Origin of the sequence: Nonomuraea solani, from assembly GCF_900108335.1 — a bacterium.
In the GTDB taxonomy this organism is placed as follows: domain Bacteria; phylum Actinomycetota; class Actinomycetes; order Streptosporangiales; family Streptosporangiaceae; genus Nonomuraea; species Nonomuraea solani.
The window spans coordinates 1-54780 of the sequence record NZ_FNVT01000034.1; the positions used below are offsets into that span (position 1 = coordinate 1).

Annotated in this window: 58 protein-coding genes (1 of these 58 only partly in view); 27 read left to right on the forward strand and 31 right to left on the reverse strand. The window is 71.0% G+C overall.

Annotation, left to right across the window (positions count from 1 at the left end):
- Positions 1-536: 536 nt before the first annotated feature.
- Together C4V41_RS55755 and C4V41_RS55760 are read right to left on the reverse strand one after the other, a co-directional pair.
- On the reverse strand, positions 537-848 hold the full coding sequence (locus C4V41_RS55755; RefSeq protein WP_103964198.1) for a hypothetical protein: 312 nt from the start codon (positions 846-848) through the stop codon (positions 537-539).
- A 37-nt stretch (positions 849-885) separates the two neighbouring features.
- Entirely contained in the window at positions 886-1587 is a 702-nt protein-coding gene (locus tag C4V41_RS55760; RefSeq protein WP_103964199.1) for a DUF2470 domain-containing protein, read from the reverse strand.
- A gap of 77 nt (positions 1588-1664) precedes the next feature.
- Between C4V41_RS55760 and rpsD the strand changes: the two genes are divergently transcribed.
- Positions 1665-2279, forward strand: a complete 615-nt coding sequence (rpsD, locus tag C4V41_RS55765) for a 30S ribosomal protein S4 (protein WP_103964266.1) — start codon at positions 1665-1667, stop codon at positions 2277-2279.
- Positions 2280-2700: 421 nt separating this feature from the next.
- Positions 2701-2955 carry a hypothetical protein gene (locus tag C4V41_RS55770; RefSeq protein WP_103964200.1) on the forward strand — a complete coding sequence of 85 codons (255 nt, stop codon included), beginning with the start codon at positions 2701-2703 and terminating at the stop codon, positions 2953-2955.
- A gap of 184 nt (positions 2956-3139) precedes the next feature.
- Here the strand turns inward: C4V41_RS55770 and C4V41_RS55775 are convergent, their stop codons facing one another.
- Positions 3140-4141: an ion transporter gene (locus tag C4V41_RS55775; protein WP_235031003.1), complete on the reverse strand. Its 1002-nt coding sequence runs from the start codon at positions 4139-4141 to the stop codon at positions 3140-3142.
- A 117-nt stretch (positions 4142-4258) separates the two neighbouring features.
- Here C4V41_RS55775 and C4V41_RS55780 point away from each other — a divergent pair, with 117 nt between their 5' ends.
- The gene (locus C4V41_RS55780; RefSeq protein ID WP_103964201.1) at positions 4259-4573 is read left to right on the forward strand and encodes a DUF4190 domain-containing protein; all 315 of its coding nucleotides are present in this window, start codon (positions 4259-4261) and stop codon (positions 4571-4573) included.
- Here C4V41_RS55780 and C4V41_RS55785 read toward each other — a convergent pair.
- A complete protein-coding gene (locus tag C4V41_RS55785; protein ID WP_103964202.1) occupies positions 4496-5332 on the reverse strand; it encodes a TetR/AcrR family transcriptional regulator in 837 nt (278 codons plus the stop codon). The genes C4V41_RS55780 and C4V41_RS55785 overlap by 78 nt on opposite strands.
- Before the next feature lie 67 nt (positions 5333-5399).
- Here C4V41_RS55785 and C4V41_RS55790 point away from each other — a divergent pair, with 67 nt between their 5' ends.
- Positions 5400-6140, forward strand: coding sequence for an ABC transporter ATP-binding protein (locus C4V41_RS55790; protein WP_200824938.1), 741 nt, complete (start codon positions 5400-5402; stop codon positions 6138-6140).
- Positions 6140-6865: an ABC transporter permease gene (locus tag C4V41_RS55795; RefSeq protein WP_103964204.1), complete on the forward strand. Its 726-nt coding sequence runs from the start codon at positions 6140-6142 to the stop codon at positions 6863-6865. Before C4V41_RS55790 ends, C4V41_RS55795 begins: the two co-directional genes overlap by 1 nt.
- Positions 6866-7065: 200 nt before the next feature.
- Here C4V41_RS55795 and C4V41_RS55800 read toward each other — a convergent pair whose 3' ends face one another.
- The gene (locus tag C4V41_RS55800; protein WP_103964205.1) at positions 7066-7647 is read right to left on the reverse strand and encodes a TetR/AcrR family transcriptional regulator; all 582 of its coding nucleotides are present in this window, start codon (positions 7645-7647) and stop codon (positions 7066-7068) included.
- 47 nt (positions 7648-7694) lie between these two features.
- On the opposite strand from C4V41_RS55800, the gene C4V41_RS55805 reads away from it, so the two are divergent.
- Positions 7695-8603: an NAD(P)-dependent oxidoreductase gene (locus C4V41_RS55805; protein ID WP_268808926.1), complete on the forward strand. Its 909-nt coding sequence runs from the start codon at positions 7695-7697 to the stop codon at positions 8601-8603.
- A gap of 571 nt (positions 8604-9174) precedes the next feature.
- On the opposite strand, the gene C4V41_RS55810 is transcribed toward C4V41_RS55805, so the two are convergent.
- A complete protein-coding gene (locus C4V41_RS55810) occupies positions 9175-10533 on the reverse strand; it encodes a S8 family serine peptidase (protein WP_103964207.1) in 1359 nt (452 codons plus the stop codon).
- Between the two features lie 182 nt (positions 10534-10715).
- Here C4V41_RS55810 and C4V41_RS55815 point away from each other — a divergent pair, with 182 nt between their 5' ends.
- The 3 genes from C4V41_RS55815 (at position 10716) to C4V41_RS55825 (ending at position 15560) form a co-directional block, all read left to right on the forward strand.
- Positions 10716-12755 (forward strand): spermine/spermidine synthase domain-containing protein, encoded by a 2040-nt coding sequence (locus tag C4V41_RS55815; RefSeq protein ID WP_103964208.1) that lies wholly within the window; start codon positions 10716-10718, stop codon positions 12753-12755.
- Positions 12756-13010: 255 nt separating this feature from the next.
- Entirely contained in the window at positions 13011-14288 is a 1278-nt protein-coding gene (locus tag C4V41_RS55820; RefSeq protein ID WP_103964209.1) for a hypothetical protein, read from the forward strand.
- Positions 14289-14345: 57 nt separating this feature from the next.
- Positions 14346-15560: a cytochrome P450 family protein gene (locus C4V41_RS55825; RefSeq protein WP_200824939.1), complete on the forward strand. Its 1215-nt coding sequence runs from the start codon at positions 14346-14348 to the stop codon at positions 15558-15560.
- On the opposite strand, the gene C4V41_RS55830 is transcribed toward C4V41_RS55825, so the two are convergent.
- Together C4V41_RS55830 and C4V41_RS55835 are read right to left on the reverse strand one after the other, a co-directional pair.
- A complete protein-coding gene (locus C4V41_RS55830) occupies positions 15530-17044 on the reverse strand; it encodes an LCP family protein (protein ID WP_103964210.1) in 1515 nt (504 codons plus the stop codon). The two genes, C4V41_RS55825 and C4V41_RS55830, sit on opposite strands and share 31 nt — an antisense overlap.
- A 187-nt stretch (positions 17045-17231) precedes the next feature.
- Positions 17232-18299, reverse strand: coding sequence for a neutral zinc metallopeptidase (locus C4V41_RS55835; protein ID WP_103964211.1), 1068 nt, complete (start codon positions 18297-18299; stop codon positions 17232-17234).
- Positions 18300-18837: 538 nt separating this feature from the next.
- Between C4V41_RS55835 and C4V41_RS55840 the strand changes: the two genes are divergently transcribed.
- Entirely contained in the window at positions 18838-19707 is an 870-nt protein-coding gene (locus C4V41_RS55840; protein ID WP_103964212.1) for a LysR family transcriptional regulator, read from the forward strand.
- Positions 19708-19804: 97 nt separating this feature from the next.
- Here the strand turns inward: C4V41_RS55840 and C4V41_RS55845 are convergent, their stop codons facing one another.
- Together C4V41_RS55845 and C4V41_RS55850 are read right to left on the reverse strand one after the other, a co-directional pair.
- Positions 19805-21151 carry a sensor histidine kinase gene (locus tag C4V41_RS55845; protein ID WP_103964213.1) on the reverse strand — a complete coding sequence of 449 codons (1347 nt, stop codon included), beginning with the start codon at positions 21149-21151 and terminating at the stop codon, positions 19805-19807.
- Positions 21144-21818, reverse strand: coding sequence for a response regulator transcription factor (locus tag C4V41_RS55850; RefSeq protein WP_103964214.1), 675 nt, complete (start codon positions 21816-21818; stop codon positions 21144-21146). The genes C4V41_RS55845 and C4V41_RS55850 overlap by 8 nt, the downstream gene beginning before the upstream one ends.
- A gap of 127 nt (positions 21819-21945) precedes the next feature.
- Between C4V41_RS55850 and C4V41_RS55855 the strand changes: the two genes are divergently transcribed.
- Genes C4V41_RS55855 through C4V41_RS55865 form a run of 3 tightly spaced genes read left to right on the forward strand, consistent with a single transcriptional unit; the run spans position 21946 to position 25047 of the window.
- On the forward strand, positions 21946-23127 hold the full coding sequence (locus C4V41_RS55855) for a LolA family protein (RefSeq protein ID WP_103964215.1): 1182 nt from the start codon (positions 21946-21948) through the stop codon (positions 23125-23127).
- Positions 23124-24098 carry an ABC transporter ATP-binding protein gene (locus C4V41_RS55860; protein ID WP_103964216.1) on the forward strand — a complete coding sequence of 325 codons (975 nt, stop codon included), beginning with the start codon at positions 23124-23126 and terminating at the stop codon, positions 24096-24098. Before C4V41_RS55855 ends, C4V41_RS55860 begins: the two co-directional genes overlap by 4 nt.
- 31 nt (positions 24099-24129) lie before the next feature.
- Complete coding sequence (locus C4V41_RS55865; protein ID WP_235031004.1) at positions 24130-25047, forward strand: ABC transporter permease; 918 nt, start codon at positions 24130-24132, stop codon at positions 25045-25047.
- Positions 25048-25133: 86 nt separating this feature from the next.
- On the opposite strand, the gene C4V41_RS55870 is transcribed toward C4V41_RS55865, so the two are convergent.
- Positions 25134-25886, reverse strand: a complete 753-nt coding sequence (locus C4V41_RS55870) for a YcnI family copper-binding membrane protein (protein ID WP_103964218.1) — start codon at positions 25884-25886, stop codon at positions 25134-25136.
- A 44-nt stretch (positions 25887-25930) separates the two neighbouring features.
- Positions 25931-26470, reverse strand: a complete 540-nt coding sequence (locus tag C4V41_RS55875; RefSeq protein ID WP_103964219.1) for an MFS transporter — start codon at positions 26468-26470, stop codon at positions 25931-25933.
- 165 nt (positions 26471-26635) lie between these two features.
- Here C4V41_RS55875 and C4V41_RS55880 point away from each other — a divergent pair, with 165 nt between their 5' ends.
- On the forward strand, positions 26636-27073 hold the full coding sequence (locus C4V41_RS55880; protein WP_235031005.1) for a hypothetical protein: 438 nt from the start codon (positions 26636-26638) through the stop codon (positions 27071-27073).
- On the opposite strand, the gene C4V41_RS55885 is transcribed toward C4V41_RS55880, so the two are convergent.
- From C4V41_RS55885 to C4V41_RS55900, 4 genes are read right to left on the reverse strand one after another with little or no spacing between them, the layout of a single operon-like run.
- The gene (locus C4V41_RS55885) at positions 27070-27819 is read right to left on the reverse strand and encodes an ABC transporter ATP-binding protein (RefSeq protein WP_103964221.1); all 750 of its coding nucleotides are present in this window, start codon (positions 27817-27819) and stop codon (positions 27070-27072) included. The two genes, C4V41_RS55880 and C4V41_RS55885, sit on opposite strands and share 4 nt — an antisense overlap.
- Positions 27820-27821: 2 nt before the next feature.
- On the reverse strand, positions 27822-28610 hold the full coding sequence (locus C4V41_RS55890; RefSeq protein ID WP_103964222.1) for an ABC transporter permease: 789 nt from the start codon (positions 28608-28610) through the stop codon (positions 27822-27824).
- Positions 28603-29502, reverse strand: coding sequence for an ABC transporter permease (locus C4V41_RS55895; RefSeq protein ID WP_235031006.1), 900 nt, complete (start codon positions 29500-29502; stop codon positions 28603-28605). Before C4V41_RS55895 ends, C4V41_RS55890 begins: the two co-directional genes overlap by 8 nt.
- Positions 29489-29884: a DUF3052 domain-containing protein gene (locus C4V41_RS55900; RefSeq protein ID WP_103964223.1), complete on the reverse strand. Its 396-nt coding sequence runs from the start codon at positions 29882-29884 to the stop codon at positions 29489-29491. The genes C4V41_RS55895 and C4V41_RS55900 overlap by 14 nt, the downstream gene beginning before the upstream one ends.
- Positions 29885-29989: 105 nt before the next feature.
- Between C4V41_RS55900 and C4V41_RS55905 the strand changes: the two genes are divergently transcribed.
- Together C4V41_RS55905 and C4V41_RS55910 are read left to right on the forward strand one after the other, a co-directional pair.
- Positions 29990-30970, forward strand: coding sequence for an alpha/beta hydrolase (locus C4V41_RS55905; protein ID WP_235031007.1), 981 nt, complete (start codon positions 29990-29992; stop codon positions 30968-30970).
- 97 nt (positions 30971-31067) lie between these two features.
- A complete protein-coding gene (locus C4V41_RS55910; RefSeq protein ID WP_103964224.1) occupies positions 31068-31904 on the forward strand; it encodes a siderophore-interacting protein in 837 nt (278 codons plus the stop codon).
- 83 nt (positions 31905-31987) lie between these two features.
- Here the strand turns inward: C4V41_RS55910 and aceA are convergent, their stop codons facing one another.
- Positions 31988-33274, reverse strand: a complete 1287-nt coding sequence (aceA, locus tag C4V41_RS55915; protein ID WP_103964225.1) for an isocitrate lyase — start codon at positions 33272-33274, stop codon at positions 31988-31990.
- Between the two features lie 250 nt (positions 33275-33524).
- Between aceA and C4V41_RS55920 the strand changes: the two genes are divergently transcribed.
- Entirely contained in the window at positions 33525-34997 is a 1473-nt protein-coding gene (locus C4V41_RS55920; protein ID WP_407670171.1) for a helix-turn-helix transcriptional regulator, read from the forward strand.
- 44 nt (positions 34998-35041) lie between these two features.
- On the opposite strand, the gene C4V41_RS62545 is transcribed toward C4V41_RS55920, so the two are convergent.
- Entirely contained in the window at positions 35042-35203 is a 162-nt protein-coding gene (locus tag C4V41_RS62545; RefSeq protein ID WP_160150750.1) for a hypothetical protein, read from the reverse strand.
- Positions 35204-35503: 300 nt separating this feature from the next.
- Between C4V41_RS62545 and C4V41_RS55925 the strand changes: the two genes are divergently transcribed.
- From C4V41_RS55925 to C4V41_RS55940, 4 genes are read left to right on the forward strand one after another with little or no spacing between them, the layout of a single operon-like run.
- Positions 35504-36238, forward strand: a complete 735-nt coding sequence (locus C4V41_RS55925; RefSeq protein WP_235031008.1) for a DsbA family protein — start codon at positions 35504-35506, stop codon at positions 36236-36238.
- A complete protein-coding gene (locus tag C4V41_RS55930; RefSeq protein WP_103964227.1) occupies positions 36219-36812 on the forward strand; it encodes a vitamin K epoxide reductase family protein in 594 nt (197 codons plus the stop codon). Before C4V41_RS55925 ends, C4V41_RS55930 begins: the two co-directional genes overlap by 20 nt.
- A 54-nt stretch (positions 36813-36866) precedes the next feature.
- A complete protein-coding gene (locus tag C4V41_RS55935) occupies positions 36867-37226 on the forward strand; it encodes a BlaI/MecI/CopY family transcriptional regulator (protein ID WP_235031009.1) in 360 nt (119 codons plus the stop codon).
- Positions 37223-38164, forward strand: a complete 942-nt coding sequence (locus C4V41_RS55940; protein WP_103964228.1) for a M56 family metallopeptidase — start codon at positions 37223-37225, stop codon at positions 38162-38164. Before C4V41_RS55935 ends, C4V41_RS55940 begins: the two co-directional genes overlap by 4 nt.
- Before the next feature lie 8 nt (positions 38165-38172).
- Here the strand turns inward: C4V41_RS55940 and C4V41_RS65700 are convergent, their stop codons facing one another.
- The 6 genes from C4V41_RS65700 to C4V41_RS61400 form a co-directional block, all read right to left on the reverse strand.
- On the reverse strand, positions 38173-38307 hold the full coding sequence (locus tag C4V41_RS65700; protein ID WP_268808924.1) for a hypothetical protein: 135 nt from the start codon (positions 38305-38307) through the stop codon (positions 38173-38175).
- Between the two features lie 292 nt (positions 38308-38599).
- A complete protein-coding gene (locus C4V41_RS55945) occupies positions 38600-38842 on the reverse strand; it encodes a hypothetical protein (RefSeq protein WP_103964229.1) in 243 nt (80 codons plus the stop codon).
- 83 nt (positions 38843-38925) lie between these two features.
- Positions 38926-39723, reverse strand: a complete 798-nt coding sequence (locus C4V41_RS55950) for an SDR family NAD(P)-dependent oxidoreductase (RefSeq protein ID WP_103964230.1) — start codon at positions 39721-39723, stop codon at positions 38926-38928.
- Between the two features lie 17 nt (positions 39724-39740).
- Positions 39741-41390, reverse strand: a complete 1650-nt coding sequence (locus C4V41_RS55955) for an L-lactate permease (protein ID WP_103964231.1) — start codon at positions 41388-41390, stop codon at positions 39741-39743.
- Between the two features lie 117 nt (positions 41391-41507).
- Positions 41508-41696, reverse strand: coding sequence for a 2-hydroxymuconate tautomerase (locus C4V41_RS55960; RefSeq protein WP_103964232.1), 189 nt, complete (start codon positions 41694-41696; stop codon positions 41508-41510).
- A gap of 14 nt (positions 41697-41710) precedes the next feature.
- On the reverse strand, positions 41711-44083 hold the full coding sequence (locus tag C4V41_RS61400) for an aldehyde dehydrogenase family protein (protein ID WP_146104209.1): 2373 nt from the start codon (positions 44081-44083) through the stop codon (positions 41711-41713).
- A 173-nt stretch (positions 44084-44256) separates the two neighbouring features.
- Here C4V41_RS61400 and C4V41_RS55970 point away from each other — a divergent pair, with 173 nt between their 5' ends.
- A complete protein-coding gene (locus tag C4V41_RS55970) occupies positions 44257-44988 on the forward strand; it encodes a GntR family transcriptional regulator (RefSeq protein ID WP_103964233.1) in 732 nt (243 codons plus the stop codon).
- 26 nt (positions 44989-45014) lie between these two features.
- Here C4V41_RS55970 and C4V41_RS55975 read toward each other — a convergent pair whose 3' ends face one another.
- From C4V41_RS55975 to C4V41_RS55985, 3 genes are read right to left on the reverse strand one after another with little or no spacing between them, the layout of a single operon-like run.
- Positions 45015-45788, reverse strand: a complete 774-nt coding sequence (locus tag C4V41_RS55975; protein WP_160150751.1) for a neutral zinc metallopeptidase — start codon at positions 45786-45788, stop codon at positions 45015-45017.
- 29 nt (positions 45789-45817) lie between these two features.
- Positions 45818-46501, reverse strand: a complete 684-nt coding sequence (locus C4V41_RS55980; protein ID WP_103964235.1) for a response regulator — start codon at positions 46499-46501, stop codon at positions 45818-45820.
- On the reverse strand, positions 46498-47760 hold the full coding sequence (locus C4V41_RS55985) for a sensor histidine kinase (protein ID WP_103964236.1): 1263 nt from the start codon (positions 47758-47760) through the stop codon (positions 46498-46500). The genes C4V41_RS55980 and C4V41_RS55985 overlap by 4 nt, the downstream gene beginning before the upstream one ends.
- 149 nt (positions 47761-47909) lie before the next feature.
- On the opposite strand from C4V41_RS55985, the gene C4V41_RS55990 reads away from it, so the two are divergent.
- Positions 47910-48635: a TetR/AcrR family transcriptional regulator gene (locus C4V41_RS55990; protein ID WP_160150752.1), complete on the forward strand. Its 726-nt coding sequence runs from the start codon at positions 47910-47912 to the stop codon at positions 48633-48635.
- Positions 48636-48641: 6 nt separating this feature from the next.
- On the opposite strand, the gene C4V41_RS55995 is transcribed toward C4V41_RS55990, so the two are convergent.
- Genes C4V41_RS55995 through C4V41_RS56005 form a run of 3 tightly spaced genes read right to left on the reverse strand, consistent with a single transcriptional unit; the run spans position 48642 to position 50573 of the window.
- Complete coding sequence (locus C4V41_RS55995; protein WP_103964238.1) at positions 48642-49220, reverse strand: hypothetical protein; 579 nt, start codon at positions 49218-49220, stop codon at positions 48642-48644.
- Positions 49221-49239: 19 nt separating this feature from the next.
- On the reverse strand, positions 49240-50184 hold the full coding sequence (locus tag C4V41_RS56000; RefSeq protein ID WP_235031010.1) for an ABC transporter ATP-binding protein: 945 nt from the start codon (positions 50182-50184) through the stop codon (positions 49240-49242).
- Positions 50181-50573: a GntR family transcriptional regulator gene (locus C4V41_RS56005; protein WP_103964240.1), complete on the reverse strand. Its 393-nt coding sequence runs from the start codon at positions 50571-50573 to the stop codon at positions 50181-50183. Before C4V41_RS56005 ends, C4V41_RS56000 begins: the two co-directional genes overlap by 4 nt.
- A gap of 158 nt (positions 50574-50731) precedes the next feature.
- Between C4V41_RS56005 and C4V41_RS56010 the strand changes: the two genes are divergently transcribed.
- Genes C4V41_RS56010 through C4V41_RS56020 form a run of 3 tightly spaced genes read left to right on the forward strand, consistent with a single transcriptional unit; the run spans position 50732 to position 53021 of the window.
- Positions 50732-51922, forward strand: coding sequence for a cytochrome P450 (locus C4V41_RS56010; RefSeq protein ID WP_103964241.1), 1191 nt, complete (start codon positions 50732-50734; stop codon positions 51920-51922).
- Positions 51923-51982: 60 nt separating this feature from the next.
- Positions 51983-52522 carry a MarR family winged helix-turn-helix transcriptional regulator gene (locus tag C4V41_RS56015; RefSeq protein WP_103964242.1) on the forward strand — a complete coding sequence of 180 codons (540 nt, stop codon included), beginning with the start codon at positions 51983-51985 and terminating at the stop codon, positions 52520-52522.
- Between the two features lies 1 nt (position 52523).
- Positions 52524-53021 carry a hypothetical protein gene (locus tag C4V41_RS56020; protein WP_103964243.1) on the forward strand — a complete coding sequence of 166 codons (498 nt, stop codon included), beginning with the start codon at positions 52524-52526 and terminating at the stop codon, positions 53019-53021.
- Positions 53022-53099: 78 nt separating this feature from the next.
- On the opposite strand, the gene C4V41_RS56025 is transcribed toward C4V41_RS56020, so the two are convergent.
- Entirely contained in the window at positions 53100-53876 is a 777-nt protein-coding gene (locus C4V41_RS56025; protein WP_160150753.1) for an SDR family oxidoreductase, read from the reverse strand.
- 107 nt (positions 53877-53983) lie between these two features.
- On the opposite strand from C4V41_RS56025, the gene C4V41_RS62550 reads away from it, so the two are divergent.
- A protein-coding gene (locus C4V41_RS62550; RefSeq protein WP_160150754.1) for an nSTAND1 domain-containing NTPase crosses the window boundary here: on the forward strand, positions 53984-54780 show its beginning. Its footprint extends 3703 nt past the window's final position; only the first 797 of its 4500 coding nucleotides appear in the window; its start codon is at positions 53984-53986; the stop codon falls past the right edge of the window.

Genomic DNA, 54780 nt, shown 5'->3' on the forward strand with positions numbered 1-54780 from the left:
CCCGCTCCGCCCGCTCCGCCCGCTCCGCCCGCTCCGCCCGCTCCGCCCGCTCCGCCCGCTCCGCCCGCTCCGCCCGCTCCGCCCGCTCCGCCCGCATCCCCCTCTGCCGACTATCCCGCGCCCCTCTCGCCCCCTTCCCCCCGCTCGCGCTTGCCTTGACCTGCGGCGTGCAGTCAGGGCCGCCGTGGCTCGCCAAGGCCGGAAGTGTGCGGCCAGGGCTCGCGGTGAGCTCGTCGGACGGCAGCGTGCGGCCAAGGTCAGCGGTGCGTCAGCCGAGACCTGCGGTGTGCAGCCAGGGCGTCGGCGGACTCCCCGAGCCGGCAGCGCGCGGGCCAGGGGTGGCGGTGCGCCAGCCGGGACATGCGGTGTGTGGCCGAGAGCCGCGGTGGGCTCGCCGAGGCCGGCAGCGTGCGTGGCCAGGCCGACGGTGGGCTTGCCCGGACCTACGGTGCGTAGCCCTGGGTCGGTGGTGCGTTTGTCGGGTCTGCGCCGTGTAGCCAAAGGCTGCGGTGGGCTCGCCGGAGTTGGCGGCGCAGTCAGGGGCTGGCGATGTGCTCGCCAGGGTGTTGCGCTCGCCAGGGCCGGTGTTGCGCCCGCCACGGCCGGCGGGGCTCGCCGATGCTGGCGATGTGCTGGCCGAACCCTGTGCCGGGCTTGCCGAAGGCCGGCGCTGAGTCGGCCCGCTGGTAGGCGATGAGTTCGCCCGGCTTGGCGATGGGCGCGGCAGGTTCGGCAACGAGCCCCGCCGATTTGGTCAAGAGCCCGACCGATTTGGTCGTGAGCCGGTCGGTTCGGTCGTGAGCTCGGCCGGTTCCGTAGTGGGGTCCGGGCTGGAAGGCGTACGTCATGGACCAACCCGGCAGGCGCGTACGCCGCCGGGCCGGGTCAGCAGGTGCAGAGGAGGCCGCGGAGGGCCGTCTCCAGGCACAGGCTGGTGTTCGCGGGCACCGGCCAAGGGAAGCGGACCAGTGACTCGTCCACCCGTACCGTGGCGCCGAACCGATCCAGCTCCCACAGCCACACCTCCCCGGCCTGCTCCCCGAGCTGTCTCGACACCCCGGCCGTCAACTGCGGCCGGTGCGAGTCGTTGACATGGGCCAGGACCCGCTCGGCGGTCTCGGTCAACGGGTCGGGCGCCGCCTCCAGGTAGTCGTCGGCGTCCAGCAGGCCGGACTCCTGCCCGGTCAGATAGACGACCTGCCCCACGTCCAGCCGCAGCAGCCGGGGCGCGTCCCGCTGGCCGAAGCGCTCCAGGGCCTCGAACAGGCTCTCGTCCGGGCAATGCGCGGCGACCGCCACGGCCGCCTCACGCGCCTCCTTCTCTGGTACGGCCTCCGCCCACCCCTGCACCTCGAGCAGCCCGCGCGGGTGGGTGACGGTGCCCAGTTGCCGCATCGCGGTGAGGTTCACCGCCACGACGGCGTCCTCGCGCAATCCGTGCAGCGACTCGCCGGGCATGACCAGGAGCACCGGACGGCCGCGTTCGTCGACTCCGCCGCGCGCGGGCGAGGGGGCGCCGTCAACGGAGATCTTGGCGACGCTGGCGGTCGCGGCGAGGGTGCGGACCCGCTCGGGGATCGGCAGCATGGCGCCTCCTTGAGAACCAAAATGCTGGTAGGTTAGCCTTACCTAAGTAAGGACTACCTAATCACATTGAGGTGAACGTGCGCTACACCGGCCCTAAGGTGCGACTGTCCCGTCGCGCGGGCGTCCCGCTGACCAAGAAAGCGGTCCGCTACTTCGAGCAGCGCCCCTACCCGCCGGGCGAGCACGGCCGCAAGACCAACCGCCGCACCACCGGCGACTACGGCCTGCGGCTGATGGAGAAGCAGAAGCTGCGCTGGTACTACGACGTATCGGAACGGCAGCTCCGCCGCTACTGGGACCTCGCCGTCCGCAAGCCGGGCGCGTCGGGTGCCGAGCTGGTCGCGATTCTGGAGACCCGCCTGGCCTCTCTCGTGCTGCGCTCCGGGCTGGCTCCGTCGATCTACGCGGCCAGGCAGTACGTCAACCACGGCCACATCGCCGTGGACGGCCGCAAGGTCGACATCCCCAGCTACCTGGTCAAGCCGGGCCAGGTGATCACGGTCCGGGAGCGCTCGCGCAGGATGCAGCCGTTCGTGGCCGCCGCCGAGGGTATTCACGCCGACGACCGTACGGCGCCGTACCTCTCGGTCGAGCTGTCCGAGCTGCGCTTTACGCTGCTCAGCCGGCCCGAGCGCGAGCAGATCGCGGTCCCCGTCGACGAGCAGCTCGTGGTGGAGTTCTATTCGCGTTAGCCATGACCGGAGCGGGAGCGTCACGCCGGCCGGCTCGAAGTGTTCTTCGACCTCGTGGCGGTGGCCCCAACCGGCCCACCGCCTCGCGCAACCTGGCCGGACGTGGCGCTCTTCGTGCTGCTCTACCACGCGGTGCGGACCACGCTCTACTCCAACGTCCGGGGCGAGCGCACCCGCGTACGCTCCATATGATCTTCTCGGTGGTACGCGGCCGCTGCCCGGGAGCGCATGATCGACGAGATGCGGGAGCAGGCCCGGCGGCTGGACGAGCGGCGGATCGCAAATACCGTGTCCGAGGTCCGGTCACCGCCGCCGCGCTCGACCCCGCGCACCTGGGGGAGTGCCTCGGGCCGTTCGTGCTCGGCGAGGCCGTCATGCAGGTCGTGAGGGCCGCCTCAAAGCAACACTGAGGGCCGCCGCGGTGGCCGGGTTCGGGCTGATCGTCTCTTTGTGGTGGCTCACCCTCCATTACGGCCTCAGCGCCGTCGCCGGTGCGCCGGAACGCGGGCTGCGGCCGTACGTGGCGCTGCCCGTCCACTTCGCCATGACCGCGAGGGCTCGGCGTGATCGCCGCCGGTCGAGCATACGCATGGTGGCGTCGGCTGGGCGGGCCGTCTACTTCGCTGCCTCGACCGCGCTGGAGGTGGCTCTGAAGGCCGGGCGGCGCTGGATCTGAGGCTGGGCGGTGCCCTCCACCGTCGCCCCGTTCGCCGTGGCGGCGGTGTCGGTGCTGATCGTGGGCTGGCCGGCGGTCGTGCTCCTGCTGGCTGTGGCCCTGTGGCAGGTACGCTACCGGCCGCGCCCCGGCCCGACCGCCCAACGCCCAACCGGCTCAGCCCCGCCGCACCGGCTCGGCCAGCTCAGCCCCGGCCGCCGCGCCCGCCTGACTTCGCCCGCTTCCCCGACCCGCCACGCCTGTTCGACCCGCCCCGCCCGCTGGCCTTCCCCCGCCCGTTGGAGCCACCGCCCGAAGCGCCACCCGAACCGCCCTGACGACCGCCCGAAGCGCTGCCCGTACCGCCCTGACCGGCGCCTGAAGGGCCGGTATTCGAACCGTTGCCGTTCGCCGCAACCGGCTGGGTGGAGGCGTTGCGCAGTTCGGCGACCTCCTTGCGCAGTTCGGTGAGCTCGTCCAGGATCTGCTGGGTGTGCGCCGTCGACGAGTCCTCCATCGCCGCCCGCTCCTCCGCGCTCTCCTCGTCCATGGCACTCACCACGACCGCCAAGAACAGGTTCAGCACCACGAAGGTACAAACCAGGATGAAGATGGTGAAGAAGATCCAGGCCGACGGATGCCGGCTCATCACCTCCCGCGCGATGTTCCCCCAGTCGTCGCCGGTCATCGTCTGGTAGAGGGTGAACAGCGAGGTCGGCAGGCTGCCGAAGCGGTCGGGCGCGGCCTGTCCGTACAGTTTGGTGGCCATGACCGCGGCCACGTACAGGACCAGCGACAGCAGCACCACGATCGAGCTCATCCCCGGCATCGCCCGCAGCAGCGCGGACACCACGCGGCGCAGGCTCGGCACGACGGACAGCAGCCGCAGCACGCGCAGGATGCGCAGGGCGCGCAGCACCGACAGGCCGCCGGTCGTGGAGGCGAAGGCGATGCCGACGATCAGCGTGTCGAAGATGTTCCAGGGGTCGCGCCAGAACGCGGAGCGCTCCGCGTAGAGCTTGGCGATCAGCTCGGCGGCGAAGATGTAGAGGGCCACGTGGTCGACCACGGTGAGCAGGGTGCCGTGGCGTTCGACCAAGGCGGGGAAGGTCTCGAGGCCGAGGGTGCACGCGTTGACCAGGATGACGGCGATGATGAACCGCTGGAAATGCCGGTGGGCGAGTAAGGCACGGGTTCGTGCACGCACGGGGACAGGCTCCTCAAGGGTGGATCGTGGGCCCTACCATGATGACGCAACATGATCAAGAGGGAGACTGTGGTATAAATCCCGCCTGACAGTCAGCAACGAGGGGGCCGAGCGACCATGTCCTATCCCGAGTACGGTCCCGGCTATTACGGCCCGCAGCCGCAGACCCACCCCAACGGCACCACGATTCTCGTGCTGGGCATCCTGAGCCTGGTCGTCTGCACCTTCATCGGGCCCTTCGCCTGGTCGATGGGCAACAGGGCGCTCCGTGAGATCGACGCCAGCGGCTACTTCTACGAGAACCGCGGCCACGTCCAGGCCGGGCGCATCTGCGGCATCGTCAGCAGCGTGCTGCTAATGATCACCTTCGGCTTCCTGGCGATCGGCCTGGCCTTCGCCGTCATCGGCGGCGCCCTCTCCACCAACTCCTAGGCCGCCCTCTCCATCGGTTCCTAGACCGCCCTCCCCACGAGCTCCAGGGTCGCCCTCTCCCTGAGCTCCAGGGGCGCCTTCGCGGGCTCCAAGGTCGCCTTCCTGAGTGGCTCCAGGGCTGCCCCCTCCCTGGGCTCCCAGGTCGCCCAGGCCGGCCTCCAGCAGGTCGAACGCCTGCTCCGCCTGTGCCCGCAGATCGGGCTCGATGCTCTCCCAGTCTTCGCCCGCCAGCCGTCTGCGTACCGAGTAGTGGGTCAGGACCTGCGCCGTGTCGAGCAGGTGGGAGGAGACGAGCTGGGGCGTGACGTCGTCGGGGCCGGTGTCGAGCGTGTCGGCGAGGGCCTGCGCCAGTGACCGCTTCCGGTCCTCGTGCAGCGCCCGCAGCCGGGCCACCAGCGCCGGGCTCGCGTCCACGACCCTGGAGAACACGTCGGCGCCCAGATTGAAGCCGTAGCGCCAGTGGCGCGTGCCGATCGCGTCGAAGAAGTCGCGCCGGAAGGCCCGCACCACGCTCTCGCCCGGCTCCCGCTCCTCCAGCACCCGCAACGGGAGATCCACGGCCTGGTCATGCCGGTCGGCGAACAGGTCCTCCTTCGTGCTGAAGTAGTTGAAGACCGTGTTGACCGACACGTCGGCCGCCCGCGCCACCTCGGCCACGGTCACGTTGTCGAACCCCCGCGCCATGAACAATCCCATCGCGATGTCCGCGATCCGCTGCCTCGTCTCGCGCTTCTTCCGCTCGCGCAGCCCCTCTTCCATGCCTCCATCGTACAGAGTTTGCAGTCGCCACAAAATTGTGGCTACTCTATTTTTGGAGGCGATGAAAATGATCAAGACTTCAGGTCTGAGCAAGACCTTCGACGGCGGCGTCGAGGCCGTCGCGGGCGTCGACATATCCGTGGAGCCCGGCGAGATCGTCGGTTTCCTGGGCCCCAATGGCGCGGGCAAGACCACGACCATGCGCATGCTCACCACGCTGCTGCGCCCCACCTCCGGCACCGCCACGGTGGCCGGCCACGACCTGCTCGGCGACGCCAGGGAGGTGCGAAAGCGCATCGGTTACGTCTCCCAGAGCGGCGGGGTGCTGCCCGTCGTGCCGCTCAGAGGCGAGCTCGAGCTGCAGGGCATGCTCTACGGCCTGAGCCGTCAGGCCGCCGCCGCCAAGACCCAGGAGGTCCTGGCCAGGCTCGGGCTCACCAAGCTCGACGGCAAGCCCGCCGCCGCGCTCTCCGGCGGGCAGCGCCGCCGCTTCGACATCGCGTTCGCCCTGCTGCACGATCCGGCGCTGCTCTTCCTCGACGAGCCGACGACCGGCCTCGACCCGCAGAGCCGGGCCAGCCTCTGGGACCACATCCGCGCACTGCGCGCCGAGAAGGGCATGACCGTGTTCCTCACCACCCACTACCTCGACGAGGCCGACGCGCTCTGTGACCGGCTGCTGATCATCGACCACGGCCGGATCGTCGCCGAAGGCAGCCCGGCCGAGCTCAAGACCGGCGGGCGCACGCTCGACGACGTGTTCCTCGACATCACCGGCCGGTCGCTGCGCGAGGAGGCGGGCGTCTGATGCTGCGCGACACCTGGGTGCTGTTCCGTCACGGCGTGCGCGTCACGCTGCAGCAGAAGGTCGGCCTCATCTTCGGCGCGATCCAGCCGCTGCTGTTCCTGGTGCTGTTCGGGCCCATCTTCGCCACGATCGGCACCTGGGAGACCCTGGTCCCCGGCCTGATCATCCAGCTCGGGCTGATGAGCATGGGGCTGGCCGGCTTCGGCGTGGTCTTCGAGAAGCGCAGCGGCGTGCTGGAGCGCATGCGCGTCACCCCCGCCAGTCGCCTGGCGCTGCTGCTCGGGCGGGTGCTCAACAACGTCCTGACCCTGGTCGTCCAGACGTTACTGCTGCTCGTGGTGGCCTTCGCGCTCGGCCTGCGGGTTCCCGTGCTCGGGCTGGCGGCCGGGTTCGCGCTCGTGGTCGTGCTCGGGGCGAGCCTCGCCGCGCTGTCGTACGCGATCGCGCTCACCATGAACGAGCAGCTCTTCGCGCCGGTGATGTCCACGGCGGTGATCCCGTTGATCCTGCTGTCCGGCTCGTTCCTGCCGATGTCGATGGCGCCGGGCTGGCTCGACGCCCTCTCCCACCTCAGCCCGTTCAGGTACGTGCTGGAGGCCATCCGCGACCTCTTCCACGGCCACTACCTGACGGGCACCGTCGGCGCCGGGGTGGCGGTCACCGCGATCTTCGCCGTGCTCAGCCTCACCATCGGGACCCGGGTGTTCAACCGCGAGAACGCCTGACAGCGAAAGGGCCCGGTATTTCCGCACATGACCACGACTTCCCTTCTCTTCCGCTTCCCGCCGCACTGCGGCGAGGTCCCAATGAAGGAAGGGGTGGTGGGGGCCGGCTCGCCTGGAGGGCGGGGAGATGGAGAGGTCGGCTCGCCTGTGGCGACCTGGTGGGGTGGCGACCTGGTGGGCGCGGAGAACGACGCTAGGCGCTAGCGGTAGGAGTCGATGAGGCGGGCGAGGTGACGGCCGGCGATCTCCAGCGGTGCCTCGCTCTGCGACACCTGCGCCGACAGCTCCGCCCCCTCCAGCGTGTTGATCACGGTGTGCGCCAGGTCGTGCGCGACGTCCTCGGCGAGGCCGGACTGCCGGAGCCGGTCGCGGACGAGGGTGCGCCAGTTCTCGTACGCCTGCTCCGCGGCCTCCTGGATCTCGGGCACCCGTCCGGCGCACTCCAGCGCCGTGGTGGTGACCGGGCAGCCGTCCAGCCAGTCCGACTCGCGCAGTCCGGTGGCCAGGTCGCGGGTGCAGGCGATGATCGCCGCCGCCGGATCGTCGTCGCCGGCGAACGCCGTGCGCAGGAAGTCGGCGAACTCCCTGTCCCCATGGCGGACGGCCTCGACCGCCAGCTCCCGCTTCCCGCCGGGGAAGAAGTGGTAGACCGAGCCGAGCGTGGCCTCGGCCTCCTGGGAGATCTGTTTGAGCCCGGTCGCCTCATAGCCCTGCCGCTGCATCAGCCGGGAGGTCGTCCGGACGATCCGCTCCCGGGTGCCGATCTCGTGCCGCGTCCTCATGAGCCGAGTATATAGAGCGTTCGTTCTAGCGGTGTGCTAGCGTCTCAATTCTAAATAGAGCGTTCGTTCTAGCGAAGGAGAGTTCACGCATGTCCGTAACCGTGATCGGGCTCGGCCCCATGGGGCAGGCCATGGCCGCCGCCTACCTGCGCGCCGGCTACGAGGTGACCGTGTGGAACCGTTCGCCCGCCAAGGCCGACGACCTGGTGACCCAGGGGGCGCGGCGGGCGGGGTCGGTCGAGGAGGCGCTCACCGCGAACGACCTCGTGGTGCTGAGCCTGACCGACTATGACGCGATGTACGCCATCCTGGCCCAGGCCCCGGCGGCGGCCCTGGCCGGTCGGACCGTGGTCAACCTCACCTCCGACACCCCCGACCGGGCCCGTGAGGCGGCCGCGTGGCTGGCCGAGCGGGGGGCCGTGCAGGTCACCGGCGGGGTGCAGGTGCCGCCTCCGGGGATCGGCACGCCTGGGGCCTCGACGTACTACAGCGGTCCCGAAGACGTGATCGAGAAGCATCGGAGCGCGCTGGAGGTGCTGACCGGGATCGAGTACGTCGGCGCCGACCCGGGCCTGGCGGCGCTCTACTACCAGATCGGGATCGACATGTTCTGGACCGGGCTGGCCGGCTACCTGCACGGTCAGGCGGTCGCGGAGGCCAATGGGATCTCGGCCGAACGGTTCCTGCCGCATGCCGTGAAGACCATGAACTTCCAGTACTTCCTGGAGTTCTACGCCCCGCGCATCGCCGCCGGCGACCACCGGGGCGACGTCGACCGGCTGGCCATGGGCGTGGCCAGCCTGGAGCACGTGGTGCACACCGCTCGGGCGTCCGGCGTGGACCCCGCACTGCCGGCCGCCGTCCTGGACGTGTTCCGCCGGGGCGTCGCTGCGGGCCACGGCCAGGACAGCCTTACGAGCCTGGTCGGCGTGCTGAAGGACCAGCGCGCCGGGTGACCCGGAGGAACCCTCCTCCTGGCCGCCCGGCGGATCGGCTACTCGGAGGGTCGGCTGCTGGGCGGGGTGCCGCCCGGGGGCCGGTCTCCCGGAGGGGTAGGTCCTGCCGGGGGATTGGCTGTTCGGCGGGTCGGCCCCCCGGAAGGTCGGTTGGCCGGAGGGCCGGCCCCGGGTTGGCCCCCGGTGGGTCGCCCTCCGAGAGCCGGTAGGCCGCGGGATCGGCTCCCCGAAGGGTCGGCCTCCTGGAGGGCTGCAGGCCGGAGGGCTGGCGGCTGGGGGCGCCTCCCTAGGGTCGGCTGGTCGGAGAGTCGGGCTCCCCGGATCGTCGGCGTCGGCCCTCCGGATCGTCGGTCCTGTGGATCGTTGGCCCCCCGGAGGGTGCCTCCCCCGGATGGTGCCTCCCGGATGGTGGCCCCTGGATGGTGGCCCCCGGATGGTGGCCCCTGGATGGTGCCTCCCCCGGATGGTGCCTCCCCCGGAGGGTTGGCTGGCTGGAGGGGTGGCCGTTGGGAGGAGCGGTCCCCCGAAGGGGTGCCTCTTCGGGGGATTGGACGGCCGGGGAGGTCGGTTCTCAGGCCATGCTCTTGGCCCGGCGCTGCAGTGCCGCGATGATTCCCGCCGGGTCGAGAGTTCCGTACCCGTAGTCGTAGTCGAACCCGACCTCGCTCCGGTCCTCGGCCGTGCGGCGCAGCAGGGCCCGTAGCTGGGCCGGCGACAGACGGGACGCCGGCCAGCGCGTGCGGACCGCGGCGACCAGCCCGGCCGCCACCGGGGCCGCCGCCGAGGTGCCCGAGTCGGGCTCGCCGGCGCCGAACGCGCCGGAGCCGGAGAAGTGCGTGTACGCGCAGACGTCCGGCTTGCGGGCGGTCAGCCGGCCCGGCCCCTGCGAGGAGTAGCCCACGCGGTCGCCGTTGACGTCGACGCCGCCGATCGACAGGGCCTTCGGGTGGGAGTTGGCGCCCACGATGGGCCGGGTGGAGTAGGCGCAGCGGGCGTCCCGGCAGTCGCGCCCGCAGTTGCCCGCCGCGAACAGCACGTCGGCCCCCGCCCGGTCGAGGGCGGCCACCATCAGGTTGAACGGATGGGCGGCGTTGTCGGAGTAGTTGCCCGGATGTCCAACGGGAAAGTCCCATTCGGGGGAGAACGACCCCCACGAGTTGTTCACGACAAGGGCTCTGGACGCGGCGGGCTGGGCGTCGAGCACGTTGCGCAAGTGCGCGAACGCCGACACCGCGTCCGACAGCAGTCCGTCCATGGCCGAGCCGCCCGGCCGGGTGGACAGCAGCAGCGGGATGTCGATCAGCGTGGCCTGCGGCGCGGCGAGCAGCGTGTCGAAGGCGCACATGGTCCCGTGATCGACCTCGAACTCGCCCGGCCGCCCCGTCACCCCCGACGGGCTCCAGCACCGCTCGGCGTCCAGCGTGACGCCCCGGCCGAGCTGCCTGGCCGTGTGGGCGGCGTTGATCCCGGTGTCGAGCACCGCCAGCGCCACGCCGGTGCCGTCGAGCCCCTCGGCGTGCAGGCCGGGGACGTTCAGCAGCCGCTCGACGTCGTGCCAGTCGCCGACCGGCCCGTCGCCGCCGCACGTCGGCGCGGACTCGATGACGGGATCGGAGAAGACGCCCACCACGTCGGGCCTGAGCGTGGGCAGCAGTGTGACCCTGGCGGCCAGTTCGTCGTCGGAGATCGTACCCCTGACCAGGACGGAGGCGTCTTCGGCGGCCAGCGAGAAGTCGAGCGGCTGGTTGAGCGAGAGCGGATCGCCGCCGGCGGCGGGTACGGGCCTGGGCAAGGCCACGGGCGTGAACGCCGTGTCGAGCTCGACCCCGGGCAGCCCGTCGGCGACGTCGGCCGTGGTGGCGGTCCGGTCGGGGTCGGCGACGGCCGCGACCAGATCGGGGGAGGGGCGAAGCTGGATCAGGACCCGCATGAGTCACCACCGGTTGAATGGAGGGAACGAACCTCCCAACATTCCTTCATTCGCTTGCGCTCGTCCAGCGGATCTCTGGGGTTTTGACCTGCAAAAACACCCCAATCGGTGCGAAGCGGACGACATTTGTTCTGGGCCGTCAGGCTTCCTTGTTTTCGGTCTGTTCACTACGGTGAGGAATCATGACGCTCCAGGCGCAGAAGCCGGTCGACGATGGGAAAAAGGCTCACTGGCTGGCGGTGCGGCCGAGGCTCATCCTCGCCAGCGCCTTCATGCTCTTTCTCGAGCTGGCACTGATCCGGTGGACCGGGTCCAACATCGTCCACCTCAGTTATTTCACCAATTTCGTGCTGCTCGGCTCGTTCCTGGGCATCGGGCTCGGCTTCCTGCGGGTGGGGCGCTCGCACCGGCAGCCGTTCTACTCGCCCATCGTGCTGGCCGTCCTGGTGATCGTCGTGCTGACCTTCCCGGTCACCGTCGACAGGAACACCGAGGGCGTCCTCTACTGGACGAGCCTGTCCACCACGGGCCCGCCCGCCTGGCTGATCCTGCCGGTGATCTTCTGCGCCGCGGCCGTCATCCTCATGGGCCCCGCCGAGCTCGTCGGCCGCTGTTTTCCCGAGCTGCCGCGCCTGGAGGCCTACCGCTACGACCTGATCGGCAGCCTCACGGGCATCGCCGCGTTCACCGCGCTGTCGTTCCTGAGCGCGCCGCCGGTGTTCTGGGGGCTGATCGCGGCCATCTGCTACGGCCTGCTGCTGGTGCCGCGGCCGCGCGTGATCTACGTGGGGCTCGTGACCGTGCCCTCGCTGGTCGTGGTCGGGCTGCTGCTGGCCGAGACGCTCACCGCCGGGGCCATCTGGTCGCCCTACTACAAGGTCACCACCAAGCAGCTCCAGCAGCTCGGCATCCCCGTCGTCGACATCGCGGTCAACGGCATCCCGCACCAGCAGGCCGTGCCCGCCTTCGCCCGGCTGCAGTGGGAGGCCCAGTACGGCCTGCCGTACGAGCGCACCTCCAAGCCGCCGAAGGACGTGCTCATCGTCGGCGCGGGCAGTGGCACCGACGTGGCGATCGCCCTGTCCAAGGGCGCCGCCCGCGTCGACGCCGTGGAGATCGACCCCAAGCTGCGCGAGCTCGGCGGCTCGGAACACCCCGACCGCCCCTACGACGACCCGCGCGTCACCACCCACGTCACCGACGGCCGCGCCTTCCTGGAGCGCAGCGGCGACAAGTACGACCTCATCCTGTTCGCCCTGCCCGACTCGCTCACCCTCGTCTCCGGCGCCAGCTCGCTGCGACTGGAGAGCTACCTGTTCACCGAAGAGGCCATGAAGGCCGCCCGCGCCCACCTCAAGCCGGGCGGCACGTTCTCGATGTACAACTACTACCGCGAGAGCTGGCTCGTCGACCGGCTGGCCTCGACCATGCAGAGCGCCTTCGGCCACAAGCCGTGCGTCGACGTCGTCAGCACCGCCGGCCAGCAGGCCGTGATCACCGCCGGCCTGGCCGCGACCGACCAGCGCTGCGCCGGCGAATGGCCGGGCGCCGCCGCCGGCACCCCGCAGCCCGCCAGCGACGACCGGCCGTTCCTCTATCTCAAGGACGCCACGATCCCGCCGATCTACCTCATCACGCTCGGCCTGATCCTCATCGTCAGCCTGCTGGCCGTCCGCGTCGTCGCGGGCCCGTACGAGCGCATGCGCCCCTATTCGGACCTGTTCCTGCTGGGCGTGGCGTTCATGCTGCTGGAGACGAAGAGCGTGACCGGGTTCGCGCTGCTGTTCGGCACCACGTGGGTGGTCAACGCGATCGTGTTCGCGGGCGTGCTCGTCGCGGTGCTGGCCGCGGTCGAGGTGACCCGCCGCTTCCGCATGCCACCCCTACCGGTCATGTACGCCGTGCTGCTCGCGGGCCTGCTGCTGGCCTGGCTGGTGCCGAACGAGTGGCTGCTGTCGCTCCCGCTGCCCCTGCGCGCGGTGGCGGCCGTGACGGTGGCGTTCCTGCCCATCTTCGCGGCCAACGTGATCTTCGCCAAGCGCTTCGCCGAGACGGCCGACGCCACCACCTCCTTCGGCGCCAACCTCCTGGGCGCCATGGTGGGCGGCTGCCTGGAGTACGCGGCGCTGGTGATCGGCTACAAGGGCCTGCTCATCGTGGCGGCCGTGCTCTACGTCGGCGCCCTGGTGTTGCTCCCGAGGAAGAAGTCCGCGCTGGTGTGACAGAGCCGGAAAATAGTTTATGGAATTCTCGCCCAATGGCTCGGAGAATGCTTTTCGCCGTGGCTTGATTTGTCGCGGAACACGAGGTGAGCTAGACGTACCAGCCATGTCGTAAAGAGAAAATCGTCCGCGTGAAAGGGAGGTACGCCATCGGGGGTGACGTCCGGTAAACCCACGAGAAAAGGTGAACTCATGGCGACACGAGGGGCAGCAAGGATAGATGTCGAGCTCGCCCAGCGACAGGAGCCGGAGCCGATGCCCGCCGGACGCGCGGAACAGGTCGCCGCGGTGCTCCCCAAGGGAGTGCTGTTCGCGACGCCGGACCGCGCGGCGGCGGAGGAGCCCAGGGTGCCGCAGGCGGAGTGGTCGCTGACCTCCGCGTGGCCCTACCGGGGCCAGACCGCCACCGGCACCGCCGCCGTCTACTACGGCGCGGGCCACGACCGCCTCACCAGGCCGATGATCTTCGCGGACGGGTTCGACCACGGGCCCAGCGACCTGCGCGGGCTCTGGCGCCGCCTCAACGCCCCCTATCCACCACGGCGGCACCGCCTGCTCGACCAGCTCCTCGCCCAGGGCATCGACATCGTGCTGCTGGGCTACGGCGCCCGGCACATCCACATCCAGGCGAACGCGGGCGTGGCGGCGACCTGCGTCCGCCGGGCCATCAGCGAGCGGGCCGGGAACGCGCCGCTGATCGTCGGCGGCGTCGGCATGGGCGGGCTGGTCACCCGCTACGCGCTGGCGGAGATGGAGAACCGGCGCGAGGACCACCAGACCATGACGTACCTGTCCTACGACGCGCCCCACAACGGCGCCTGGATCCCGCTCATCCTGCAGCAGCTCGCGTACTTCTCGGCGAGCCTCGCCCCGGCCGCGCCCGGCCAGGCGGACCTGATCGCCAGCCCCGCCGCGCAGCAACTGCTGTGGGCGTGGGTCGAGAGCGGCGGGTACTCCGGGCCCGTCGCCACCGCCAGCCCGCTGCGCGTGGAGTTCATCGAGGACCTGCGCCGCGTCGGCTGGTTCCCGGTACGGCCGCGCAAACTCGGCGTGGCCAACGGCGCCGCCGACGGCACCGGCAGGAACGTGCCGCCCGACGTGCCGGTGTTCGAGTGGACCGCGCTCGGCGGGCTCGTCGGCGCCACGGTCCGCACGCAGCCCGATCGCGGCACGAACCGGCACGTCGGCGGCATGCGGGCGGTGCCGGTGTGGGCCAGCAAGAGCTATACCAGCGACGTCGCGCCGTTCGACGGAGCGCCGGGCGGGACGCTGCCCGCGTACGGGATGCTCGCCGACCAGCTCGGCGTGCCGATCGACGACCGTTACCGCTCGGCCTGCTTCGTCCCGTCCGTGAGCGCGGTCGCCCTCCAGTACGACCCGGTCGAGTGGACGGTCGATCTCTACACCGACATCACCGCCCTGTCGCCCGAGCACAGCCAGCTCGACGACTTCCAGTGCGACGCCCACAACTCCGAGCACGGCGAGGTGACCGCCACGCTGGCGGAGTGGATCCTGGGCCAGCTCGGCAAGTGAGCACCTGCGCGGGCGGCGGGCCGGCCGGTCCGCCGCCCGCCCGAACGGGGGACCCGAATGCTCGAGGAGATGCTGCCCGGCCACGACGGGCTGCTCGCCGACCCCTACCCCGCGTACGCGCGGCTGCGGGAGTCGGGCGAGCCCCACCTGGTGAGACTGCGCGGCGGCCTGTACGGCTGGCTCGTGACCCGCTACGACGACGCCCGCGCCGCGCTCGCCGACCCGAGGCTGAGCAAGGACCCGCGCAACGCGCCCGCCGACTGGCGGGAGGCGGGGCGCGGCCGGCCGCTGGAGGACCGGTCCGGGCTGGGCACCCACCTGCTCACCACCGACCCGCCCGAGCACACCCGGCTGCGTCGCCTGGTGTCCGGGTTCTTCACCGCGCGGCGGCTGACGGAGATGCGGCCGGGGATCGAGGCGGCCGCGCGCACGCTCGCCGGGAGGTTGTCCCCGGGTGCCGACCTGGTCGGGGACTTCGCCGCGCCGCTGCAGTCTGCCGTGCTCTGCGACCTGCTCGGCGTGCCCGCCGGTGACCGCGCCGATTTCCGGCGGTGGACCACGGCCGTGGTGTCCTCCGAGCCGGTGCCGGGCACCGCCAGGCCGGAGGCGCTGCGGGCGCTGGCCGCGTACGTGGGGGAGCTGGCCGCCGGCAAGCGGGCCGCGCCCGGCGACGACGTGATCAGCGCGATGACCGCAGCCGGGGACTTGGGTGAGAACGAGCTGCTGTCGATGATCTTCCTGCTGCTCGTCGCCGGTCACGAGACGACCGTCGGGCTCGTCGGGCTGGGGACGTACACGCTGCTGCGGCACCCCGGCCAGCTCGCGCTGCTGCGCTCCCGCCCCGAGCTGATCGACCGGGCCGTGGAGGAACTGCTGCGCCACGACAGCCCGGTCGAGCTGGCTACCTGGCGTTTCGCGCTGGAGCCCGTGGAGCTGGGCGGAGTGCGCCTGGCCGCCGGGCAGCCCATCCTCGTCGCGCTGGCCTCGGCCAACCGCGACCCCCGGCGCTTCGACGACCCCGACCTGCCCGACCTCACCCGGGACGACAACGCCCACCTGAGCTTCGGCCACGGTCCGCACTACTGCCTGGGCGCCCTGCTCGCCCGCGTCGTCGGCAGGGCCGCCCTGGCGGAGGTCGCCCGCCTGCCGGGGCTCGCGCTCGCGGTGCCGCCCGAGCGGCTCCAGTGGCGCGCCAGCCTCACCGTACGGGGACCGCTAGGACTTCCGGTCACCTTCGCTTCTCAGAAGCCACAGAGCTCGTCCAGGCCCTGAGCGCCCTTCTGGCTGTTCCGCGTCGGCGTCTGGGTGGGCGCCGCCCCCGCGCGGGTCTTCTGCGGGGTCGAGGCGGCGACACTGGGGGAGGCGCTCACCCCGGCCGTCGTCGCCCGGGAGGGGCGGCCCGAGTCGGCGATCGCCTTCTTGGTCGCGGTACGGATCTTGGCCCAGTCGGGGCGGCCCGAGTAGAACTCCGGCGGGACGAACTGCAGGCTCGTGATCTTGGCGTCCTTGACCTTGAGCCCCAGCGGGACCAGCGGCTCCAGGAGCTCACGGGGGATGTTCGTCTGCGCCACGCGCCTGGCCGCGCCGGCGAGCTTGCTGAAGTTGGCCAGGATCACCGTCGGCGTGGCCTGCTGGGCGAAGGCGCCGATGACGCAGCGCTGGCGGGCCATGCGGGAGAAGTCGTCGCTGTTGACGCGGGAGCGGCCGTACCAGAGGGCCTGCTCGCCGGTCAGCTTGCGGTTGCCCGCCTTGATGGTGCCCGCCGTGCCGTAGAGGCCGCCCCACGGCACGTCCTGCTCGACCTTGATCCGCAGGCCGCCGATGGCGTCGACCAGGTCGGCGAAGCCGTACATGTTCATCATGGCGTAGTAGTCGATGTGCAGGCCCAGGGTGTAGCCGATGGCGTCCATGAGCGCCCGGGGGCCCTTGTTCTTGCCGCCCATGATCTGCGGGTTGTCGTTGGCGTACTGCCAGACCTCGTTGAGCAGGCCGCCGTTGGGCAGCTCGGCCATGAAGCCGTTCGGGAAGTGCTTGTGCAGTGGCGAGCTCGTCGGGAAGCGCACGTGCTGCATGTTGCGCGGCAGGCTGAACAGGACCGTGGCGCCCGTCTTGATGTTCACGCTGGCCACGTTCATGCTGTCGGTCCGGACGCCGGTCCTGTTGCCCGCCGCGTCGCCGCCGATGAGCAGGAAGTTGACCCGGTCCTTGCCGTTCCAGGGATCCTCGGGGTTCTTGATCACCACGGGGTTCTCGGGGTCGGGATTCGAGCGGAAGATGTCGTTGGCCGCGTTGCGGAAGGTCATCACGGCCTGGGCCGCGAAGGCGAACGGCGCCATGACCGTCACGCAGAGCAGGCCCACCACGATGCCGGTCAGCACCTGGCCCTGCTGCTTGAGCTTGTTCGGGCCGAGCGCCACGTACGACGTCACGATGACCGCGAACCACGCCAGCGCCAGCACCCCGGCGACGACGCTCACCGTGACGAGCATCCCATCGCCGGCGAAGGCGGCGAACCCCGCGAGGCCACCCCGGCTCAGCAGGTAGGCCAGGAACGCCAGCAGCAGCACCGCGTACACGCTGACGAGCACCAGCCCGGTACGGCGGCGCCCGGCGCGCAGATGGGCGGCGCCGGGCACGATGGCGGACAGCGCGGTCCAGCCCAGGACGGCGCCGGGGGTCAGCGGCTTGGCGAAGCGCGGCGCGGCCGGGCGGCCTCCGGATGAAGCACGGCCTGAAGCCGGGCGCGGTCGTCGCATGGGGCGCCGTTTCCTGCCTTCTGGCACGGTGTCTACCCCATCGCGATTGCTCACACCCGGCTCCTTACGCGCCTACCCAGGCAAAACTGGCGTTTGCCCCCCGTGGGCACAAGATTGCCAGGATTCTAGCCCCCATACATGGACATCAGAGACAAGAGTTCAAGCTGAGATGAATGCCACGTGTCGGTCACGAGACCGTTGAGGACGGCGCCATCCACGTGTTGCACTGGTAGGACTGGCTCCGCTCCCAGCCCTGGCGGAACCACCGGTTGTTGTTCACGGGGGTGCCGTGATCGCGCGGGTAGCCCGGGTGGTCGCCCACCTGAGAGTAGAAGAAGAACAGCCTGCTCCGGTTCGAGGTGTTCACCGGATATGACGCCGCCACCGACCGCATCCACATGCCGGCGAAGCAGGTGGCCTGCAGCTCCAGCCGCCTGCTGAGCGCCAGTTTGCCGCTCTGGCTGCTGGAGTCGAGCGTCTGGCGCCACCAGGAGTCCATCAGGCCCGTGATGTTCTGGACGTGGTGGCCGTACTCGTGCGCCATCATGCTGATGATGCCGCCGTGCCAGCTGATGATCTGGCCGTACCCGCGCGAGTTGCCGTTGCCCCTGGCCATGGCCGAGGTGGAGGCATAGATCGTGTTGTTGCGCGGGCAGTAGTACGGCACGATGTTGCCCGGCGACGGATAGTCCCCGCACGCGCCCCTGCCCCGCTTGGCCGCGATCGCGTAGTTGGGCGGGCTGAACTCGATGCCCTGCTTCTCCAGGATCGGCCGCCACCCCTGGTCCATGCACCTTCCGGTCTTCAGGATCAGCGACTTGAGCTGGCTGTGGCTGAAGATGCTGGCGTTGCCGGCCCGGCAGTTGAGCCTCGGCAGCGCGCCGGCCCGGTACATGGTGTTGTTCTTCAGGCTCGTGTTCACCCGGACCTGCGCGGGCGGATCGACGTTGGTGTCGGTCGGCTGCTCGCTCGGCCGCTGTGTGGTGGGCTTCTCGGTGGGCGTGGGGTCCCGGGTGTCCGAGCTCGTGGGGAACGGCGTGGAGTACGGGTTCGGGTCGTCGCTGGCGTCGTACGTCGGGATCGCGACCGGCGTGGACGTCTCCGAGCGGGAGGCGCTCTTGAGCATGACCGCGCCGATGATGATCAGCACGAACAGCGCCGCCAGCGAGCCGAAGACGGCGCCGATCACCCCGGCGGCGCCCATCCCCGACTTCCGGCGCGGCGGAGGCTGGTGGTGCCACTGCCGCGGCGGCATGGGCGGCGGCGGTGGTGGCGGTGGTGGCGGAGGAGGCTGCCCATACGGCTGTTGCCCGTACGGCTGCTGTCCATAAGGAGGCTGTCCGTACGGTTGCTGCCCGTACGGCTGCTGCGGATAGGGCTGCTGCGGGTACGCCTGCTCGGGGTACGGCTGCTCCAGCCGGCGGGTGGGCGGATCGCTCCGCGGCGGTGGGGGCGGCGGAGGCGGGGGTGGCGGCGGGCTTCCTTGCGGTTGCGGCTGCCGGTAGCCCGGCGGCGGCCACGGCCGCGAGGGTGGCCTCTGTGGCTGCCCTGGCCCCTGTGGCGGGGGTGGATAATGCCCGTTCCCTGTCACCGTGTCTCCCCGTTTACCCGCATGTCGGCAATGCCTGGCTTTGCGTCCCGACTTGACGGACCCTTGCCAAATTTGGGGCAAAAGCATACTGATTTCTCACCCGTCACGGATGTAGCAGTGCTCGGTCACAGTCCGAAATCATTCGAGGTGATCTCCGCTATCTCCGGGTCCGGGCGGCGGGCGGTGTCCTAGCTTCATTGCCATGAATCTCCAGCAGCTCCGCTATGTGGTCGCGACTGCGGAGCACCGCACCATGACCGACGCGGCCAGGTCGCTCTACATCGCGCAGCCTGCGCTGTCCCGCGCGATCCGCGACTTGGAGCGAGAGCTCGGCATGACGCTCTTCGCTCGTTCCGGCCGAGGCGTGGTCGTCACCGCGCAGGGCCGCCGGGTGGTCAAGCTGGCGAGGGAGGCGCTCGACGCCGTTCACGAGATCGAGGGCCTGTCCAACCACAGCATCGTCACCGAGGCGGAACTCCGCATCGCCGCCACTCCAAGCCTCGAACCCGGCCTCGCTGGGCGGCTGCTGCCCGCCTACGCGGCCGAGCACCCGGGAGTACGCGTGCACATCGTGCGCTGCGACGGCCGTGACGGCGTCGTCAGCGCCATCAGGGATCAGCGGGCCGACCTCGGCCTGACCGATCTCCCCGTTCCCACCGATCTCATCACCCACCCGCTCGAACGCCAGGAGATCGTGCTGATCTCCCCGCCCGGGCTCGAACTGCCCGATCCCGTGCCGATGGGCAAACTGCACGGCATGCGCCTGGCGCTGCCCGCCCGCGGGAGCATGCGGCGCAGGGAGCTGGACGCGATGTTCGGCAAATACGCGGTCACCCCGGTGGTCGTGCTCGAAACCGATGAGCGCAACGGCTGGCTCAACGCCGTACGCGCCGGGCAGGCGTCACTGCTGTGGTATCGCGGGATGGCCGACCAGGCCGGGCGCGCGGGACTGGTGGTGCGCTCGCTCGAACCCGCGCTGCGCCGGGTCATCGCCGTCGTGCACGCCCGCCGCCGCCTGCCGCTCATCGCCCAGGACTTCCTGACCACCGCCGAAAAGGGGACAGCCGCCTGACCTCTTTCGGAACGATCCATTGATCGACGAAACATCAGGGCCCGGAACGACGACCGAGCCCAGGGGCCCGGCGACGACGCCGTGCCCCTGAGGGCCGTCACCTTGACACAGGGAGCCGGACCACCGCGCGCAGACCCGGCGCGGCGTCCTCCAGCGCGACCGTGCCGCCGTGCGCGCGCACCGTCTCCCGTACGATGGCCAGCCCCAGCCCCGCGCCGCCCTCGTCGCGGCTGCGCCCGGAGTCGAGCCTGGTGAAACGGTTGAAGACCCGCTCGCGATCCTGCTCGGGAACGCCGGGCCCGTCGTCGGTGACCGTCAGGACCCCGTCGGCGGTCAGCGCCACCTCGACCTTGGAGGTGGTGTGGCGCACCGCGTTGTCCATCAGGTTCGTCAGCACCCGGCTCAGGTCGAGGGCGTCACCGCGCACCACCACCGGGTCGCAGACCGTCAGCCGGGCCTCGGCGTACCGGTCGGCGATCTGGCGCACCACCTCGTCCAGCTCGACCGGCTCGCGCCGGGCGGGCACCCCGCCGCGCTCGTCCAGCCTGGCCAGCGCGAGCAGGTCCTCGGCCAGCCGGGACAGCCGCATCGTGTCCTCCAGCACGCCCTCGGCCGTCTCCTGCCAGTCCTGACCGTCGGGATGCCCGAGCGCCACCTCGAGCTGCAGCCGGATGCTGGCCAGCGGGCTGCGCAGCTCGTGCGCGGCGTCGGAGACCAGCGCCCGCTGGCGCTGCTCGGCCTCCTCCAGCCGGGACAGCATGCCGTTGAGCGTGGTGGCCAGCGAGTGCACCTCGTCACGGGACTGCGGCACCGGCAGCCGCCGCGACCTGGCCGTGTGCGTGATGTCCGCCGCACCCCTGCGCAGCGCCGCGATCGGGCGCAGCGTACGGCCGATCATGATCCAGCTCGCCACCGCGAGCAGCACCACCAGCGCCGGCGTGCCGACCAGGAGCACCCGCCCGGCCGTGCCCAGGCTCGTCTGGATCTCGCTGACGGGCCTGGCCGCCACCACGGTCTGCCCCCGGTCCGCGCTGAGCACGACGACCCGCAGGAAACCCGAGATCGCGTACGGCCGCCCGTCCAGCTCCGTCGCCTGCCCGTGCAGGAGCACCTGCGCCCTGGCCCGGGCGTCCAGGAGCGGCACCAGCCGGTCGGCCCCGTACGTGACGTGCGTGATCCGCCCCTTCGCGTCGATGACCTGCACGATCGTGCCGTCGTGCGTGGTGATCGGGCTGGTCAGCGTGCCCGCGTCGGCCGCCACGCGCACCCGCTGCGCCTGCTGCCTCGTGGACTCGTCCACGGTCGCCATCAGGGTCCGGTCCAGCACGCTGAGCAGCACCGACGCCGACAGGGCCAGCGCCAGCGCGAGCACCGCGGCGGCCGCCACCGTCAGCCGGAAGCGCAGCCCCTGCCGCCGCCACCAGAGCAGCGGTGAGTCAGCCACCGTCGCCCGCCAGCCGGTAGCCGGCGCCGCGCACGGTCTGCAGCGCGTTCCTGCCGAACGGGGCGTCGATCTTGCGCCGCAGGTAGCCGACGTACACCTCGACCACGTTCGGGTCGGTGTCGAAGGTGTCCCAGACGTGCTCCAGGATCTCCGACTTCGACACCACCTCGTCCCGCCGCCGCAGAAGGAACTCGAGCAGCGCGAACTCGCGCGGCGTCAGCTCGACCGCGCTGCCGCTCCGCTCCACCTTGCGCCGCGCGGGATCGAGCGACAGGTCGCCCGCCACCAGCACCGACGGCCGCCGCCCGGCGTCGCGCCGCAGCAGCGCCCGCAGCCGGGCCACCAGCACCACGTACGAGAACGGCTTGGTCAGATAGTCGTCGGCCCCCAGGTCGAGCCCGTCGGCCATGTCGTATTCGCCGTCCTTGGCCGACAGCATGAGGATCGGCACCCAGTTCTCCTCGGCGCGCAACTGCTTGCACACGTTGTACCCCGACAGCCGGGGCAGCATGATGTCCAGCACCACGACGTCGTAGTCGCCCTGCCGGGCCGCGTAGAGGCCCTCCTCGCCGTCGTGGGCGAGGTCCACGGCGAAGCCCTCGGCCTGGAGCCCCCGCTGGAGCGCGGCGGCCATGCGTCGCTCGTCCTCGACGACAAGTACTCTCATGTGGCGATTCTCCTGTTCCTGCCCTGAGACAACGCTGAGAAGGCTGAGAGCCGTCTCAGACTGTCTCAGGTCTGCCACAGGATGCATCACGCAGGCTCTGAGCATCGACATACCGTTAAGGAGTGAAATGCGCAGAGGCACGTTCGTGAGGTGGGGAGTCCCGATCGCGGCAGCGGCCGTGATCGGAGCCGCGATCGGCGCCGGCCCCGTCATAGCCGCGGTCAGCGGCGAGCCCGTGCTGCCGGAGCGTTCGGCCCAGCAGTTGCTGGCCGACGCCGCGGCGGCGACCGGCAAGGCGGGCGGCATCCCGCCGATGTCCGGCACCGTGCAGCAGACGGCCTCGCTCGGGCTGCCGGCGCTGCCGCAGACCGGCGAGGCATCGCCGCTCAGCCTGCTGTCCGGCTCGCACGAGGTGAAGGTCTGGTACGGCGCCGAGGACAAGGTCCGCGTCGCCATGCCGACCCAGCTCAACGAGACCAACCTGATCGTCAACGGCGGCCAGGGCTGGTACTGGGAGAGCGCCACCAACACCGCGACCAAACTGACCATCAAGCCGGGCACCGGTGAGAAGCACACCACGCCGACGCCGCAGCCCAGCGACCTGACGCCGCCCCAGGTGGCCGAGCGGCTGCTGGCCGGCGTCGACGAGCACACGTCCATCAGGGTGATCAACACGGCGGAGGTGGCGGGCCGCCCGGTCTACCAGCTCGTGGTGGCGCCCAAGGCCGAGGGCTCGCTGGTGCAGGAGGTGCGCATCGCGCTCGACGGCGAGACGTACGTCCCGCTCCAGGTCCAGGTGTACGCCAAGGGCTCGGCCGAGCCGGCGTTCCAGGTGGGCTTCACCCAGGTGACGTTCACGCCGCCGGCCCCCGAGAACTTCACCTTCACCCCGCCCCCGGGCGCCAAGGTGGAGGAGAAGACGCTCGGTGGCGAGGAGCTCTCCGAGCAGTCCGGGCACACCGTGGACCGCGCGGAGAAGGCCAAGGACGTCGCGGGCCGGCTCAAGGTCGTCGGCGACGGGTGGGCCAGCGTGGCGGTCGTACCGTTCTCGCTGTCCGACCTGACCGCCGAGCAGGCCGCGAAGCCCGAGGAGTCCGGCCGGCGGTTCGGCGGCGGGGAGGGCGGCGACGCCGACCCGGCCGCGCTCGCCGAGACCGTGCTCAAGTCCGCCACCCCGGTGAGCGGCACGTGGGGTTCGGGCAAGCTGATCAAGACCAAGCTCGTCACCGCCCTGCTGACCGACGACGGCCGCCTTCTGGTCGGCGCGGTCACCCCGGAGGAGATCACCAAGGCGGCGGGCATCAAGTGACCATCGTCACGCAGGAAGCGGGGGCGCCCTTCGGGGCGGCCCCGCCCTCCGGGGACGCGGCTCTCGTCACCGAGGGCCTGACCAAGCGGTTCCGCGGCGGCCAGGTGGCGGTGGACGCGCTGGACCTGGCCGTGCCGCGCGGCTCGGTGTTCGGCTTCCTGGGGCCGAACGGCTCCGGCAAGACCACCACCATCCGCATGCTGCTCGGCCTGGTGGCGCCCACGTCCGGCACGTACTCGGTGCTCGGCCTGCCCCAGGCCAGGGCGCTGCCCAAGGTCGGCGCGCTGGTCGAGGGGCCGGCCTTCTACCCGTACCTGTCGGGCACGGCCAACCTGGCGCGCTTCGACGCCGCCGACCCGACCGCGCCCGGCGGCACGGCCAAACGGCGGATAGCGGACGCGCTCGAACGGGTGGGCCTGTCGGCCGCCGCCGGCAAGCGCTACCGCAACTACTCGCTCGGCATGCGCCAGCGCCTGGCCATCGCGGCCGCGCTGCTGGGGCCGCGCGAGCTGCTGATCCTCGACGAGCCGACCAACGGGCTCGACCCGCAGGGCACCCGGGAGGTGCGGGCGCTGGTCAAGGAGATCGCCGCCGACGGCACCACGGTGTTCGTCTCCTCGCACCTGCTGGCCGAGGTCGAGCAGATGTGCACGCACGCGGCGATCATGCGCGCCGGCAAGCTCGTCGCCCAGGGCACGATCGCCTCGCTCAACGGCGGGCTGGTGGCCCGGGTGCGGGTGGAGACGCCGGACACGGCGGACGCGGCACGCGTACTCGGCACGCTCGGCCTGGCCGACGTACGCCCTTCGGGCGGCGAGGTCACGGCGGAACTGGGCGGGCACGCGCCCGAGGCGATTAACGCCTCTCTGGTAGGGGAGGGCGTGGCGGTACGGGGGCTGGCCGTCGTGCGGCCGAGCCTCGAGGACGTGTTCGTGGGATTGACAGGGGAGGGCTTCGATGTCGACGGCTGAGAGCTCGGCAACATCGACGCAAAGGCGCCACATGCCGGGTCTGGTGCCGGTGACGGAGACCATGCGCACCGTCGAGCGCACCGCCGAGTCGGAGAAGCCGTCGCCGCCGCCTTCGGCGCCCGGCTCCGGGCCGGGGCGGGCGTTCTGGCGGTTGCTCGGCTCGGAGGTGGGCCTGACGTTCCGGCGCCCGCGCAACCTGATGATGCTGGCCGTGCTCGCCGTCGTGCCGGTCCTCATCGGGGTCGCGCTGCGCCTGGCCGGCTCCGGCGACGAGGACATGAGCGGGCTCATCCAGGACGTCGCGGGCAACAGCCTCATGCTGACGTTCGTCTCGTTCTCGTTCCTGGTGCTGCTGCTGATGCCGGTGGCCGTGAGCGTGGTGGCGGGCGACGCGATCGCGGGGGAGGCGGGCGCGGGGACGCTGCGCTACCTGCTGGCCGCGCCGGCCGGGCGGACGCGGCTGCTGGTGGTCAAATATCTGAACGCGGTCGTCTTCGGGTACGCGGTCGCCGCCGTGGTGGCGCTGTCGGCGCTGGTGACGGGGCTGCTGCTGTTCCCGGCCGGGCCGGTGACGCTGTTGTCGGGCACCACGATCTCGATGACGGAGGGCCTGCTGCGGGTCGCCATCACCGTCGGGTACGTCGGGGCGGCCATGGCGGCGCTGGCGGCGGTCGCGCTGGCGCTGTCGACGTTCACCGAGGTGTCCATCGGGGCCATCGCGGCCACCATGGTGCTGCTCATCGTGTGCCAGGTGCTGCGGGCGATCCCGGAGCTGAGCGCGATCACGCCGTATCTGCTGCCGACCCGGTTCACGAACTTCGACGCGGTGCTGCGCAGCCCCATCGACTTCCGGGCGCTGGGGGACGGGCTGCTGGCCTTCGGGGCGTACATCGCCCTGTTCGGCTCGATCGCCTGGGCCCGCTTCTCAGGCAAGGACATCACCTCCTGACCCGCCCAGTTGAGGCGCCCGCCACCCGGCGGGCGCCTCAAAAGCCCGATCCAACGGCCCACACCGGGCCCGGCGGGGTCGGTGGGTTATGCCGTTGGGCGGCGGCGGCTGAGGATGGCGAGGACGACGCCGATGACGCCCACCGCCAGGCCGGCCGCGCCCAGGACGCGGGCCGTGGCGTCCGAGGAGGACTCGGCGGCGACCGGTACGACCGAGGGTGCGGCGGCAGTGACGGTGGCAGTGGCGGCGGCAGCGTCGGCGGACGGGGAGGCGCTGGCCGAAGCGGCGGTGCCGTGGCCGTTGCCGGCGCCGGCCGGGACCAGCTTGAGGACCGGTGCCGGGTGCTCCGCCTCCGTGCCGTCCGTCTTCGGGGCGTCCGCCCAGTTCACGACCTCACCCCCCGAGTACGTCTGCTTCGTCGGGAACGTCAGTGAGTCGGTGTCCTTGGGCAGTTGACCCATGGACACCTCGAACTCCTGGAACTCGCCCGGATTGATCTTGCCGCCCGACCAGACGATCTTGGTGACGGCCTCCTCCAGGTCGCCGTACTCGGTCTTGACCGGCTTGGGCAGTTTGCCCTCGGTGACCTTGACGTCCCAGCCGGGCAGCGGCTTGACCGACACGAAGGCGAGCGGATGGTCGGCGGGGAAGGTGACCTCGATCTTGGTGGTCGAGGCGTCGTCGCGTTCGTTGGGCACCCGGAAGGCGACCTTGCTGAACCCGCCCTGCTCGGCGGTGCCGGGCTGGATGGTGACGTGGGCGAGCGCGGGCAGCGCGAGCCCGGCGGTGAGGGCGGCGGTGACGGCGAGCACGGTCGCCGCGCGGCGTACGAAGGACATGCGAAAGCTCCACTTGGTGTTCGGGGGGAAGGAAAAAAGGACGGTCAGGCGGGAAGTGGAGGACCACGCCTGGCGACACTGTGCCGGAAGCCCGGCGGCAGCGGGACCACCCGCGCATGGACGATCGGCGCGCGGCCCCGGGGGACGGGCGCGGCGGCGACCGGCGTGAGCAGGACGAGATGACGGCCGAGGCGGCGCAGCAGCGACCAGATCGCGGCCTCGCCGCGCGACACCCACAGACCGGTGATCACCGTGGCCGTCAGGTGGGTGAGCAGCATGCCCGCGTTGACGGCCAGCCCGCCCCGGGCGTGCCCGTGGAGCAGGACGTAGGAGGCGCCCTCGCCCGCGAACAGCTCGTGCAGCCCGAGTTGCGCCCCCACCAGCACGATGGTGATCGTCCCGGCCGAACGCTCCCTGCCGCACAGCGCCAGCCCCAGCGCCGCCACGCCCGCCAGCCCGAGGGCGGCGGCCTGCGGCGCGGGCGCCGCGCCGCCGCCGAGCACGTGGGCGAGCGCGGCCAGAGCCACGCAGACGGCGGCGAAGACGGCCGTCCGCGCGAGCCTGAGGGGCAGATGGGCGCGCATGGGTGTGCCCCATGCTCTCACGGGGCAGGGGTTCTTGAGACCCACAGTTCCAAGCTGCGCAATGCCTGGTCCGAAAATGGCATTTGTCGCTAGGGTCGTGCCGACCACGTTGACATAGAGGTGAGAACGTTGCGGCACTTAGCTGGTTTGCTCATCGGGCTTGTGGTGACGGCTGCGGTGCTGGGAGGCGGCGGATGGGCCGTCCAGCAGGCCGTCGGCAACGCGGCGGCGAATCCACCGGACAATCAGCGGATGTGGATCGCGCTGGGCGCGATGGCCGCGGTCGGGCTGGTGGTGGGGCTTGTTACGGCCGGCCGGATCTCGCCGCTGGCGACGTTCGTGCCGTCCATGGTGCTGCTGGCCTGGACGGTGGTCTACGCGCTCGACGTCAACAGGGCGCTCTCGCTCATTCCGTCTGAGCCGTCGGTCAACCAGATCGTCAGGGACGCCGGCTTCGGTGCCAAGACGCTGCTCACGACAGGCGTCTACGCCCTGCTCGGCGTGGCCCTGTTCATCCCCGTGCTGATGCCGTCGCGCTGGTCGCGCCGGCACGACGACCTCGACGAAGAGTACGAGACCACGCCGGAAGGCAGCTACTACTAGGGCATGGAGCTGCCCGTGTAGAGGCGGGTGACGACCTCCTCGATCGACGACTGGCCGGGCGCGGTGGCCATCAGGTCGTCGAGCGTGCCGTCGAACGCCAGCCGCCCGTGGTCGATCAGCATGACCCGGCGGCACAGGCGTTCGATGTCACCGAGATCGTGCGTGGTCAGCAGCACCGTCGTGCCCCGCTCGGCGTTCAGCCGCCGCAGGAAGTCGCGGATGCCGGCCTTGCCGACCACGTCGAGCCCGATCGTCGGCTCGTCGAGCACCAGCACGTCGGGCGCGTGCAGCAGCGCCGCCGCGAGGTCGCCCCGCATGCGCTGGCCGAGGCTGAGCTGCCGGACCGGGGTGCGGATGAACGCGTCCAGGCCGAGCGTCTCGGTCAGTTCGGCGAGCCGCGCGGCGAACTCTTTGCGATCTACTTTGTAAAGGTGCCGGATCAGCTGAAAACTGTCCGCCAGCGGCAGATCCCACCACAAGGTCGTCCGCTGCCCGAAGACCACCCCGATCCGCCGCGCCAGCGTGGTGCGCCTGCGCGACGGGTCGAGCCCCGCCACCCGCACCTTCCCCGACGTGGGCGTCAGGATGCCGCAGAGCATCTTGATGGTGGTGGACTTGCCGGCGCCGTTGGGGCCGAGGTAGCCGACGAACTCCCCTTCGGCCACGGTGAACGACAGGTCGGTCACGGCGTGGACGACGTTCCGTTTCACCTTGAACGTGCGTCCGGCCCGGTCGAGCTCGATCATGGTCAACTCCCCGTCGATCGGTAGTGCCGGAGGGCCTGCCGCCAGGCCAGCGCGGCGAGCAGGGCGAGGACCAGCGCGGCGGCCGGTCCGAGGAACCGCAGGAATTCGGGCGTGCCGAAGGGGTCGTCCCGGCCCAGGACGTACAGGCCGGGCTGCCAGTTGATGAAGGCCAGCGGCAGCACGTACGTCACGCCGGCGACCATGTCGCGGGCGTAGATGCCGAGCGGATACTGGCTGAGCTGGTGGCTGCCGTAGGTGAAGGCGCTGGTCACCTCGGGCGCGTCGACGAGCACGAACTGCACCGCGCCGGCCAGCGTCCACAGGGAGGTGAAGATGACGATGCCGGTGGCCACCATGACGGGGACCATCCAGAGGCGCCGCCAGTCGAGGTCGAGCGCGGTCATGGCGTAGCCGAGCACGATGCCGGCCTGCAGGATGCGCCCGATCCGGTTGGCGTTGAAGCGGTCGGCGGCGAGCTGGACCCAGGCGCTGACCGGCCTGATCAGGAACGTGTCCAGGGTGCCCGCCTTGATGTGCTGGCTGACGCGGTCGAGGTTGCTGACGAAGGTGTCGCAGAGGGTGAAGGCGAGGCCGGCGGCGCCGTACAGGAAGAGGACCTCGTCGCGGGTGAAGCCGGCGAGGGTGGTGGTGTTGGCGAAGATGACCAGGATCACGCCGACGTCGAGCGCGGCGATGACGAAGCCGAGCGCGGTCATCAGCGCGAAGGAGGCCGGGTACGCGGCGGCGGCCCGGGTCCAGGTCCACACCAGCAGGGCGTACGTTCTAACCACCCTGGATCACCACCTTGTGGCGGACCGCCCTGGTGGCGAGCGCGCCGAGCCCGAGCAGGACGGCGGCCCAGAACACCTGGAGGGCGAGTGTCTCCAGGACCGGCGCCTTGCCGAGGTAGAGGTCGGTGGGAAGCTGGACCATGGCGGCCCAGGGCAGGGCCCTGGCCAGCTCGCCGAGCCAGCCGGGGAAGAGGTGCAGCGGCACCATCATGCCGCTGAAGAACGTGGTCAGGACGAGTGACGCGACCGCCACGCCGCGGTCGTCGAGGAGCCAGCAGACCGACAGCGCGATCAGGTAGCGCCAGGCGAAGCTGACCACGACGGCGAGCGCGAAGCCGGTCAGGAACGCGAGCCACCGGCCGGGGTCGCCGGGGAAGAGGAGGCCGAACACGGCCGCGCCGACGAGCATGGGCGGGAAGCCGCGCACCACGAACAGGTAGGCGGCCCTGCCCAGGTCTTCGGCGAGGGTCCAGAGCTGCAGGGAGGCGGGGCGGACGAGGTCGAGGGCGATGTCGCCGCTGCGGATGCGCTCGGGGAGGGTCAGGCCGCCGCCGAACAGTTGCATCGGCCCGATGAGTGCCTGGGTGACGAAGCAGTAGGTGACGGCGTCGGTGAGGTCGTAGCCGGCCAGGCCGGGGCGGGCCTGCCAGAGGGCGATGAGGATGTAGGCGCGCAGGATGCCGAAGACGCTGTTGGTGAACGCGCCGGCGAGCGCCGACCAGACGTAGGTGGCGTGTTTGCGGAAGCCGTACCGGACGAGCCGGGCATAGAGCGGTATGGTTTTGCACCTCCGGGGTGTGAGGACACGGTGACAGGCCGTGTCGGTGCCCGCGCACGGGTCTGCCGAAAGGGAAAGCAGGAAATTATCCGTTGCGGTGTCAGCGGTCCGCAACGCGATAAACGAAGCGCAGGCCCGACCAGGTGGCGTCGATGGCCGCGACCTTGTTGTCGACCAGGCCCAGGTCCAGGCCGTATTCGCGGATGGGGTTCTCGGACAGGTCGGTGGGGACCTTGCTGGCGCGTTTGGGCCAGCAGATCCAGAGTCCGCCGTTCCTGGCGAGCAGGGCCTTGGCGGTGGGGAAGGTGTCGTGCAGGGCGGTGCTGGCGGGGCAGAAGACGAGGATGACGTCGTACGGGCCCTCGCCCGGCGCGCGGTGGACTTCGGCTTCGGGTTCGCCCAGGTCGAGCCCGTCGGGGGCGTCGAGGGCGAGCACCAGGTGGCCCGGCTTGACGCCGAGCTTGCGGGGGAGAGGAGTGCCCGAATAGCCGGCCATGGAGGCCAGCGTGTCACAGGGCCGAAATGTTCGTGTAAGAGATGAGACACTTACCGGCCGGTAGTTCGATGTTGAAAGGGGAAGAACAGTCCTTGGAGGGTCGATATGCGGATCGACAAGGATGTGGTTCCCGAATACCCCTTGAGCTGGCAGGCTCGCGCGCTGACCGGTCTCATGCGGGGCACCCTGAAGCCTGCCTCCACGCTGCTGATGCGTCACCCGCTGGCCCTGGTGGGGGCGTCCCGGCTGGGGGAGCTGGCGCGGCGGGTCGAGGTGCCGCATCCGGCGCACGTCTCGATCGTCCCGGCGGCCTTCTCCTCGTGTGGTGGCGAGTGGGTGCGCGGCGGGCAGGGGCTCGACGAGCGGAAGGTGGTGCTGTACTTCCACGGCGGCGGCTATTTCTCGTGTTCGCCGCGGACACACCGGGCGATCACGTGGCGGTTGTCGATGGTGGCGCGGCGGCCGGTGCTGGCGCTCGACTACCGGCAGGGGCCGGTGCACCGGCTGGCCGATTCGCTGGCCGACGCGCTGGACGCCTACGACTGCCTGCTGGGGCGGGGGTACGCGCCCGGGGACGTCATCGTGGCGGGCGACTCCGCCGGCGGGCATCTGGCTCTGGCGACGCTGCTGGCGCTGCGCGACCGTGGGCGGCCGCTGCCGGGGGCGGCGATCTGCCTGTCGCCGTGGGCCGATCTGACCGACTGCCCGCGCCGGGCCAACCGCTGGCAGGACCCGATGTTGCCGGCCAGCCGGGTGCGGTGGCTGGCGCGCCGGTGGACCTCGGGCCTGGATCCGCGCGATCCGCTGGTCTCGCCGGTGCTGGGGGACTTCACGGGGCTGCCGCCGTTGATGATCGTGACGGGGTCGACGGAGGTGCTGCGGGACGAGGCCCGGCGGGTGGCCGAGCGGGCGCGGCTGGCGGGGGTGCCGGTCAGGTATGAGGAATGGCGGCGGATGCCGCACGTGTTCCCCATTCTGGCGGACGTGCTGCCGGAGGCGCGGATGGCGTTCCGGCACATGTCGCGGTTCCTGGGGGCGGTGGCCGCCGCCGGGCCCGCGTCGATGGGTGATTCCGCGGCCGCGTGAGTTTGGCCCTGTCCCTTTTGCCGTGGTCGGCGTACGCTGGCAGATCTAAGTGTGTAAGGTTAGGTATACCTAACTTATAGATCTGGGGGACAGTTCGATGGCTGAGAAGCCTATAGATCATCATCGGGGCGTCGTCCTGCGGACCGAGAAACTCTCGCGGCACATGGTGCGCGTCGTGGTCGGGGGCGACGGGCTGGCCGACTTCGCCACCAGGGGACTCACCGACCACTATGTGAAACTCGTCTTCCCGTACGAAGGCGTGCAGTACCCCGAGCCGTTCACCGTGAAGGGCTGCCGCGAGACCATGCCGCGCGAGCTGTGGCCGCGGCTGCGGACCTACACCGTGCGCGCCTGGGACCCCGACTCCCGCGAACTGACCCTCGACTTCGTGGTCCACGGCGACGAGGGCCTGGCCGGGCCGTGGGCGGCGCGGGCCGTACCCGGTGACGTGGTGCTCATGCTGGGCCCGGGCGGCGGCTACGCGCCCGAGGCCGACGCCGCCTGGCACCTGCTCGTGGGGGACGAGAGCGCCCTGCCGGCCATCGCGGCAGCGCTGGAGGTGCTGCCGGACGGCGCCGTGGCGCACGTCCTGATCGAGGTGGACAGCCCTGAGGACGAGCAGAAGCTCGGCACCGCCGCCGACGCCCGGATCACCTGGATCTACCGGGGCGGCCGCCCCGTGGGCGAGGGACTCGTACGGGCGGTGCGGGACCTGGAGTTCCCCAGCGGTGACGTGCACGCGTTCGTGCACGGCGAGGCCGGTTTCGTGAAGGAGCTGCGCCGCCACCTGCGCCTGGAGCGGGGGATCTCCCTCGACCGGCTGTCGATCTCCGGATACTGGCGGCTCGGCGTGGACGACGAGGCGTGGCGCGAGGTCAAGAGCGACTGGAACCGTGCGGTCGAGGCCGAGGAAGAGGCGGCGATCGCCTCCTGAAGCATATGAGAAGGGCCGCGCCGGTGCTGGGGGTACCGACGCGGCCCTTTCGCCGGGGGGAACCGCCGGCGAGTCGAAGGAATCTAGTGCGCGAACTGCTCCTCTTCCGTCGAGCCCTTGTAGGCGGTCGTCGAGGAGTCGGGCGCCACGGCCGTGCTGACCAGGTCGAAGTAGCCGGTGCCGACCTCGCGCTGGTGCCTCGTCGCGGTGTAGCCGCGGGACTCGGCGGCGAACTCGGCCTCCTGGAGCTCGACGTACGCCGTCATGCCGTCGGCCGCGTACCCCTGGGCCAGGTCGAACATGCCGTAGTTCAGCGAGTGGAAGCCGGCCAGGGTGATGAACTGGAACTTGTACCCCATGTGCCCGAGCTCCCGCTGGAACTTGGCGATCGTCGAGTCGTCCAGGTGCTTCTTCCAGTTGAACGACGGTGAGCAGTTGTAGGCCAGCATCTGGTCCGGGTACTCGGCCTTGATGGCCTCGGCGAACTCGCGGGCGACGTCCAGGTCGGGCGTGCCGGTCTCCATCCAGAGCAGGTCGGAGTGCGGCGCGTACGCCAGGCCGCGCGCCACGCACGCCTCCAGGCCGTTCCTGACCCGGTAGAAGCCCTCGGCGGTACGCTCGCCGGTCGCGAACACCTGGTCGCGTGGGTCCACGTCGCTGGTCAGAAGCGTCGCGGCCTGTGCGTCGGTCCGCGCGACGATCAGCGAGGGCACCCCGGCGACGTCCGCGGCGAGGCGGGCGGCGTTCAGGGTCTTGACGTGCTGGCCGGTCGGGATCAGCACCTTGCCGCCCAGGTGGCCGCACTTCTTCTCGGAGGCGAGCTGGTCCTCCCAGTGCACGCCCGCGGCACCGGCCGCGATCATGCCCTTCATCAGCTCGAACGCGTTGAGCACCCCGCCGAAGCCCGCCTCGGCGTCGGCCACGATCGGCGCCAGCCAGTGCGGGGCGTCCGCGTCGCCCTCCGACCAGGTGATCTGGTCGGCGCGCAGCAGCGCGTTGTTGATGCGGCGCACGACGGCGGGCACGGAGTTGGCCGGGTACAGGCTCTGGTCCGGGTAGGTGTGCCCGCCCAGGTTCGCGTCCGCGGCCACCTGCCAGCCGGACAGGTAGATCGCCTTCAGCCCGGCCCGCACCTGCTGCACCGCCTGGTTGCCGGTCAGCGCGCCGAGGGAGTTGACGTAGTCCTCGGTGTGCAGCAGGTTCCACAGCCGCTCCGCGCCGAGGCGGGCCAGCGTGTGCTCCTCCTGGACGCTGCCGCGCAACCTGATCACGTCTTCGGCGCTGTAGGTGCGCTCGACACCCTCCCAGCGAGGGTCGTTGTCCCACTCGTCCCGCAGCTGCTCAGCAGCTCCCTTGAGGCGATCGTTCATCGGTTCACTCCTTTGTCATCCCCTGGGGCTCCCTGCCGAGTCTCTGCCCTGGGCGGAGCGATCAATAGTCCGCCTGAGAGAGAAGAACGGTTGAAATTCTTGCTACATGCATTACCAGCGGGTATTCATCAGCGAAGAAATCGCAAGTTTTACCGTTGGACTAGACCAATCGCGGTGGCGCGCCGCAGTCGCAGGACGGTCACCCGTCGGAGGCTAGAAAATGGGCCGTTTTTCTGTCTAAGATTCCGGCATGGCGTCCTTGCTAGGCGAAGAACCGCTGTCTTTGACGCAGGAGCTTGATCTGATCGCGTTTGGCCAGCGCCTGCGCCACCTGCGCAAACAGCGCGGTCTCACGCTGTCCGACCTGGGATCGCGCGTGAGCCGGGCGCCCAGCCAGCTCTCGCTCCTTGAGAACGGCAAACGCGAGCCCAAGCTCTCCCTGCTCAAGTCGCTGGCCACCGCGCTGGGCGTGCCCGTCGAGGAGCTGCTGCGCCGCCAGCCGCCCAACCGCCGCGCCCAGCTGGAGATCGCGCTGGAGGAGGCCCAGCGCGACCCCATCTACGCCGGGCTCGGCCTGCCCCGGCTCAAGGTCTCCGCCCGCGTGCCCAACGACGTCCTCGAACACCTCCTCGGCCTGTACGGCGAGCTGCGCGCCCGGCAGGCCAGGGGCACCGCCACGCCGGAGGAGGCCAGGGCCGCCAACGCCGAGCTGCGGCGTCGGCAGCGCGAGGTGGGCAACTATTTCCCCGAGATCGAGAAGGCCGCCGCCGAGGCCCTCGACGCGGTCGGCTACCGTACCGGGGCGCTGTCGCAGAGCACCGTCCAGAGCCTGGTCACGCACTTCGGCTACACCGTGCACACCGCCCAGGACCTGCCCCGCTCCGTGCGCTCCATCACCGACCTGCGCAACCGGCGCATCTACGTCAAGCACGAGCAGCTCGGCATGCACACCCCGCGCACGATCCTGCTGCAGACGCTCGGGCACCTCGCGCTCGGCCACGACAAGCCCCGCGACTTCGCCGACTTCCTGCGCCAGCGCACCGAGGCCAACTACTTCGCCGCCGCCGTCCTCGTGCCCGAGAAGGCCGCCGCCCTCTACCTCCAGGAGGCCAAGTCCGACCGGGCGCTGTCGGTGGAGGATTTGCGGGACGTGTTCGCGGTCTCGTACGAGATGGCCGCCCACCGCTTCACCAACCTGGCCACCCACCATCTCGGCCTGGTCTGCCACTTCGTGCGCAACGACGCCGGCGGCACCATCTACAAGGCGTACGAGAACGACGGCATCGTCTTCCCGGCCGACGAGCAGGGGGCCATCGAGGGGCAGCGGATGTGCCTGCAGTGGTCGGGGCGGCAGGTGTTCGCCTCGCCCGATCGGTTCTCGGTGTTCTACCAGTACTCGGACTCGCCGACCGGGACCTACTTCTGCGTGGCGCACGTCGATCCGTCGCGGGAGCGGGACTTCGCCATCACGCTGGGGGTGCCGTACAAGGAGTCGCGCTGGTTCCGGGGCCGCGAGACCACCAGCCGCACCAAGTCCAACTGCCCCAGCGGCGACTGCTGCCGCCGCCCGCCCGCCGAGCTGGCCGAGCGGTGGGAAGGGTACGCGTGGCCGTCCGCGCGGGCCAACTCCCACGTGCTGGCCGCGCTGCCGCCCGGGTCGTTCCCCGGCGTGGACGAGGCCGACGTCTACACCTTCCTGGAACGGCACGCCACCGCGACCTGAGCGCTCGGCCCGCCGCGCCCGGGAGCGGCGCGGCGGGCCGGGTCTCACGTGCTCTTGCGGCGCGCCCCCTTGGCCGCGATCACCGAGCCGGTCACCACGAGAGCGCCGCCGACCAGCCAGATCCACACCGGCGTGCCCGGCGCCAGCGGACCGCCGACCGCCGAGGTGACCGTACGGTTGCCGGCGCGCGCCTTGCCGCGCGTCACGGACCCGCCCTTGCCGTCACGCAGGACGACGACGGGCAGCTGGATTCTGGCGGTGAACTCCAGCCACGCCCGCCACCACGGCGGAGCGGATGAATCGGGAAAGAAAAGCCATCGCGAACTCCTGACCTGAGGTGCCCGCCGCTCAGAGGACGGGCCGGAACCGGGAGGACGCCCGCGCGTCCTCGGTGGCCGGGATCGGGGCGTTGCGGGTGAAGAGCCGGAACGCGACCTTGCGTCCGGACCGCCCCACCCATCTTCTACACTCCGTAGAAGTAATGGGTCGGTGATGAGGAGTCGCAGGTGCCGCAGCAACAGGATCGGGCCGATGCCCGGCGCGCCAAGGTCGAGGCCATGCGCGAGCAGGACGAGCAACGGTCCGCGCGCCAGAAGAACGTCACCATGACGGTCGCCGTCATCGGGGTGTTCGCGGTGGTGGTGGCCGTGTGGCTGGCGATCGGCAGTATGGGCTCGGGCACGGACAAGGCCGGTACGAGCCCGGGCGCGCCCCAGTTGATTCGCGAGGACAGCCACCGGCTGCAGACCGCCGCCGACGGCAAGGTGACCTTGGTGGAGTTCCTCGACTTCGAGTGTGAGGCGTGCAGGGCGTACTTCCCCACCGTCGAGGAACTGCGCAAGGCTTATGCCGGGAAGGTGACCTTCGTCGCGCGCTACTTCCCGATCGCGAGCCACTTCAACGCCGAACGCGCCGCCCGGGCCGTCGAGGCGGCCGCGCAGCAGGGCAAGTTCGAGCTGATGTACCAGCGGATGTACGAGACCCAGACCCAATGGGCCGAGAAGCAGGTGCCGGCCGACGCGTTCTTCCGCAAGCTGGCCCAGGGGACAGGGGCGGACATCGCCGCCTGGGACAAGGCGTACGAGGATCCGGCCACGCTGGCCCGGGTGAACAAGGACGCCGCCGACGGCCAGGCGCTCGGCGTCCAGGGCACCCCGACGTTCTTCCTCAACGGCAAGAAGATCCAACCCCGGAGCGCCGACGAGTTCAAGGCGGCCATCGATGCTGCGCTCGCCCAGTAGCTCCGAGGCGGCGCCCTTCCCCACGCTGGTGCCGCGATTGCTATTGATCGGTGGCGGGGCCGGGCTGGTCGCCGCGTTCGTCCTGACGATCGAGAAGATCGCGCTGCTGAAGGACCCCGACTACGTGCCGAGCTGCAGCATCAACCCGGTGCTGTCGTGCGGTTCGATCATGCGTACGCCGCAGGCCGAGCTGTTCGGCTTCCCCAACCCGCTGCTCGGCATCGCCGCCTTCGCCATCGTCGCCACTGTCGGCGCCGCCCTGCTGGCCGGGGCCCGGCTGCCGCGCTGGTTCTGGCTCGGGCTGCAGGCCGGTGTCACGGCGGGCGTGGTGTTCGTGCACTGGCTGATCTTCCAGAGCCTGTACGTCATCGGCGCGCTGTGCCCGTACTGCATGGTGGTGTGGGCCGTGACCGTGCCGGTCTTCTGGTACGTCACCCTGCGCAACCTGCCGCCCGCCTCGGGGATCGCGCGCCGCCTGACGACGTACCACAGCGTGCCGCTCACCGTCTGGTTCCTCGTCCTCGTCGCCATGATCGGGGTACGTTTCTGGACCTACTGGAGCACGCTGCTCTGAGCGTGAGCCCTGCCGGTAACCTTTTCTGGGCGGGCGAGGCAAGGGGAGGGCGCGATGGTGCGGCTCGGCAGTCTGGAGCGATCGATCATGGAAGCGCTCTGGAGCCGTCCGGAGGGGATGTTCGCCCAGGACGTCGCCCAGGCCCTGCCCTCGCAGCCGGCCGTGACGACGGTGCTGACCGTTCTCGTCCGGCTGACGCAGAAGGACCTGGTCTCCCGCGAGCGGGTCGGGCGCGCCCACCGCTACAAGGCGACCGCCGACAGGGACGCCTTCGTCGCCGAGGTCATGCGGGCCGCGCTGGAGGACGCCGGCGATCTCGCCGCGACCGCGCAGCGCTTCGTCGGCACGGTGACGCCCGAGATGGCCGCAGCCCTGCGTGAGGCGCTGGACGGGCGCGATGGGGCCGCGTCGTGATCGGGTGGCTGGTGGCGGCCGGGGTCGCGCTGGCGCCGATCGCGTTCGGCGGCCGGGTCGCGCGGCGGCTGGCCGGGGCGGCGTGGACGTACCGTCATCCCCGGGCGGCCCTGGTGTTGTGGCAGGCCAGTTGCCTGGCGGGCGGCCTGGGAGCCGTGGGGATCGGGCTCGTCGCGGCGGTGGCGCCGCTGGCGGCGGTCTTCCCGCACGGCATGCACGCCCTCGCCGGTCAGATCGCCGCCGGGCAGGGGCTCGACGGGCTCGGGCCGCCCCATGTCGTCGCGCTCGCCTGGTCGGTGGGGCTGATCGTCTGGCTGCTCGTCCACACCACCGGGGTCACCGTGAAGACGGCCGCGCGGCAGCGGCGCCAGCGCCTGCTGGTGGACGTGGTGGCCGACCATTCGCCGGTCCACGACGCGTACGTGCTGCCGACCCGGGAGCGTGTCGCGTACTGTCTGCCCGGCCGGCGCGAGCGCGTCGTGCTCAGCCAGGGCACCCTCGACCTGCTCAGCTTGCAGGAACTAGAGGCGGTGCTGCAGCACGAGCGCGCCCACGCCCGCGGCCGTCACGACCTGGTGCTGCTGCCGTTCGTCGCGCTGGTGCAGGCCTTCCCCTGGCTGCCCGCCGCCCGGGAAGCGCGCGCGGCCGTCCCCGTGCTGCTGGAGATGATGGCCGACGACCACGCCCGCCGCGCGCACGGCGAGATCCTGCTCGCCCGCACCCTCGTGCGCATGGCGACCCCGGCGCTGGACGACGGGGCGGCGACGCTGGCTCTGGCCGACGCCGCCGTGGCGGAGCGGGTGGCGCGCCTGCTCCGCCGGCCCGAGCGCCCGCGATGGGTCCCGGCCGCGGCCTACTCCGCCGCGACCCTGCTGCTCAGCGGCCCCTTCGCGGTGCTGCTGGCCCCGCTGCTCTGCCTCACCATCTGGAACATCTGAAGGGCCGGTTACGCGGGCTTGTCCCGTGCTTTCGCCCGGGCCTCGCTCTCGGCGGCCTTGGCTCTCGCCTCGGAGCGCATCAGCTTGACGACGCCCGCGACGAACACCCCTCCCACCACGAGCGGGGGGACGAGTGCGGACACGATCTCGAACATGGTCGCCCTTCCGGGGTGCCCTCAACTTCTACGTGATGTCGAAAGCAGCGTACTGCGCGGCCCGCGCGCCCATGGCGGCGGGCCACCGCCATTCTCCTCTGCCGCCCCGGGCAGGACCGCGTTCCAGCCGTCGCGGCTGAGGCGCACGACCTGCCGGGTCTGCCCGGTCCTGACGTCCACCGCGTACAGGCCGCCGCCCCCCTTGCCCTCGGCCATGACGGTGACGTGGGACGCGTCGCTCCAGATGGAGGTCCCGCGTCCTTCGGCAGCCCGCGCACGGTCACCTTGCGCACGGCGCGACCTCGGAGAAGCCGATGAGCAGCCCCGGATCCCCTCCCACGGATCGAAACTCAGGTACCGGCCGTTGGTCGGAGACCAGCAGCATCGATCCGCCGCCGAGCTCGTCCTCGCCGATCTTCACGGGAGAGGTCGTCTCGGAGCCGCTCACGAGGTCGCGGACCACGTACGCTCCGGCCTCGGGGCTGTAGTAGGCCAGCAGGCGCCCGTCCCGGCTGATCGCCACCGGGACACGATGCCGGCCGGGCCGTTCGTGTGGAAGAAGACCACCGACGAGATCCTCGAATCCTTACCGGACACCCAGGGGCGTCAGCGGCCCGGGTCGAAGCGGCCGTCGATGACGGTCCAGCCGGCGTCGACGACGAGGTTCTCGCCGGTGACGTACGACGCCGCGTCGCTGGCCAGGAACGCGACCGCGGAGGCCACCTCGTCGGCGCTGCCCCACCTGCCGAACACGGTGTGCGCGCTGTAGGCCTCCCTGGCCTTGACGTCGTCCCACAGCGGCCGGGTGAGCGGCGTGTCGATGACGCCGGGCGCGATGGTGTTGACGCGCACCCCCTGCGGGCCGACCTCGGTGGCCAGGCCGCGCGCCATCTGCAGGATGGCCGCCTTCGTGGAGGCGTACACGCCCAGGCCCGGTTCCACCATCAGGGCCCGCATCGACGAGCAGGCGATGAGGCTGCCGCCGCCCTGCTCGGCCATGACGGTGCTGGCCTCCTTCAGGAAGAAGAACGTGCCCTTGAGGTTGAGGTTGACGATGCGGTCGAACTCCTCCTCGGTGTAGGCGGCCAGCCGCTTGCGGATGTTGATGCCGGGCGTCGTCACGCCGATGTCGAGCCGTCCGTACGCGTCCACGGTCGTCCGTACGGCCCGCGCGATCTGCTCGTGGCTGCCCAGGTCGGCGGCGAGGCCCTGGGCGGTGCCGCCTTCGGAGACGATCGTCTTGGCCGTCTCCACGGCGCCGGGGCCGTCGAGGTCGGCGCACACGACCTGCGCGCCGAGGCCGGCCAGCATCTGGGCGGTGGCCTGGCCGATGCCGGAGGCGGCCCCCATCACCAGGGCCGATTTTCCGGTGAGGTCGAACAGGGCACGATATCGGTTGGTCATCTCACTTTTCTCCGAATCTAGGGAAGCATCCAGCCCAGGACGGGCGTGGACTGCAGGAAGACGAGCAGGGCGATCACCAGCAGCAGGGCCAGGCTGTAGCCGATGACCTTGCGGAAGATGTCGCCCTCCCTGCCCTGGAGGCCGACCACGGCGGCGGCGATCGCGAGGCTCTGCGGGGAGATCATCTTGCCGACGACGCCGCCCGAGGAGTTGGCCGCGGCCATGAGCTCGGGCGACAGCCCGGTCTGCTGCGCCGCCGCCACCTGGACGGCGCCGAACAGGGCGTTGGAGGAGTTGTCCGAGCCGGTGATCGCCACGCCGAGCCAGCCTATGACCGGCGAGAAGAAGGCGAACACCCCGCCCAGGGTGGCCAGGCCGCGGCCGAGCGAGCCGGTCTGGCCGGACAGGTTCATCACGTACGCGAGCGCCAGCACGCACAGGACGCAGACGATCGTCCAGGTCAGCTGCTTGACGGTGGTCGCGTAGATGCTCGCGGCCCGGTCCGGCGGCACCTTCAGCATCAGGGTGGTGATCACCCCGGCCACGAACAGCAGCGTGCCGGCGGCGGGCAGGAAGTTGAACGAGAAGACGGTGGCCACGGGGTTGCCCGCCGGCCCCGTGATGGCCAGCCCCGGCCAGGCGAACTCGATCGCCACCGAGCCGAGCGCGCTCTTGACGGCCGAGAACTGGGCGACGACGAAGATGGCGATCACGACGGCGTACGGCAGGTAGGCCAGGATCACGTTCCTGCGGGTGTCACGTTCCCCGCGGGCCAGCATGGCGGCCTCCTCCTCGGCGCTGCCGGCGCCGGAGCCGCCCGCCATCACGGGGGTGGACGACACGCTCAGCGGCTCCCGGGGCCGCCAGACCCGCAGGAACGCCACCAGGAAGACGGCGCAGGACAGCGCGGCGCCGATGTCGGCCAGCTCGACGGAGATGAAGTTGGAGAAGACGAACTGACCGGCGCCGAAGGCCAGGCCGGCGACGAGCGCGGCGGGCCAGACGGCCCGGACGCCGCGGCGGCCGTCCACGAGGAAGACCAGGACGAGAGGGACGAACACGGCGACGATCGAGGTCTGCCGCCCGGCGATCGCGCCGAGCGTGTCGAAGTCGAGCCCGGTGACCTTGGACAGGGTGGTGATCGGCACCGACAGCGCCCCGAAGGCGACCGGCGCGGTGTTGGCCACCAGGGAGGCGACGGCGGCGCGGAAGGGCGGCAGGCCGAGCGCGATGAGCATGACCGCGCTGATCGCGACCGGGGTGCCGGCGCCGGCCAGCGCCTCAAGGAGCGCGCCGAAGGCGAAGGCGATGATGATGACCTGGATGCGCTGGTCGTCGCTGACCCCGGCGAACGAGCGCCGCAGCACGGCGAAGTGGCCGGTCGACTCGGTGAGTTTGAAGATCCACAGTGCGTTGACGAGGATCCAGATGACGGTCAGGAAACTCGACGCCGCGCCGTAGCCGGCCGCGCCCAGGGTCTGGGTGATCGGCATGCCGTACACGGCGAACGCGATCACGATCGACACGGCCAGCGCCGTCATGCCCGCCCACTGGGCCTTCCACCGGAAGACGCCGAGCAGGACGAACAGGACGACGAGCGGGATGGCGGCGACGAGGGCGGACAGCCCGAGCCGCCCGAGGACGGGGTCGAAGATCTGCTGGTACACGTACGCCCCTCAAAGGGATCAGGATGGCTCCGGCCGGCCCGCGGGCGAGCCGGCCGGGCCGGTGAAATGGGAGGTGAAGCGCGGCAATCCCCCGATGCCACTGAAAAGGGCGGGCCGTCAGGCCTTGTCCGAGACGAGCTCGCCGCCCAGGGCGAGCCGGTCGGGCTCGATCTCGTTGAACTGGACGCGTACGAGGTGGCGTGGCGCGCCGAGCACGTCGACCACGGCGTCCGTGACCACCCGGGCGAACGCGGCCCGCTGGGCGGAGGTCCGTCCCGTCAGGATTTCGACGGTGATGTTGGGCATGGTGAACCGTCCGATCAGGTGGTGACGATCGCGTCGTCGGCGCCGATCAGCGCGAGGACGACGGCCGTGTCGAGGAGCAGCGCCGGGATCAGGCGCCGCCGGAAGAGGGCGAGGATGGCCGCGACGTCCGGATGCGCCGGCTCGATCACCGGTACGGGCAGGGTGGCCGCGGCGGCCTCGGCGTCGGCCAGCACCTGGTCGCGGGCGGCGGCGTACTCGGGACCGCGGGCGATCGGCCCGAGCCGCCGCCACACCTCGATCATGAGGTCAGGGCGGTTGCCGAGCGCGCGGTAGTAGCTCAGCACGCGGGGGTGATCGTGCACGGCGCGGATCTCCTCGTAGACCCGGGCCAGCTCGTCGCCGGGCGGGGTCCCGTCCGGCACGATGGTGTACGCCTGCGGCGAGACACCTCGCGGACCGGGGTCGGCACCGGGCTCGAACGGGGTGGCGCCGGCGGTGAGCCCCCGATACCAGCACGACGTGAGCAGCAGCAGTTGCGGCAGCAACCGATGGAACGTGGTCGTGTAGCGCCGGATCTCGTCGAGGTCGCCGGTGATCTCCTGTGCCTTGGGCAGCAGGCCGGACGGCACGCCCAGCCCGGCCGCGGCCGCCTTGAACTCAGGTGAGCCGATGACCGGCTTGAAGTGGTCCCAGGCCGGCACGAGGTAGCCGGGATGACTGGCCAGCGCCTGGAAGACGGGGCTGACGAAGGGCACGCCCAGATAGCCGGGCACCTCGCCGAGCACCCGGGCGGCGGCCTCGGTGAGGGCGGGCTTGGCCGGCAGGGTGGGCAGCAGGACGGCGCCGCGCGCGGCGTCGTCGCGTTCCGTGGTGATGATCGGCTCCAAGGTCGGTACGCCCGCCACCGTCCTGGTGACGCGCAGCGGATTGGCATCGCGCAGAGGCGGGGGGAGGTGGCTCTGCGGGGTGTTCTGGTAGGCGACCGGGCGCAGGAACCTGAAGATCCCGTTGGTTCCGACCGAGGTGGTGGCGGCGTTCGTGGTCGCCGGGTACGGGCCGCCGTGGTGCATCGCGTCGGTGACGGCCACGCCGGTCGGCCAGCCGTTCCACACCAGGCGGCCGACCCGGGTGGTCAGTTCGGTGGTCAGCTCGGTGGCCAACTGGTGGCCGTCGTCGGCCGCCCCGAGGTGGATGGTGGCGGTGAGGTGCCCGTCGAACGACCGGGCGGCCTCCGGCAGGTCGCCCGGCTCGCCGTACCTGACGACGACGCCGAACGGGCCGAACCGCTCCTCGCCGAGCACCGGATCGCTCAGGTACGTGGCCACATCGGTCTCGACCAGGCCGGCGGGAGACCTGAAGCCTTCGCCCGGGTTGGCGGTGCCCTCGCCGTGAGGCGTGCCGCCGCCGGCGACCAGGTGCACGCCGGGCCGCCCGGCCACCTCCGCGACGCCCTCGGCCAGCCGCCGCCACATCGGCTCGTTGAGCATGACTCCGGGCGGCCGCGCCTCGACACGTTCGGCGGCCCGTGCCACGAACCGGTCGCCGGCCTCGCCCAGCGGCACGAAGACCACGCCCGGCTTGGTGCAGAGCTGGCCGTTGGAGCTGGTCAGGGAGTCGATGAAGGCGTCGGCGAGGTCGTCGCCGAGCGCCCCCGGGAGGATGAAGACCGGGTTGAGGCTGCCCATCTCGGCGTACACCGGGATCGGGCGCGGGCGCGCCGCCGCCAGGTCGAAGATCGCCCGCCCGCCGGACGGCGAGCCGGTGAAGGCCACGGCCGCGATCTCCGGCGCGGTCACCAGGTCCCGCGCGAGGCCGAGGCCGCTCGCCTGGAGCAGGTGGAACACGCCGTCCGGGGCGCCGGTCGCGGCCACCGCGCCGTGCACGATCGCGGCGGTCAGCTCCGCGGTCTCGGGGTGGGAGGGATGCCCCTTGACGATCACCGGGCAGCCGGCCGCCAGCGCGGCGGCGGTGTCCGTGCCCGCGACGCTGAACGCGAACGGAAAGTTGCTCGCCGCGAAGACGGCGACCGGCCCGAGCGGCACGTTGACGCGCCGGACGTCGGGCGCGGCGGTGGTCGCCGGGTCGATCACCGCGCCCAGGTGCCCGCCCCGCTCGATCATGTGCGCGAACTGGGTGAGCTGGAACGCGGTCCGCTCGACCTCGCCGGTCAGGCGCGGCAGGGGTAGCCCGGTCTCGGCCTCGGCGACCGCGACGAGCTCGGCCCGGCGGGCGATCAGGTCATCGGCGATCCGCCGGAGCAGGGCGGCGCGCGGGGCCGGGTCGAACCCGCTCCAGGCGGGGAACGCCGCGGCCGCCCCGGAGAGCGCCTTGGCCAGATCGGCGGGCGTCGCGTCGGTGAACCGGCGCCGCTCGGCCCCGGTCCGTGGGTCGATCGACGAGAAGCTCTTCATGCTGCCTTGTTGCATGCCGGGTAGGATACAAACTTGGATCCAAAGTACTCAAGAGGGTGTTTCATCACCGTTTCGCATCCATCGCACCGGCCGGCACTACGCGGTGCGATCCGCTGATTTCGGGAACGGGGCACGTTCTGGAAGAATCACGAGTTCGAGCACAACCTGGCAGGCGGACCGGAGGAACGATGGCCGAGCGGCCCGGGACGGCGGGTGCGAAGGTCGCGGCACGGCAGCGAAGGCCGCGCGCGGGCAGTGGTGAGTCACTGGGCGACCAGGCCTACGCCCACATCCGGGGCGCGATCCTCCAGGGCCGATACCGTCCCAACCAGCGGTTGCCCGAAGACGAGCTGGCGACGGAGCTGAGCAGCAGCCGCACTCCGGTGCGCGTCGCCCTGATGCGCCTGGTCGACCAGGGGCTGGTCATCCGCGAGCGGCAGGGCTGGGTGGTGCGCGAGCACACGCCCGACGAGATCCGCGAGATCTACGAGGTGCGCTGCGCGCTGGAGTCCATGGCCACCGGCCTGGCCGCCGTGCGAGCCACCGACGAGCAACTGGCCACGATCGCCGCGTTCTACGACGGGGACATCGAGGAGTTCGTCAGCCGGCCGCGGGCCGAGCTGGGGCGGATGAACCGCGACTTCCACCACACGATCGTCCAGGCGTCCGGCAACGGCCGGCTGCTCGGTGAGTGGCTGCGCAACCGCGACTTCGGCATCACGTACAACATGGCCGTGCTGTTCACCAGGGACGAGGTCGTCACCTGCGTCGAGGGCCACTGGCGCATCGTCGAGGCCCTGTCACGCCGCGATCGGGCGGAGGCGGAGCGGCAGGCGCGTATCCACGTCGAGGACGTCCAGGCCGCGTCGAGCCGCCGCCTCGACGACCTGCAGGCGGCCGGGGGGCTCTACCAGGCCTGAGCCCGCCCGGCCAGGTCAATCCGTCGTCAGGCGACCTTGGACGACGGGGCCGTCCAGGTGTTGCACGCGCGCGGGGACGCCGCGTCGAAGCCCCTGTCGAGCCAGGCGGCGATGCTCTTGTTCGTGCCGTGGCTACGGATCGACGCCGCCTCCTCGTCGCTTTCCCGCGTGAGGTCCAGCAGGAACTCCCAGTCCTCCTCGGTGCGATCCAGGGAGCCCCAGACACCGCCGATGATCGCCCCGCCCAGGCACTCCGCCTGGAGTTCCTCGCGGCGGGACTGCTCGTCGAACTCCTTCTCGTTGCGGTAGGTGATCTCGTCGTTGGCGTCGCTGATCCCGGTGAGCCCCTGCACGTGGTGTCCGAACTCGTGCGCGGCCACGTTGAAGAGGTACAGGTCGGTGGGGTCTTCGAGCACGACCTTGTCCAGCAGCACGAGGAAGCGCCGCTCGGAGGGGCAGTAGACGCCCGCGGCATCGTCCCACGAGGAGCCGCAGAACTTGCGCGGCTTGGTGATGAACCCGATCTTGGCGGGGGTGAAGGGCAGGCCCGCCCGCTTGAAGTGCGCGCCCCACGACCGGTTGAGGCAGCCCAGTATCGCGGTCAGGTATCGCTTGGCGGACGCCACGTCGTTCCGCTGGACGCTCGGCTCATGGCACTTGCTCTTCCGCAGGTCGCCCGTTTTGTACAGCTTGTTCGCGGTCAGCGTGCTGTCACGGATGGGGTAGGCCGAGGCGTTCGCGGTGCCGGATAACAGCAGGCAAGCGAGCGTGAACGCCGCGGCGATGGGAGCAAAACGCATGATCCGCATCCTATGGTGACGGACGGGCGTCATGCGGGCGACGGGGTCTCCTGGCCGGGTGTGACGAGACCGGACTCGTAGGCGAGCGCCACCGCCTGCGCGCGACTTCTCAGGTTGAGCTTCGTCATGGCGCGGTTGAGGTGGGTCTTGACGGTGGCGTCGCTGACGGACAGGCGCGTGGCGATCTCGGTGTTGGACAGCGCGTGGCCGACCAGCTTGAGCACCTCGGACTCGCGGGCCGTGAGGGTGTCCAGCTCGGGGGAGGGCTGAGGGGCGGCCGGGCCGGGGCGGTGGGTGTAGGCCTCGATCAGGCGCCGGCTGACGCTGGGGGCGAAGAGCATGTCGCCGGCGGCGATGGTGCGGATGGCGGCGATGAGCCGTTCCGGCGGGGTGTCCTTGAGAAGGAACCCCGAGGCGCCGACGCGCAGGGCGTTGTAGACGTACTCGTCGAGGTCGAAGGTCGTCAGGATGAGCACCTTGGGCCGGTGGCCGGTGTCCGCGGACAGGATGCGCTCGGTCGCGGTGACGCCGTTCATGCCGGGCATCCTGATGTCCATGAGGATCACGTCGGGGCGGGTCGCCGCCGCCACGGCGACGGACTCCGCGCCGGTCGCGGCCTCTCCGACGACGTCGAGGTCGGGTACGGCGCGGATCAGCGCCGCCAGGCCGGCCCGGATGAGGACCTGGTCGTCGACGACGAGTACCTTGATCATGTATGCGGTTCACCATGCGGGTCGGCGGGCGGATCGTGGCCGCCCGGAGGAGACAGGGGCAGGGTGACCACGACCTCGAACCCACCCGACGGTTTCGTTCCGGCCGTGACCGTTCCCTTGTAGAGCTTGACGCGTTCGCGCATCCCGATCAAGCCGTGGCCGTCCCTCTGTGACACGGGCACGGCTTCGGCGGCGCCCCTGCCGTCGTCGGTGACGCGTAATGTCAGCTCGGCGCCGTAGATGAGGGAGATCCACGCGGTCGCCTGGCCGGCGTGTTTCAGCACGTTGGTGAGGCATTCCTGAACGACCCGGTACGCACACAGATCGACCCCGGGCGGCAGCGGGCGTACCGATCCGGTGATCGACAGGTGCACGGGCAGACCGGCCGCGCGCACCCGTTCCACCAGCTGTTCGAGACGCTGCAGGCCGGGAACCGGGTCGTAGCCCTCCTCCGGGTCGTCGCCCCCTTCGTCGCCCGCCTCGACGCGCAGGACGGACAGCAGCCGCCTCATCTCGCCCATGGCCTCGCTGCCGGTGTCGGAGATGGTGGCGAGCGCGCCGCGCGCGGTGGCGGGGTCGGAGCCGAAGACGTACCCGGCGAGCCCGGCCTGGATCAGGATGACCGACATGTGGTGGGCGACCACGTCGTGCAGCTCGCGGGCGATGCGCAGCCGCTCCTCGGTGACGGCGCGCCGCGCCCTGTCCTCCTGCTCCTGGCGCAGCCGTTCGGTGAGGTGGGCCAGCCGCTTGTTGCGCTCGACCAGCATCCGCGTGCTGTTGCCGAACGTCCAGGCGACGGCGATCATGATGCTGCCCTGCACGATGTTCGGCCAGACGAAGTCGGCCGGGCCGAGGAACGCCGCGTGCCACCAGGAGGCCGCCGCCGGCAGCACGCACGGGACCGACACCGCCGGGGACCTGTGGGCGGCCACGGTGTAGACCGCCAGCAGCGCTCCGACCTCGTTGATCCGAGGGTCGTAACCGGCCGCGTGGAAGACGACCGCCGCGCCGCAGGAGATCACCAGCACGGCGATCGGCGCCCGCCGCCGCCACGCCAGGACGAGGTTGACCAGCAGTGTCAGCCCCGCGCCCGTGGCGTCCATGGGGCGCGGCGTGTAGCCGAGCTCGGCCGGGCTGCCGGAGAGGGCGAATCCGAATCCGAGGGTGGTGCCGGCGATCACCACGCTGAAGAGCAGATCGACGATGAACGGATGGATCACGGCGAGTCGTCTCAGCGACGACAACACCTTTGCGCGCATCAGCGCAGCCTAGCCGCCGTCGACGACGGCCCTCATCCTCTGTGGGGATGACGGCGCCTACGACTCGGGCGGTATACGCGCGGCGATGTACCGCAGGGGTTTACCCCGGCCGGCGCGTCGCGTGGATCGGCCCGGATACCCTGTCCGACGTGAACCAGTTGGTCGAACTCCACTCGCGCAAGGCCGCCCGCATCCTGGACAGCGCTCGCGAGCTGGTGCTCGACCACGGCGTGGGCAAGGTCACCGTGAGCGAGATCAGCCGGGCGGCCGGAGTCGGCAAGGGCACCGTCTACCTCTACTGGCCCAGCAAGGAAGACCTCATCCGCGGGCTGTTCGCCCGTGACCTGCTCACTCTCCTGGAAGAGATGATCGGCCGGATCACCGCCGATCCCGCCACCGTCCGGCCGCGCCGCCTGGCGCCGCTGCTGGTGCGTACCGGGCTGAAACTCCCGCTGGCGCGCCGCATGCGGAGCGGCGACGCCGAGGTGCCGCGGCTGCTCATGCAGAACGCCGGCGATCGGGAGCTGTTCGCCCGCACCAAGCCCGCCGCCATGTGCGACACCGTCGTGCCGATCCTGCACCGGCACGGCCTGATCCGCGACGACCGGCCCCTGGCCGCTCTGGCGTATTCTCTGCACGCCCTGCTCAACGGGTTCGCCCTCGCCATCTACGAGCCCGCCGAGGCGCCGTCAGGGGTCGACGACCCGGACACGGTGCTCGCCGACACCGTGGCCCTGCTGGTCGAACCCCTCGACGAGCCCGCCGAGGCGGCCGTCGCCGCGGCCGCCGAGGAGACCCTCGCCGTCTTCCGCGAGGTCCGCGACGCCGTGCTGGACTTCATCGACCGCGGCCAGACCCCCGAACACGTGCGCTGACGGCCTTCAGATACGAGGCCGCAGCGTACGCCGGAACAGTGCCCCGGCGGCCAGGCCGAGCAGGAACGCGGCCAGCCACCACGCCGCCGGAAGGATGCCGACCAGACGGAAGATCCTCGAGTTGAGGAAGTTCACGGGGGCGCCGGGGATGTCGAAGACGGTCAGCCACACGTTCACGAGGACACCCAGCGTCAGCCCGCCGAGCGTGACCGCGGCGGCCAGGCCGCCGACCTTCACCAGCAGCCAGCGGCGGCGCGTCACCGACTGGGTCCAGGTCAGCTGATGCGTGCCCCGCTTGAACTCGCGGGCCAGCAGCGGAGCGCCCCAGAAGGCGCCGATCAGCGCGGGGGCGAGCAGCGGCAGCCAGCCGATGAGCTCACTCATGGCCCACATCCACTCCATCATCCCCAGGCGGTAGCGGGTGCACGCGTTCGTCTCCGCCACGCAGCCGGCCCGCGGGGCGTGTTCGGCGGCGAAGCCGGCCGCGCCCAGGCCGTTGGCGAGCAGGGCGATGCCCACGGCGGCCAGCAGCAGCGCGGTGACCAGCACCTGCGTACGATGCTGGCGCCAGGTAAGCCACAACACTTCTTCGTCTCCTTGGCGTTCAGGACAGGGCGAGGGCCGGGCGGGGCAGCGCGGCGTCGTCGGGACTGCGCAGGTAGGCGACCACCAGCTCCTCCAGGGTCACGCCGCGGGCACTCCATCGCGGGTCGTGCGACGGCGTCCGCCCGTCGGTGCGGACCAGCAGCGTGGCCTGCCGGTCGCTGCGGCTTTCGCTGATCACCGGCATTCTGGCCGCCACCCCGTCGGCGAGCCCGGCCGGGCCCGACAGCACGTGGTGGGCGGCGAGCAGGTCGTCGATGTCGCCGCTGACCTGGACCTGCCCGCGGTTGAGCAGCACGAGCCAGTCGCAGGTGTCCTTCAGGTCGGGCACCACGTGGGAGGACAGCACGACGGTCATCCCGGTCTCGACGACCGCCGCCATCAGGGAGCTCATGACATCGTGCCGGGCCGCCGGATCGAGGTTGGCCAGCGGTTCGTCCATGACCAGCAGGTCGGGCCGCTTGGCCACCGCGACGGTCAGCGCGACCTGGGCCTGCTGGCCGCCGGAGAGCGTGCCAACCTTGCGATTGAGCGGGATGTCCAGGTCCGCGAGCCGTTCGCGGGCGAGGTCGTCGTCCCAGCCCGGGTTGAGGTGCCGGCCGAAGCGGAGCATCTCGGTCACGGTGAAGCCGTCGTAGAGGGGTTTGTCCTGCGCCAGGAACGACACGCGGGCGAGGGCCGCCGCCGACTGCCTGATCGGCTCGCCGAACACGCGCACGCTGCCCCGCGTGGGCGTGACCAGGCCGACGGCCAGGCGCAGGAAGGTGGACTTGCCAGCGCCGTTCGGCCCGACCAGCGCGACCACCCGGCCGGCGGGAATGGACAGCGAACAGTCGCGCAGCGCCCACGTGCGCCGGTAGCGCACGCCGAGCCCGGTCGTCTCCAGAGCGCTGTCGCCGTACGTCCGCGCGATCGGCGTCCCCGTCATGCCGTCTGTCCCCGTCATGCCGTCTCCTCCCGGAAGGATTGGTTGAGCACGGAGGCGATCAGCGCCTCGAGGTCTTCTTGTCCGAGCCCCGCCTCACGGCCGTTCCGCACCCACTGGGTGAGGTCGTGGCGGAGCCGTACGTACTCCGATGGGGGAGCGCCGCCCAGCGAGCGCTGGACGAACGTGCCCATCCCGGGCCGGCCGACGACCAGGCCCTCGTGTTCCAGCTCCCGATAGGCCTTGTGCACGGTGTTGGGGTTGATCGCGAGCTTGGTGACGACCTCTTTGATCGTCGGCAGCCGGTCTCCCGGCATGAGCAGGCCGAGCCGCAGGGCGTGCTTGACCTGCTGCGCGATCTGCAGGTAGGTCGCCACGCCTGAGCCCGGGTCGAGGTGAAGGTCGATCATCTTCATACCCTTTTACTATGAGAATAGGAAAAGGGTAGAAGTGCCCGCGATCTTCGTCAACTCGGGGCGTTCCCTCCGGGCTTGAGGCTTTTCGCCTGCCCGGCTCTGGCGGGGGCCGGAAAAGTCTCCGGGGCCCGTACAGCGACAGGCTTGAGGTCATGAGCTTCCCGATGTTCTCCATGACCCGTGCCGCCGGATGCCCCTTCGACCCGCCGCCGGAGCTGACGTGCGGCGGCGAGCCGGTCTCGCGCGTGCGGCTCTGGGACGGCGGCACCGCGTGGCTGGTCACCGGCCATGCCGACGTACGCGCCCTGCTCGCCGATCCGCGCGCCGGCGTCGACGTCTCCCAGCCCGGTTTCCCGCACACCAACGCGGTGAGCAAGGCCCGCGACGCGCAGATGAAGACGTTGATGCAGATGGACCCGCCCGAGCACACCACCCACCGGCGCCGCCTGATCGCGGACTTCACGGTCAGGAGGATCGAGGCGCTGCGGCCCGGGATCCAGCGGATCGTCGACGACCTCATCGACGGCCTGCTCGCCGGGCCGAACCCGGCCGACCTGGTGGAGGCGTTCGCGCTGCCGGTTCCCTCGCTGGTCATCTGCGAACTGCTGGGCGTGCCCTACGCCGACCGCGCCTTCTTCCAGCGCGTGGCCGGCGAACTCGTCATGGACGAGGGCGATCCGGCGCGGGCGATGGCCGCCAGCGAGGAACTGAACGACTACCTGGAGAGGCTGGTGGAGCTGAAGAGCGCCGAACCGGGCGACGACGTCCTCAGCAGGCTGGCCGTGGAGCAGTACCGGACCGGCGCGATGACCCGGAGCGAGATCGCCACGATGGGCCAGCTCCTGCTGGTGGCCGGGCACGACACCACCGCCAACATGATCGCGCTCGGCACGGCCGTGCTGCTGGCCCATCCGGATCAGCTGCGCGCCATCCGCGACGGCTCCGCCGTGGTGGCCGTCGCCGTCGAGGAACTGCTGCGCTACCTGGCCGTCACCCACACCGAGGCCCGCCGCGTCGCACGCGAGGATCTCGTGATCGGCGGCCGGCTCATCCGTGAGGGTGAGGGCATCATCGCGGTGAAGAGCACCGCCAACCGGGACCCCGCCGCCTTTCCCGACCCGGACGCGCTCGATGTCCATCGTGGGGCGCGCCACCACCTCGCCTTCGGCTTCGGCGCCCACCAGTGCCTGGGCCAGGCGCTGGCCCGGGTGGAACTCCAGGTCGTGTTCGGCACGCTCTTCCGTCGCGTCCCCACGCTGGCGCGTGCTGTGGCGCCGGAGGAGCTGGTGTTCAAGGAGAAGGCTGTCTTCTACGGACTGCGCGAACTGCCGGTCACCTGGTAGGAGGCGCACGACATATCCCGACTTGACAGGCTCGGCCGAATCGTTATCGTCGATAACGTTATGGCTTTTAACGAATTCGATCGGCTGAGCCGGTCGACCGGGTTCCTGCTGGCCTGGGTGGCGGCGGACGGCGGCGAGCGGTACGCCAAGGAGCTGGCCACCTTCGGGCTCAAGGCCCACCACGTGGGTGTCCTGACCCTGCTCCAGGACGGGCCGCTGCCGCAGTCCCGGCTCAGTGAGCGGCTGGGCGTGTTCAAGCCCGTCATGGTGACGCTCCTGCGGGACCTGGAGGGGATGGGCCTGGTGCGACGCCACGCCCACCCCACCGACGGGCGCGCGCTGGAGGTCCATCTGCTGCCGGCCGGACGGGAGCGCCTTGAGGTCGTCGAGGAGGCCGGCCGGCGCCTCTCCGACGAGTTCTTCGCCCCGCTCACGCCGGAGGAACGGCTAACGCTCCACGAACTGCTCACCAAACTCGCCGAACCCGAACCCGAACCCGGGGCCGGGGCCGAACCCGAACCCGGGGCCGGGGCCGAACCCGAACCCGGGGCCGGGGCCGAAGCTGGGGCTGGGGCCGAAGTTGAAGCCGGAGGGGATTGACATGCGACCGTCACTGCAGTTGAAGCTGACCCTGGCCGCCGTGCTCGGCATGGCGTACTGGCTGTTCGGCAACCTGTACGAGGCGGTGGTCTTCTCGCCGAACTGGGTCCGCGACAGTCCGGCCCAGATCGCCCGGCTCGACGGGTTCTTCAGTGTCACCAGCGCCACCGTGTACTTCGTGCCGCTCACCCAGCTCGCCCTGGTGCTGGTGTGGGTGCTCTGGTGGCGCAACCGCGACGGCGACCTGGCCCGCGATCACCGGCGGGCCGGCATCGCCGCCATCGTGCTGGCCGTGCTGAACGCCTACATCGTGGCGACCGTGCTCCCGAGGCTGTTCGGCGCCGGCGCGCTCCCCGAGGGTCTCAACGCGGCGGCCTGGCAGTGGAACGTCCTCAACGTCGTGCGCATGGTGCTCACCGCGACGACCGCGTACTACCTGTTTGCCGCGTTCAGGAAGCTGGACCGAAGGTCCGGTCAGCTGGATCGCGGGTCGGGCTAGCTGGATCGCGGGTCCGGTTTGCTGGGTCGGGGTCGGGTCGGTTGGATCGTGGGCCCGTTGGCTGGGTTGGCCGGCTGGTCAGGTGAACAGTTGGCCGGCGTTGACGTCGATCGTGGCCCCGGTGATGGCCTTGGCGTGGTCGGAGGCGAGGTAGAGGACGGCGCGGGCCACGTCCTCCTCCGTGGCGATCCGGCGCAGTGCCATCGCGGACACGTCGCGGGCGAGGATCTCCTCGAAGGTCACGCCCTCCGCCGCCGCCCGGGCGCGCATCCACTCGTTCAGCGTCTCGCTGGCGATCCAGCCGGGCGCGACGCAGTTCACCCGCACCCCATACGGCCCCAGTTCGTCGGCCAGGCAGTGCGACAGCAGGTGCGCGGCGGCCTTCCCGGCGGCGTAGTCGCTGCGCCCCGCGTAACCCGTACGGGAGGACAGTGAGGTGATGTTGACGATCGAGCCCGAGCCCCGGGACACCATGTGCGGCGCGATGAACCGGCAGGCCAGCAGCGTGCCGTAGCCGCCCGTCTCGACGGCCCGTCGCCAGGTCTCCAGGTCGCCGTCGGACATATCGAGCACGTTCCTGCGATGCGAACCCGGGAAAGCGGCGTTGACCAGCACGTCCACCCGGCCGAACCGGTCGATCACGGTGCCGGCGAGCCGGCGTACGTCGTCGATCCTGGTCACGTCGGCGGGCACGGCCAGCGCGCCGGGCACCTCGGCGGCGATCTTCTCGACGCCGGCGGCGGTGCGGGCGGCCACGACGACCTCGGCGCCCTCCGCGCGCAGCAGCGCCGTGAGAGTCCGGCCCAGCCCAGGCCCGGCACCGGTGACGACGGCGATCTTGTCGGCCAGCAGCACGTCGTGATTGTACCAAGCGTTTGCTCGGGGCATAGTGTGACATTTCGTTACTTAGCGAGTCCCCTTCGTGATTGATTCCGCCGATCGCCGCCAGCGATATTGAAAAGGTGAGCGCTGATCCCGCGTTAGTGCGCGGCGGGGTCGTCCGGTCGGTACGGTCGGCCGCGGCGAAGATCCGCACCTGGTCGCCCCCGGTGCTGCTGGCCGTGCTGTCCGCGGGCGCGTTCACCTCGGTTCTGGGCGGGCCGGGCCTGCTGGGCGCGGGGATCGGCGCTCTCACCGCCGTCGGCGGGAACCTGCTGACCGACGTCGTGAAATCGGCCATCGACGGCATCCGCGCGAAGGGCGGGCGGCCGGAGGACGTCGAGGCCGAGCTGGTCCGGCGGATCCAGGAGGCGCTGGAGTCCGGCGGCGAACGCGCTGCCGGGCTGCGTACGGAGATCGCGGGGATGCTGCGGGAGTACGGGCTGGCCGGCGCGGCGATCGAGGCGGCCGTCCAGAGCGGCGACCGCGACCTGCAGGCGGCCCTGGCCGAAGGGCTGGCCGGGCTCGGCGCGGAGTTCGGCGAGTTCGCCTTCGTGCTTTCCGACGTCGATGACCGGCTGAGGCTGATCAGGGAGAGCGTCGACCAGCAGCGGGCGGAGCTCCAGGTGTCGGTGGGCCTGCAGTACCGGCAGGCGACCGACACCCGGCTGCTGCTGGAGCACATGGCGGTGATCGAGCGCCGCACCCGCCCGGCAGGCCAGGCCGGCGGCGCGCGGGGGCCGCGCCGGCCGGAGGGGAGCCCGTACAAGGGGCTGGCGACCTATGGGGAAGCGGACGCCGACGTGTTCTCCGGGCGCGAGGTCGTCACCGCCCAACTGGTCAGCAGGCTGTCCGGGCGGCTGTCCGGGCCGGGCCTGCT

Coding starts and splice junctions, on each gene's coding strand:
- C4V41_RS55755 (WP_103964198.1), bottom strand. CDS start 848: ATGACGTACGCCTTCCAGCCCGGACCCCACTACGGAACCGGCCGAGCT.
- C4V41_RS55760 (WP_103964199.1), bottom strand. CDS start 1,587: ATGCTGCCGATCCCCGAGCGGGTCCGCACCCTCGCCGCGACCGCCAGC.
- C4V41_RS55780 (WP_103964201.1), top strand. CDS start 4,259: ATGTCCTATCCCGAGTACGGTCCCGGCTATTACGGCCCGCAGCCGCAG.
- C4V41_RS55785 (WP_103964202.1), bottom strand. CDS start 5,332: ATGGAAGAGGGGCTGCGCGAGCGGAAGAAGCGCGAGACGAGGCAGCGG.
- C4V41_RS55790 (WP_200824938.1), top strand. CDS start 5,400: ATGATCAAGACTTCAGGTCTGAGCAAGACCTTCGACGGCGGCGTCGAG.
- C4V41_RS55795 (WP_103964204.1), top strand. CDS start 6,140: ATGCTGCGCGACACCTGGGTGCTGTTCCGTCACGGCGTGCGCGTCACG.
- C4V41_RS55800 (WP_103964205.1), bottom strand. CDS start 7,647: ATGAGGACGCGGCACGAGATCGGCACCCGGGAGCGGATCGTCCGGACG.
- C4V41_RS55810 (WP_103964207.1), bottom strand. CDS start 10,533: ATGCGGGTCCTGATCCAGCTTCGCCCCTCCCCCGATCTGGTCGCGGCC.
- C4V41_RS55815 (WP_103964208.1), top strand. CDS start 10,716: ATGACGCTCCAGGCGCAGAAGCCGGTCGACGATGGGAAAAAGGCTCAC.
- C4V41_RS55820 (WP_103964209.1), top strand. CDS start 13,011: ATGCCCGCCGGACGCGCGGAACAGGTCGCCGCGGTGCTCCCCAAGGGA.
- C4V41_RS55825 (WP_200824939.1), top strand. CDS start 14,346: ATGCTCGAGGAGATGCTGCCCGGCCACGACGGGCTGCTCGCCGACCCC.
- C4V41_RS55830 (WP_103964210.1), bottom strand. CDS start 17,044: ATGCGACGACCGCGCCCGGCTTCAGGCCGTGCTTCATCCGGAGGCCGC.
- C4V41_RS55835 (WP_103964211.1), bottom strand. CDS start 18,299: ATGCCGCCGCGGCAGTGGCACCACCAGCCTCCGCCGCGCCGGAAGTCG.
- C4V41_RS55840 (WP_103964212.1), top strand. CDS start 18,838: ATGAATCTCCAGCAGCTCCGCTATGTGGTCGCGACTGCGGAGCACCGC.
- C4V41_RS55850 (WP_103964214.1), bottom strand. CDS start 21,818: ATGAGAGTACTTGTCGTCGAGGACGAGCGACGCATGGCCGCCGCGCTC.
- C4V41_RS55855 (WP_103964215.1), top strand. CDS start 21,946: ATGCGCAGAGGCACGTTCGTGAGGTGGGGAGTCCCGATCGCGGCAGCG.
- C4V41_RS55865 (WP_235031004.1), top strand. CDS start 24,130: ATGCCGGGTCTGGTGCCGGTGACGGAGACCATGCGCACCGTCGAGCGC.
- C4V41_RS55870 (WP_103964218.1), bottom strand. CDS start 25,886: ATGTCCTTCGTACGCCGCGCGGCGACCGTGCTCGCCGTCACCGCCGCC.
- C4V41_RS55875 (WP_103964219.1), bottom strand. CDS start 26,470: ATGCGCGCCCATCTGCCCCTCAGGCTCGCGCGGACGGCCGTCTTCGCC.
- C4V41_RS55885 (WP_103964221.1), bottom strand. CDS start 27,819: ATGATCGAGCTCGACCGGGCCGGACGCACGTTCAAGGTGAAACGGAAC.
- C4V41_RS55900 (WP_103964223.1), bottom strand. CDS start 29,884: ATGGCCGGCTATTCGGGCACTCCTCTCCCCCGCAAGCTCGGCGTCAAG.
- C4V41_RS55905 (WP_235031007.1), top strand. CDS start 29,990: ATGCGGATCGACAAGGATGTGGTTCCCGAATACCCCTTGAGCTGGCAG.
- C4V41_RS55910 (WP_103964224.1), top strand. CDS start 31,068: ATGGCTGAGAAGCCTATAGATCATCATCGGGGCGTCGTCCTGCGGACC.
- aceA (WP_103964225.1), bottom strand. CDS start 33,274: ATGAACGATCGCCTCAAGGGAGCTGCTGAGCAGCTGCGGGACGAGTGG.
- C4V41_RS55920 (WP_407670171.1), top strand. CDS start 33,525: ATGGCGTCCTTGCTAGGCGAAGAACCGCTGTCTTTGACGCAGGAGCTT.
- C4V41_RS55930 (WP_103964227.1), top strand. CDS start 36,219: ATGCTGCGCTCGCCCAGTAGCTCCGAGGCGGCGCCCTTCCCCACGCTG.
- C4V41_RS55935 (WP_235031009.1), top strand. CDS start 36,867: ATGGTGCGGCTCGGCAGTCTGGAGCGATCGATCATGGAAGCGCTCTGG.
- C4V41_RS55950 (WP_103964230.1), bottom strand. CDS start 39,723: ATGACCAACCGATATCGTGCCCTGTTCGACCTCACCGGAAAATCGGCC.
- C4V41_RS55960 (WP_103964232.1), bottom strand. CDS start 41,696: ATGCCCAACATCACCGTCGAAATCCTGACGGGACGGACCTCCGCCCAG.
- C4V41_RS61400 (WP_146104209.1), bottom strand. CDS start 44,083: ATGCAACAAGGCAGCATGAAGAGCTTCTCGTCGATCGACCCACGGACC.
- C4V41_RS55970 (WP_103964233.1), top strand. CDS start 44,257: ATGGCCGAGCGGCCCGGGACGGCGGGTGCGAAGGTCGCGGCACGGCAG.
- C4V41_RS55975 (WP_160150751.1), bottom strand. CDS start 45,788: ATGCGTTTTGCTCCCATCGCCGCGGCGTTCACGCTCGCTTGCCTGCTG.
- C4V41_RS55980 (WP_103964235.1), bottom strand. CDS start 46,501: ATGATCAAGGTACTCGTCGTCGACGACCAGGTCCTCATCCGGGCCGGC.
- C4V41_RS55985 (WP_103964236.1), bottom strand. CDS start 47,760: ATGCGCGCAAAGGTGTTGTCGTCGCTGAGACGACTCGCCGTGATCCAT.
- C4V41_RS56000 (WP_235031010.1), bottom strand. CDS start 50,184: ATGACGGGGACAGACGGCATGACGGGGACGCCGATCGCGCGGACGTAC.
- C4V41_RS56005 (WP_103964240.1), bottom strand. CDS start 50,573: ATGATCGACCTTCACCTCGACCCGGGCTCAGGCGTGGCGACCTACCTG.
- C4V41_RS56010 (WP_103964241.1), top strand. CDS start 50,732: ATGAGCTTCCCGATGTTCTCCATGACCCGTGCCGCCGGATGCCCCTTC.
- C4V41_RS56015 (WP_103964242.1), top strand. CDS start 51,983: ATGGCTTTTAACGAATTCGATCGGCTGAGCCGGTCGACCGGGTTCCTG.
- C4V41_RS56020 (WP_103964243.1), top strand. CDS start 52,524: ATGCGACCGTCACTGCAGTTGAAGCTGACCCTGGCCGCCGTGCTCGGC.